44 protein-coding genes and 1 tRNA gene (1 of these 45 running past the window's edge) are annotated in these 48,934 nt (G+C 64.3%); 33 read left to right on the forward strand and 12 right to left on the reverse strand.

Translation table 11 applies throughout. The features are described 5' to 3' along the window. The 3 genes from A1351_RS12980 to A1351_RS12990 all read right to left on the reverse strand — a co-directional run. On the reverse strand, positions 1-259 hold the 5' portion of the coding sequence (locus tag A1351_RS12980; protein ID WP_064033170.1) for a hypothetical protein. It extends 44 nt beyond the left edge of the window; only the first 259 of its 303 coding nucleotides appear in the window; it begins with the start codon at positions 257-259; the stop codon falls past the left edge of the window. A gap of 78 nt (positions 260-337) precedes the next feature. Further along, positions 338-1,141, reverse strand: coding sequence for a 23S rRNA (guanosine(2251)-2'-O)-methyltransferase RlmB (gene rlmB / locus A1351_RS12985; protein WP_064033171.1), 804 nt, complete (start codon positions 1,139-1,141; stop codon positions 338-340). Further along, positions 1,138-2,004 carry a 4-(cytidine 5'-diphospho)-2-C-methyl-D-erythritol kinase gene (locus tag A1351_RS12990; RefSeq protein WP_064033172.1) on the reverse strand — a complete coding sequence of 289 codons (867 nt, stop codon included), beginning with the start codon at positions 2,002-2,004 and terminating at the stop codon, positions 1,138-1,140. Before A1351_RS12990 ends, rlmB begins: the two co-directional genes overlap by 4 nt. Positions 2,005-2,210: 206 nt before the next feature. Between A1351_RS12990 and A1351_RS12995 the strand changes: the two genes are divergently transcribed. The 11 genes from A1351_RS12995 to A1351_RS24775 all read left to right on the forward strand — a co-directional run bounded on the left by A1351_RS12995 (position 2,211) and on the right by A1351_RS24775 (position 14,865). Further along, entirely contained in the window at positions 2,211-2,624 is a 414-nt protein-coding gene (locus tag A1351_RS12995; RefSeq protein ID WP_157096298.1) for a hypothetical protein, read from the forward strand. Positions 2,625-2,697: 73 nt separating this feature from the next. Then, complete coding sequence (locus A1351_RS13000; protein WP_064033174.1) at positions 2,698-3,198, forward strand: RNA polymerase sigma factor; 501 nt, start codon at positions 2,698-2,700, stop codon at positions 3,196-3,198. A gap of 93 nt (positions 3,199-3,291) precedes the next feature. Further along, a complete protein-coding gene (locus A1351_RS13005) occupies positions 3,292-4,239 on the forward strand; it encodes a FecR domain-containing protein (RefSeq protein ID WP_064033175.1) in 948 nt (315 codons plus the stop codon). A gap of 169 nt (positions 4,240-4,408) precedes the next feature. Further along, positions 4,409-6,898: a TonB-dependent receptor gene (locus A1351_RS13010; protein WP_064033199.1), complete on the forward strand. Its 2,490-nt coding sequence runs from the start codon at positions 4,409-4,411 to the stop codon at positions 6,896-6,898. Between the two features lie 276 nt (positions 6,899-7,174). Further along, a complete protein-coding gene (locus tag A1351_RS13015) occupies positions 7,175-7,573 on the forward strand; it encodes a hypothetical protein (protein WP_064033176.1) in 399 nt (132 codons plus the stop codon). 122 nt (positions 7,574-7,695) lie between these two features. Then, positions 7,696-8,196 (forward strand): RNA polymerase sigma factor, encoded by a 501-nt coding sequence (locus A1351_RS13020; RefSeq protein ID WP_064033177.1) that lies wholly within the window; start codon positions 7,696-7,698, stop codon positions 8,194-8,196. A gap of 83 nt (positions 8,197-8,279) precedes the next feature. Next, positions 8,280-9,275, forward strand: a complete 996-nt coding sequence (locus A1351_RS13025; RefSeq protein WP_371441488.1) for a FecR domain-containing protein — start codon at positions 8,280-8,282, stop codon at positions 9,273-9,275. 112 nt (positions 9,276-9,387) lie between these two features. After that, positions 9,388-11,913 (forward strand): TonB-dependent receptor, encoded by a 2,526-nt coding sequence (locus tag A1351_RS13030; protein WP_245291651.1) that lies wholly within the window; start codon positions 9,388-9,390, stop codon positions 11,911-11,913. Between the two features lie 160 nt (positions 11,914-12,073). Next, on the forward strand, positions 12,074-13,054 hold the full coding sequence (locus A1351_RS13035; protein WP_064033178.1) for an MbnP family copper-binding protein: 981 nt from the start codon (positions 12,074-12,076) through the stop codon (positions 13,052-13,054). Then, entirely contained in the window at positions 13,051-14,199 is a 1,149-nt protein-coding gene (locus tag A1351_RS13040; RefSeq protein ID WP_064033179.1) for a methanobactin export MATE transporter MbnM, read from the forward strand. The genes A1351_RS13035 and A1351_RS13040 overlap by 4 nt, the downstream gene beginning before the upstream one ends. A 477-nt stretch (positions 14,200-14,676) precedes the next feature. After that, positions 14,677-14,865, forward strand: a complete 189-nt coding sequence (locus A1351_RS24775; protein WP_134188137.1) for a hypothetical protein — start codon at positions 14,677-14,679, stop codon at positions 14,863-14,865. Positions 14,866-14,920: 55 nt separating this feature from the next. Here the strand turns inward: A1351_RS24775 and A1351_RS13050 are convergent, their stop codons facing one another. Then, positions 14,921-16,285: a cell wall metabolism sensor histidine kinase WalK gene (locus A1351_RS13050; protein WP_064033180.1), complete on the reverse strand. Its 1,365-nt coding sequence runs from the start codon at positions 16,283-16,285 to the stop codon at positions 14,921-14,923. Next, positions 16,282-16,962, reverse strand: a complete 681-nt coding sequence (locus A1351_RS13055; RefSeq protein WP_024879483.1) for a response regulator transcription factor — start codon at positions 16,960-16,962, stop codon at positions 16,282-16,284. Before A1351_RS13055 ends, A1351_RS13050 begins: the two co-directional genes overlap by 4 nt. A gap of 257 nt (positions 16,963-17,219) precedes the next feature. Between A1351_RS13055 and A1351_RS13060 the strand changes: the two genes are divergently transcribed. The 8 genes from A1351_RS13060 to A1351_RS13100 all read left to right on the forward strand — a co-directional run bounded on the left by A1351_RS13060 (position 17,220) and on the right by A1351_RS13100 (position 28,442). Beyond that, positions 17,220-19,442 carry a TonB-dependent siderophore receptor gene (locus tag A1351_RS13060; RefSeq protein WP_064033181.1) on the forward strand — a complete coding sequence of 741 codons (2,223 nt, stop codon included), beginning with the start codon at positions 17,220-17,222 and terminating at the stop codon, positions 19,440-19,442. Positions 19,443-19,451: 9 nt separating this feature from the next. Continuing rightward, positions 19,452-20,285 (forward strand): DJ-1/PfpI family protein, encoded by an 834-nt coding sequence (locus tag A1351_RS13065; protein WP_026598199.1) that lies wholly within the window; start codon positions 19,452-19,454, stop codon positions 20,283-20,285. A 694-nt stretch (positions 20,286-20,979) separates the two neighbouring features. Beyond that, positions 20,980-21,456 (forward strand): RNA polymerase sigma factor, encoded by a 477-nt coding sequence (locus A1351_RS13075; protein ID WP_348625813.1) that lies wholly within the window; start codon positions 20,980-20,982, stop codon positions 21,454-21,456. Between the two features lie 151 nt (positions 21,457-21,607). Next, positions 21,608-22,537 (forward strand): FecR family protein, encoded by a 930-nt coding sequence (locus tag A1351_RS13080; RefSeq protein WP_064033182.1) that lies wholly within the window; start codon positions 21,608-21,610, stop codon positions 22,535-22,537. A gap of 174 nt (positions 22,538-22,711) precedes the next feature. Next, positions 22,712-25,156, forward strand: a complete 2,445-nt coding sequence (locus A1351_RS13085; protein ID WP_064033183.1) for a TonB-dependent receptor — start codon at positions 22,712-22,714, stop codon at positions 25,154-25,156. Between the two features lie 3 nt (positions 25,157-25,159). Further along, positions 25,160-26,380: a PepSY domain-containing protein gene (locus A1351_RS13090; RefSeq protein ID WP_024879490.1), complete on the forward strand. Its 1,221-nt coding sequence runs from the start codon at positions 25,160-25,162 to the stop codon at positions 26,378-26,380. Positions 26,381-26,960: 580 nt separating this feature from the next. Further along, the gene (locus A1351_RS13095; RefSeq protein ID WP_024879492.1) at positions 26,961-27,479 is read left to right on the forward strand and encodes an arsenate reductase ArsC; all 519 of its coding nucleotides are present in this window, start codon (positions 26,961-26,963) and stop codon (positions 27,477-27,479) included. Positions 27,480-27,560: 81 nt separating this feature from the next. Further along, positions 27,561-28,442 (forward strand): helix-turn-helix domain-containing protein, encoded by an 882-nt coding sequence (locus A1351_RS13100; protein WP_064033184.1) that lies wholly within the window; start codon positions 27,561-27,563, stop codon positions 28,440-28,442. A gap of 100 nt (positions 28,443-28,542) precedes the next feature. Here A1351_RS13100 and A1351_RS13105 read toward each other — a convergent pair whose 3' ends face one another. Further along, positions 28,543-28,818, reverse strand: coding sequence for a hypothetical protein (locus A1351_RS13105; protein ID WP_245267259.1), 276 nt, complete (start codon positions 28,816-28,818; stop codon positions 28,543-28,545). A 108-nt stretch (positions 28,819-28,926) separates the two neighbouring features. Beyond that, positions 28,927-29,475: a T4SS efffector SepA family protein gene (locus tag A1351_RS13110; RefSeq protein ID WP_024879495.1), complete on the reverse strand. Its 549-nt coding sequence runs from the start codon at positions 29,473-29,475 to the stop codon at positions 28,927-28,929. 299 nt (positions 29,476-29,774) lie between these two features. Here A1351_RS13110 and A1351_RS13115 point away from each other — a divergent pair, with 299 nt between their 5' ends. The 7 genes from A1351_RS13115 to A1351_RS13145 all read left to right on the forward strand — a co-directional run bounded on the left by A1351_RS13115 (position 29,775) and on the right by A1351_RS13145 (position 35,202). After that, complete coding sequence (locus tag A1351_RS13115) at positions 29,775-30,119, forward strand: helix-turn-helix transcriptional regulator (protein WP_024879496.1); 345 nt, start codon at positions 29,775-29,777, stop codon at positions 30,117-30,119. Further along, a complete protein-coding gene (locus A1351_RS13120; protein WP_024879497.1) occupies positions 30,116-30,628 on the forward strand; it encodes an ArsI/CadI family heavy metal resistance metalloenzyme in 513 nt (170 codons plus the stop codon). The genes A1351_RS13115 and A1351_RS13120 overlap by 4 nt, the downstream gene beginning before the upstream one ends. Continuing rightward, a complete protein-coding gene (gene arsC / locus A1351_RS13125) occupies positions 30,625-31,062 on the forward strand; it encodes an arsenate reductase (glutaredoxin) (RefSeq protein WP_024879498.1) in 438 nt (145 codons plus the stop codon). The genes A1351_RS13120 and arsC overlap by 4 nt, the downstream gene beginning before the upstream one ends. An 18-nt stretch (positions 31,063-31,080) precedes the next feature. Next, positions 31,081-31,437, forward strand: a complete 357-nt coding sequence (gene arsD, locus A1351_RS13130; protein ID WP_024879499.1) for an arsenite efflux transporter metallochaperone ArsD — start codon at positions 31,081-31,083, stop codon at positions 31,435-31,437. 9 nt (positions 31,438-31,446) lie between these two features. Then, the gene (gene arsA, locus A1351_RS13135; RefSeq protein WP_024879500.1) at positions 31,447-33,216 is read left to right on the forward strand and encodes an arsenical pump-driving ATPase; all 1,770 of its coding nucleotides are present in this window, start codon (positions 31,447-31,449) and stop codon (positions 33,214-33,216) included. An 85-nt stretch (positions 33,217-33,301) separates the two neighbouring features. Continuing rightward, entirely contained in the window at positions 33,302-34,342 is a 1,041-nt protein-coding gene (gene arsB, locus A1351_RS13140) for an ACR3 family arsenite efflux transporter (RefSeq protein ID WP_024879501.1), read from the forward strand. 29 nt (positions 34,343-34,371) lie between these two features. Next, positions 34,372-35,202 (forward strand): class I SAM-dependent methyltransferase, encoded by an 831-nt coding sequence (locus A1351_RS13145; protein ID WP_064033186.1) that lies wholly within the window; start codon positions 34,372-34,374, stop codon positions 35,200-35,202. Between the two features lie 246 nt (positions 35,203-35,448). Here A1351_RS13145 and A1351_RS13150 read toward each other — a convergent pair. Further along, positions 35,449-35,524: transfer RNA gene (locus tag A1351_RS13150), tRNA-Ile, on the reverse strand. A gap of 183 nt (positions 35,525-35,707) precedes the next feature. Between A1351_RS13150 and A1351_RS13155 the strand changes: the two genes are divergently transcribed. Beyond that, complete coding sequence (locus tag A1351_RS13155) at positions 35,708-36,454, forward strand: peptidase (protein WP_024879503.1); 747 nt, start codon at positions 35,708-35,710, stop codon at positions 36,452-36,454. Beyond that, a complete protein-coding gene (locus A1351_RS13160) occupies positions 36,451-37,431 on the forward strand; it encodes an L-threonylcarbamoyladenylate synthase (protein WP_064033187.1) in 981 nt (326 codons plus the stop codon). The genes A1351_RS13155 and A1351_RS13160 overlap by 4 nt, the downstream gene beginning before the upstream one ends. A gap of 17 nt (positions 37,432-37,448) precedes the next feature. Here A1351_RS13160 and A1351_RS13165 read toward each other — a convergent pair whose 3' ends face one another. Next, positions 37,449-38,486: a hypothetical protein gene (locus tag A1351_RS13165; RefSeq protein ID WP_198162414.1), complete on the reverse strand. Its 1,038-nt coding sequence runs from the start codon at positions 38,484-38,486 to the stop codon at positions 37,449-37,451. A gap of 333 nt (positions 38,487-38,819) precedes the next feature. On the opposite strand from A1351_RS13165, the gene pgi reads away from it, so the two are divergent. Together pgi and A1351_RS13175 are read left to right on the forward strand one after the other, a co-directional pair. Continuing rightward, positions 38,820-40,460 carry a glucose-6-phosphate isomerase gene (pgi, locus tag A1351_RS13170; RefSeq protein WP_064033189.1) on the forward strand — a complete coding sequence of 547 codons (1,641 nt, stop codon included), beginning with the start codon at positions 38,820-38,822 and terminating at the stop codon, positions 40,458-40,460. A 112-nt stretch (positions 40,461-40,572) separates the two neighbouring features. Continuing rightward, entirely contained in the window at positions 40,573-41,529 is a 957-nt protein-coding gene (locus A1351_RS13175) for a hypothetical protein (protein ID WP_064033190.1), read from the forward strand. Positions 41,530-41,537: 8 nt separating this feature from the next. Here the strand turns inward: A1351_RS13175 and A1351_RS13180 are convergent, their stop codons facing one another. The 3 genes from A1351_RS13180 to A1351_RS13190 all read right to left on the reverse strand — a co-directional run bounded on the left by A1351_RS13180 (position 41,538) and on the right by A1351_RS13190 (position 44,859). Next, on the reverse strand, positions 41,538-42,572 hold the full coding sequence (locus tag A1351_RS13180; RefSeq protein WP_064033191.1) for a Mu transposase C-terminal domain-containing protein: 1,035 nt from the start codon (positions 42,570-42,572) through the stop codon (positions 41,538-41,540). A gap of 22 nt (positions 42,573-42,594) precedes the next feature. Next, positions 42,595-43,113, reverse strand: a complete 519-nt coding sequence (locus tag A1351_RS13185) for a transposase (protein ID WP_083967314.1) — start codon at positions 43,111-43,113, stop codon at positions 42,595-42,597. Positions 43,114-43,536: 423 nt separating this feature from the next. Beyond that, a complete protein-coding gene (locus A1351_RS13190; protein WP_157096299.1) occupies positions 43,537-44,859 on the reverse strand; it encodes a hypothetical protein in 1,323 nt (440 codons plus the stop codon). Positions 44,860-45,667: 808 nt separating this feature from the next. Between A1351_RS13190 and amoC the strand changes: the two genes are divergently transcribed. The 3 genes from amoC (at position 45,668) to amoB (ending at position 48,771) form a co-directional block, all read left to right on the forward strand. Further along, positions 45,668-46,444, forward strand: a complete 777-nt coding sequence (gene amoC / locus A1351_RS13195; RefSeq protein WP_024879510.1) for a bacterial ammonia monooxygenase, subunit AmoC — start codon at positions 45,668-45,670, stop codon at positions 46,442-46,444. A 139-nt stretch (positions 46,445-46,583) separates the two neighbouring features. After that, positions 46,584-47,354, forward strand: a complete 771-nt coding sequence (amoA, locus tag A1351_RS13200; RefSeq protein WP_064033193.1) for a bacterial ammonia monooxygenase, subunit AmoA — start codon at positions 46,584-46,586, stop codon at positions 47,352-47,354. Positions 47,355-47,484: 130 nt separating this feature from the next. Further along, complete coding sequence (amoB, locus tag A1351_RS13205; protein ID WP_064033194.1) at positions 47,485-48,771, forward strand: bacterial ammonia monooxygenase, subunit AmoB; 1,287 nt, start codon at positions 47,485-47,487, stop codon at positions 48,769-48,771. The last annotated feature ends 163 nt before the right edge of the window (positions 48,772-48,934 follow it).

The raw sequence follows: 48,934 nt of genomic DNA on the forward strand, positions 1-48,934 counted from the left end.
GACCGCTCTGCGCGCCCGGCTTGCCTTCGACGCCCGGCGCGCCGGCGGCGAGGGCGCTCGCGTCGAGCGCGAAGCCCTCGTTCTCATCGATGAAGCTGGAGCGTCCTTCCACCGATTTCTGCGTCACCGTGCTCGGCGTCACATTCTGTCCGGTGGCGGGGCCGGAGGTGCGGCCGCGCTGCGTCATCTGCTGCTCGGCGAGGGCCGCGCCGCCGAGGATCAGAACGAGGCTCGTCGAAAAGAGCGCGAGCTTGCGCATGGTGTCTCCTCCTTCGCAAATTCGATCCGCCCCTTACATCGAACCGCCCCGCCGCGCGGCAAGCGGAGGCGGTTTCGATCAGCCGAGGCGAAGGCGCAGCGCCATTAGAGCGGCGGCGCAGGCGTTGGAGACATTGAGGCTCTTGATCGGCCCCGGCATGTCGAGCCGCGCGAGAATATCGCAGCGCTCGCGCGTCAGGCGGCGCAGGCCTTTGCCTTCGGCGCCCAGCACCAGCGCCAGCGGCTTGCGCAAAGGACTCGCCTCCAGCGGCTGCGGACCTTCCGAATCGAGGCCGACGATCAGAAAATCGCGCTCCGCCAATTGCTCGAGCGCGCGGGCGAGATTGACGACGGAGACGATCGTCACATGCTCGAGCGCGCCGGAGGCGGCCTTGGCGAGCACGCCGGTGAAATCCGGGCTGTGCCGCTCGGTCACGATCAGCGCATCGACGGCGAAGGCCGCCGCCGTGCGCAGAATTGCGCCGACATTATGCGGATCGGTCACTTGATCGAGGACCAGGACGAGTCCGCTCTTTGGCTCTATGTCGGCGATATCCGCCTCCGGCAGCGGGCGCGCCTCCAGCATCAGACCTTGATGCACGCTCTCCTCGCCGAGCCGCTGCGACAGCGCGCGCGGGTCCACGATCTTCGGCGTGAGGCCGGCGGCGGCGGCGAGCGGCGCGATGCGCTCGGCGGCGTTCTCCGTCGCATAGAGCGCCAGCAATTTGCGCCGGCCGGCGATGAGCGCCTCGCGCACCGCATGGGCGCCATAGAGCACGACGACATCCGCCGCGGGTCGGCGGAAGGGCGTCTCCTCCTTCGGCGGATGACGCGGCGGCGGCGGGCGGCGGCCGCGATCCTTGCCGGCGGGCGGGCGGCTCATCGCAGCACCGCGGTCTTCACCCACCAGTCCGCGTGCTGGCGGCGGATGACCGCCGCCGCGCGGGCGGCCGCCTGACGGGTCGAGAAGAGAGCGAAGCAGGTCGCACCGGAGCCGGACATTCGCGCGAGCCGGCAGCCTTTGGCGGCCGACAGCACGGCGAGCGCATCGACGATGACCGGCGCCTCGACGCAGGCGGCGTCCTCCATATCGTTGCGGCCGCGGCGCAGCGCCGCCGCTATCCCCTCCGCGCCGAGCGCTGGCGCGATTTCGGGATGCGCCGCCGCGCCGGTCTGCTCGCCCGCGGCGAGGCCGAGGCGGGCGAAGACGCCGCGCGTCTCGACCGGCGCACCGGGATTGAGCAGCACAGCGGGCAGCGGCGGCAGGCCGAGCGGCGCGCCGATCGTCTCGCCGCGGCCGAGCATGAAGCGCGCGTGCGGCGAGAGGCAGACGGGCACGTCGGAGCCGGTGGCGCGGGCGGCCTCGAGCAGGCGCGGATCGTCGGCGGAAAGGCCATTGGCGCGGGCGAGCAGGCGCAGCGCCGCCGCGGCGTCGGAGGAGCCGCCGCCTATGCCGGCCGCGACCGGCAGATATTTGGTGAGATGAAAGGCGCCGAGACGCAGGCCTGGGACGCGCTCGGCGAGACGCTGGGCGGCGCGCAGGACCAGATTATCGGCGTCCGAGCCGGCGGCGGCGGCGGTAGGCCCGTCCACGGTCAGCGACAGCGCCTCGCCCGGCTCGAGACGCAGGCTGTCTCCGGCGCCGGAGAAGGCCACGAGACTCTCCAGCTCGTGATATCCGTCGGCGCGGCGGCCGAGAATGTGAAGCGTCAGATTGATCTTGGCGGGGGCGCGCGTCGCGAGCATGAATTCCCGTGTCTTCGCCTGTGGAACGGTCCGGGCGCGCCGGAAGCGGGCGACAGATGCGCCGCCCGCGCCGGACCTGTCAAGAACGCGCCGACCTCCAGCTAGACCGCCGATGCGGCAGAAATTCGTCCGCGCCGTGGCCCGCGTCTCTCGCGGATGATGCGCGGCTCTTGACGGCCGTTCGCCGATCATGGGACCTTTTCGGCATGGCGAAGCTATGGGCCAATTCTGGGTGGATGGCGCGCGCGCTGGTGCTGAGCGGGATCGTCGCGCTGTTTCTCGCGCAGGCCCTCGCCATCGCGCGCCCCGGCTCGTCGAGCCTCGATGGCTCCTCGTTCGCTGCGGCAGATCGGCCCTGCCGTTCCGTCGGCCTCGATGCAAGCCATGGCCCCGCCGATTCGGACGGCGGTCCTGCGGGCGGACGCCATCATTGTGAGATGTGCCCCACCGCCTGCGGAGGAGCCGCGGCGGACGCCATTGTCGCGCCCATGCGGCTCGGCGCGGTTTTGCCTCATGCGCCGCCGGCCATTGCGGCGTCGCGGCCCCTCGAGGCTCCGGCTGTCTTCCGGTCTGGATGGCGCGGCTCCTGGTCGTCGCGCGCGCCGCCGCTCCTCGCCTGATCGCGCCGATCCACGCGACGGCGCCGCGACTCCTCCCGCCGCCATTCCTCCCGCATGCATCCGGACGCCGCGTATGTCGGACAGCAAATTCTTGTCGTTCCGCGAGCTTTTCCTCAGCAACAAGCGCGGCTTGCTCGCTTTTTTGACGCGCCGGGTCGGACGCGAGGAGGCCTCTGATCTGCTGCAGGAGACCTTCGTGCGCGCGCTCCGCCACGACCGTTTCGAGAGCGTCGCGGATTCGACGGCGTTCCTGAAGCAGATCGCCGTCAATCTCACCAGGGATTTCGCCCGTCGGCGCAAGACCGAGACGCGCTATCTCGATTTCGGCGATCCGCCCGTCGAGGCGCCCTCGGAAGCGGCGACGCCCGAAGAGTCGCTCGATCGCCGCCACAAGACGCGCATCGTGCTGGAGACGATCGAGGCGCTGCCGCCCCGCTGCCGGGAGGTCTGCCTGCTGGTGATGCACGAGGGCGTCTCCCTGAACGAGGCGGCGCGGCGGCTCGGCATTTCCGAGACGATGGCGCGCCGGCATTTGCGGCTCGCTCTGCTGCGATGCCGGGCGGCGCTCGATTGATTTTTTTTCCGCCCCCCGTTTCGTTTTCCGTTCCGGCGCGTCCTATGAGACAGCGGCCGGCGGAGGAGCCGCGCCGATCGATGGCCGTGACCAATGACCGACTATAGCGATGGTTTCGATCACGACAGCCCGCGCGTCGCCGCCGTCAATTGGTGGATACGGATGCGGGCCGGCGCGCTATCGGCCGCCGAGAAGGCCGAGTTCGACGCATGGCGGGCGGCCGATCCGGCCAATGCCGCGGCTTTCGACGATATGGCGGAAATGTGCGGCTTCGTGGAGAGCCTCGCGCCCAGCCGGCAGGCGGAGCCTCCTCGCGCAGCCACCCGCCGCCCTTCGCTGGCCGGCGTGGCGACGATTGCCGCCGCGCTCTGCCTCGCTATAGCGGTCGGCTTCGGCGATCTCGCGACCTGGCTTCGCTCCGACATTTACGCGGGCGTCGGCGACCGCAAGAGCGTGACATTGGAGGACGGGTCGCGCGTCGAGCTGAACGCAAGTTCGGCCATTGCGCTGCATTTCGAGCCCGGCCGCCGGCGGCTCACCCTCCTCGAGGGCGAGGCCTGGTTCCAGGTCGCGCCGGACACCGCGCGGCCCTTCGTCGTGGAGGCGGCCGGCGGGTCGGTGACGGCGCTCGGCACGGCTTTCGACATCGCCATCGACAAGGGCGAGGCGCGCGTCACTGTCACCGAGCACAGTGTCGCGGTCGCGAGCGGCGGCGCTTCCGTGGTGGTCGGGGAGGGCGCGCAGAGCGCCTTTTCCGCCGAGCGCGCTGCGCGCGCGCCCGAAGCGGTCGACGTCAAGCGGGCCACGGCCTGGCGTCGCGGCCGGCTGATCTTCGAGAACAAGCCGCTCGGCGAAGTGCTCGCGGCGCTCGGCAGACACCGGCGCGGCTATGTCTATTGCATCGGCGAAGCGAGCTGCGCCCGGCGCGTGACCGGCGTTTTCGACGCCGAGAATCCGGCCCAGGCGCTGCGCGAGATCGAGGCCTTTCTCGGCCTGCGCGCCATTCAGGTCACCGACTATCTGATCCTGCTCCACGGCTGAGGCGTTTCGCCTCGCGCGAAAAAAATTTTCTCCGCGACGTTTCGTTTTCCGCATCGACCGCGTCCAGCAAGACAGGGGCCTTTCAGCGCCCCGAGGCGGACGATCGTTACGGAGATGCGGAGACATGGCGAGGAAGTCGGCGCGCGGCGAGCGGCGAGGAAAAGCGAATATGGGTTCGGCGGTCGCGGCGGCGGCGTTCGGCGCCTTGATGACGGGAGCGGGAGTCTCGGATTCTCCTGCGCAGGCCGCTATTGCGCCGCAGGAGCGTTCGGGAGCGATTTTGGCCTACCGCATTCCCGCGGGCTCGGTGGCTTCGGCGCTGAATGTCATCGCCGATGAGAACGATCTCCATGTGCTCTATGACGCGCGCCTCACCCATGGGCGCGTGACGCCGGGGCTCTCCGGCAAATATTCCGTGCGCGAGGCGCTCGGCGCGCTGCTGGCGGGCACCGGCCTCACTTATGAATTCTCGCGCGACGGGCAGGCGGTGTCGATCGTGCTGGCGCAGAATGACGCCGCGACGCAGAACGACGCGAGCGGCGCGACGCCGCTGCCGACGATCGACATTGGCGCGCAGCCTGGGCGCAAAGACGCCGCGCCGACTGGCGGCCGCGCGGCGCCGGGGCCGGGCGATCGCTATACCGGCTATAACGCCGCGAGCGCGCCGACGACGTTGAAGGTCGACACGCCGCTGTTGAAGACGCCCGTCGCCGTCGAGGTGGTGACGCGCCAGACGATGGACGATCAGCAGGCGATTTCGGTCGGCGACGCCGTGCTGACCAATGTTTCTGGCGTGACGCCGCTTCCCAATCTTCTCGACGTCTACAAGGTCCGCGGCTTCTCCGTCTCGCAGAGCACCTATAAGAACGGCCTGATCGAGCTGCGGTCGCGATATCTCGACACGGCCAATCTGCAATCCATCGACGTTCTGAAAGGTCCGGCCGCCATGCTGTTCGGCCGCAGCGAGCCGGGCGGCCTCATCAATCTCGTCGTGAAGCGGCCTCTGGAGACGCCCTATTACTCGATACAGCAACAGGCGCAATCCTATGGCGGCGCGCGCACGACGATCGATGCGACCGGCCCGTTGACGGCGGACAAATCTCTACTCTATCGCGTCAACGCCGAATATTACCGCACCGATTCCTATCGCGACTTTGTCACCGACCGCAATTTTTTCGTCGCGCCGACGATCTCCTATCGGCCGATCGAGCAGTTCCGCATCAATGTCGACTTCGAATATCAGAACAAGACCTGGGTCGATGATTACGAGCTGCTGCCGGCGGTCTACGACCATCCCGCGAATATTCCGATCAGCCGCTATCTGTCGGCCCCCTATCTCACCACCAATCTGAAAAATCACTTCGACAAGAAGCGCATCGCGTATGATTGGACCTATGACATATCGAAGGATTGGAGCCTCACCAATCGGCTGAGCTATACGAGTGTGGGCACGAGGAACGGCAATGTGGCCGGCGCCGCCTTCAATCAGAACACCGGCGTGCTGAACCGCACTTACGTCTATTTCCCTGGCAATACGGATAACACATTCGCCACCAATCTCGATCTCAAAGGCAAGTTCGAGACGGGGCCGCTCTCGCATTCGATTCTCGTCGGCTTCGACTATTTCAGCAATTATTGGGGCATGAAGAGCCAGATCATCACGCCGATCAGCGCCATCAACATCTACGCCCCCAACTATTACACGCTCGACGTTCCGCGCGGCGGCGGCTATGCGCATTCCGGCGAGCAATGGACCGGCGTCTATGGGCAGGACATGATCTCCTTCCTCGACGACAGCGTCCATGTGCTGCTCGGCGGACGCTATGATTGGAACGCCGTGGGTTCGTCTGGCGGCTATAATTCCAATTGGTGGACGGCCTATGGCAATTACAAGACCGCCTATTCCTCCGCCTTCAGCCCGCGCGTCGGCGTCGTCTATCAGCCGCTGTCCTGGATGTCGGTCTACGGCAATTTCGCGCAATCCTTCGGCTCCAACAACACGACCAATTACAGCCAGCCGCAGCCGCCGCAACGCGGCGAGATATGGGAGGCGGGCGCCAAGGCGGAGCTCCTGGACAAGCGCCTGACGCTGACCATGGCGTATTTCGACATCACCAAGACCAATATTCCGACCGCCGATCCGCTCAATACGACCATCACCTATCTGATCGGCAAAGCGCGCAGCCAGGGCTTCGAATTCGATCTCACCGGCCGCATCGACGACAATTGGAGCGTCATCGCCAACTATACACATGACGATGTGCGCACGGTCGAGGGCTCCTCGGCCAATGCGCTCGCCGTCTACAACAGCAACCTCGCCGTGGCCGGCAAGGTGCTGGCCTCGAGCCCACGCAACTATGGCAATCTCTGGGTGAAATACGACGCCGACGACGCTTTCAAAGGACTGAGCCTCGGCGCCGGCCTCACGGTGACGGGGAGCGCGCTCGGCGACAACGCCAATTCCTATGTGCTGCCGGGCTATGCGCTGCTCAATGGCATGATCGCCTATACGACGAAGATCGAGGGCTACAATGTCACTGCGCAGCTCAATGTTAAGAACATCACCGACACGGTCTATTACCCTGCGTCTCAGGACCGCACCTATATCATGACCGGCGCTCCGCGCACCTTCCTCGGCTCGCTGCGGTTGGAGTTCTGAGTCTCACTCCAATGTCGCGCCGAGCCCGTGACGTTGGAGCGATCCCTTTATCGCCGCACGGCTCTCTGCGCTCCGGGCGGCCCGCGCCGTTGACTTGCCGCGAAGGCGTGTTCTAGAGTCACTCCGGTTCAATCTGAACCGGAGTGACTCTAGATCTCCTTGTTCGGGCGTGCTTTCTTCACACGAGCCGGTTCCCGCTTCGCTCGAAGGCACTCTTAAGCGACAGATCGCGGTCGTCCCTTCGCGGATCGCTCGCTCGTCGCCGGATCATTCGATATGGCCAGGTCGCGCGGCAAAAGAACTCTCTGGGAGCGTGCGACGATCGCGCGGCTCGCTGTTCTCGCGTCGATCCTGCAAGCCGTTCTGCTGCTGGCCGCCGTTGCCGGGAACGGCGCTTGCCGCTCTCATGACGCGCCGGCGAGCTTCGAAATCGCGAGCGCCGATTGCGGCGCGTCGGCGGCGGGCCAGCAGAGCCCGACGTCGCCGACCATGCCGCATGATCGGCAATGTTGCATCATCGGCTCCGCGGTCTCGCTTTCTGACGCCGTCGAAGCGTTCGTTTCGCTTTCGGCCGGGGCCGGCGAAACGGCCGTGATCGGCTTTTCCTGCGACCCCGGAACTCTCGGTCCCGAGCCGGCGCGGCCCTGGTCGTCGCGCGCGCCTCCATCTCTTTGACCGATCGCTGATTTTCACTCTATTCGTCCAGGCGGGCGCATTGCGTCGATGACCTGTTCCTCGCCAATTCCTCGCCGGCCTCGGGCGCGCCCGGGCGCTTCGGCAATCGTCGGCCATCGTCCATGTCAGATGAGAAATCGAACCTCGTCGCTCGATTATTCGCGCGCAGCCAGCGCCAGCTCCTCGCCTATCTGTCGCGAAAAGTGGGACGCGATGACGCCTCCGACCTGCTTCAGGAGACCTTCGTGCGCGTGCTGCGGCACGGCCGCATCGACGCGCTGGCCGATCCGCCCTCGCTCCTGCAACGTATCGCGACCAATCTTGCCCGCGACCATGCCCGCCGACGGCGGACGGAGGCGAAATATCTGGCGGTCGGCGTCGACGGAGGAGAGGCCGTCGCGGCGGGCGAAAGGCCCGACTCCCGCCTCGAGGCCGAGGAGAGGTGGCGTCTGCTGCAAGAGGCGGTCGAAGGTCTGCCGCCACGCTGCCGCGACGTTTTTCTCCTTTATGTGCAGGAGGGGCTCGATCTCGGCGAGATCGCCGCTCGGCTCGGAATATCGCGCAATATGGCGCAAAAGCACATGCGCCTCGCCATGGCGCGCTGCTGGGCGGCGCTGGATTAGAGTGTTTTCGAGCGAAGCCGGAACCGGAACGGCTCTCGATTTTGCGCGGAGGGCGCCTCCCGTTTCGCGTTCTCGCGCGTGGTATGAAGCGCAGGCTCCCGCTCATCGGCGTCGGCCGCGCGCACAGCTCTGTGACGGATGACGCAATGTCCGAGAAGAAGCCCGCCGCCGCTCCACCCGACGTCCGCGACGCTGCGATAGGCTGGTGGCTGCGGCGGAACGAAGCGACATTCTCCAAGCGAGACGGGGCCGCTTTCGAGGCCTGGCTGGCCGAGGACGCCGCTCATCGCGCCGCTTTCGACAAGCTCGCAGCGCTCGGCGACTTCATGGCGCCGCGCTGGCCGGGCGTCGGACCTCTGCGCAAAGCGCGCCGCCGGCGGCGAAGAGCAGGGGCCGCGGCCACAGCGACGCTGCTTGCGCTCTTCGCCTATGACGAGATCGCGTTGCGCCTTCGGGCGGACTACGCGACCGGCCCCGGCGAGACGCGCCAGGCGACGCTGGAGGATGGTTCGCGCGTCGAGCTCGACGCCCGCAGCGCGCTGGCCGTGCGGTACAGCGCCGGACAAAGGCGCGTCGTCCTTCTCGACGGCGAGGCTTGGTTCGACGTCGCGCCCGATCCGGCGCGGCCTTTCGTCGTCGAGGCGGCCGGCGGAACGACGACCGCGCTCGGCACGGCCTTCGATGTGGCGCTCGAAGGCGGAAAGGCGCGCGTGACGGTGACGAGCCATCGGGTTCGCGTTTCGACCGGCCGGGGCGAGGTCGTCGTCGAGGAGGGGCAGCAGAGCGCCTATGACGAAGGCGGGGCGGCCGCGGCGCCGGAACCGGCCGATATCGCTCGCGCCACCGCCTGGCGGCGCGGCAAGCTGATGTTCGAGAACCGTCCTATCGGCGAGGTCGTGCGCGCGCTCGGCCGCTATCATCGCGGCTTGGTCTATTTCGTCGACCCGGCGTTGAAGGCGCGGCGCGTGACCGGCGTGTTCAACGCCGATGATCCGATCGCCGCGCTGGACGAGATCGAGACGTCGCTCGGCCTCCATGCCGTGCATGTCACGCGATATCTGACGATCGTCTACGAATGAGCGCCGCGGCGCGCGAGTTTTTTTGCGCGCCGACCTCCTCTTTGGCCTCTTACCGCGTGGAGCGCTGACGGAGGGGGCGAAACACGACCCCTCATGACAAAGAGGCGGCGCAATGGCGGGGCAGAATTTTCGTAAAAAGTTCGGAGCAGGCGAGGCCGATATGAGCTCGACGCTGGCGATCGCGGCAATGGGCGCTCTGGCGCTGGGCTCGAGCGTCTCCGACTCGCCGGCGCAGGCCGCCATTTCTCCGCAGGAGCGCGCTGGCCTGGCGCAGAGCTATCGGATCGCGTCGGGTCCGCTGCCGGGCGCCTTGAACGCTTTCGCCGATCTCAATGGATTGCAGATTCTTTATGATTCCGAAGTCACCAGCCGGTTGAGGACGGTGGGGCTCGACGGCGATTTCGCGGTGGACGAAGGGCTCGATCGGCTGCTGTCGGGAACGGGATTGTCGTGGCGCTTCGCGGCCAAGGGCAAGACGGTGTCGATCATTCTGGCGCAGAACGATCGCGGAACGGCGACCGACGCCTCCAGCGCGGCGGCTTTGCCGCCGATCGATGTGGGGGCTGAGGCCAAGGAGCGGACGCGCGGGGCGCCGCAGGGGCCGGGCGACCGCTTCACCGGATATCGGCCGAGTCCGACTGCGGCGACGACGCTGAAGACCGATACGCCGATCATGCAGACGCCGATCTCCGTCCAGGTGGTGACGCGCCAGACGATGGACGATCAGCAGGCGATCAGCATGAGGGACGCCATCGTCTCGAATGTCAGCGGCGTGACGCTCTCACCGAATTTCTTCGACATTCTCAAGATTCGCGGCTTCTCCTCCTTCGGGAGCACATTCAAGAACGGCTTGCAGGACTATCGCGCCCGCAATTACGACACGACGAATCTGCAATCGATCGATGTGCTGAAAGGGCCGGCCGCTATGCTCTTCGGCCGCATGGAGCCCGGCGGAGTCATCGACATGGTCCTCAAGCGGCCGCTGGAGACGCCCTATTATTCGGTGGAGGAGCAGCTCGGCTCCTATGGGCTGACGCGAACCACGATCGACGCCACCGGCCCCATAACGAGCGACAAATCCATTCTCTATCGCGTCAACGGCGAATATTACCGCACAGATTCCTATCGCGATTACGTCACCGATAGAGCCGTTTTCATCGCGCCGACGGTCTCCTTTCATCCGATCGAGCAATTCCGGATGAATGTCGATTTCGAATATCAGAACAAGACCTGGGTGGATGATTATCCGATCTACCCCGCCGTGGCGGGCGGCCCGGCCAATCTTCCGCGCAGCCGCTACCTCTCGCCGGCCTTCCTCACGGTGAACATGCCGAACAATATCAGCAAGAGGCGCATCGCCTATGATTGGACCTATGATCTCTCGCCCGACTGGAGCGTGACCAATCGTCTGAGCTATGCGCTGACGAACAATCGGACCGACAATGGCTTTCCGCTCGGATTCAATCAGGCGACCGGCGTTCTCACGCGGTCTATGACGCTCAATCTCGGCTATGTGGACAAGGTCTTCTCGACCAATCTCGACGTGAAGGGAAAATTCGCCACCGGCCCGCTCCAGCATTCAATTCTGGTCGGCTTCGATCATTTCGACTTTTTCTCGCCGATGAGCGTCGGAGCGTCGTTGAGCGCCAGCGCGATCAATGTGTATGCTCCGAATTCTTGGCAGTTCGAGAATATTCTGGGCGCGTCGCAGTATACGATACAGGGCCAGAAATGGACCGGCGTCTATGCTCAGGACATGATCTCCTTCCTCGGCGACTCCGTGCATGTTCTGCTCGGCGGCCGTTACGATTGGGCGGAGACGGCGATCAGCCGATACCGGACTTCCCCCTATCTTGCCGCGTCTACCTATTGGGCGAGCTACGACAAGGGATTCAGCCCGCGCCTCGGCGTCGTCTATCAGCCGTTTTCATGGTTGTCGCTCTACGGCAATTTCACTCAGGCGCTGGGCGCAAATCAGGTCACCACGCAAGGCGTGACGCTGTCGCCGCAGAGAGGCGAGCAATATGAGGGCGGCCTCAAGGCCGAATTCTTCGACAAGGGTCTTTTGTTGACGATGGCCTATTTCGACATCACTAAGACCAATGTGCCGGTGACCGATCCGAGCAATGCGAACAACACGCTGCTGATCGGCAAGGCGCGCAGCCAGGGTTTCGAGATCGATCTGACCGGCCGCATCGACGACAATTGGAGCGTCATCGCCAATTATACGCATGACGATGTGCGGACGCTCGTCGGCACGGCCACCGATCCCGTCAGCGCCTATACGCGGCAGGTCGCGGTCAGCGGCGGCATTCTGCCGGGCAGCCCGCGCAACTACGGCAATCTGTGGGTCAAATACGACGCGGATGGCGATCTGCGCGGGCTGAGCGTCGCCGGCGGCGTCTCCGCGAGCTCGGATCAGCTGGGCGACACGGCGAACTCCTTCGTTCTGCCGAGCTATTCCATCTTCAACGGCATGATCGCCTATCGGACGAAGATCGAAGGTTTTAACGTCACCGCGCAGCTCAATGTGAAGAATATCGGCGATAGAACCTATTACCCTTCGGCGGCCAGCCGATACCTCATCCAAACCGGGACGCCCCGCACTTTTATGGGGTCGCTGCGGGTGGAATTCTGATCGGCGTGCGTCGCGGGACGGGAGATCTTGCGCTTGCCGCAAAAAATCTTTCGTCCCGACGTTCCTTTTTCGCCTCCTCGCGCGTCCTATAAGACAGGCGAGGCCCTCGGGAATTTTTGCGGCGGGCGGAACGCCCGGCCGAAAAGCGGAGGAAGTCGAGATGCGGATTTTACGAAACCTCGGATTTGCGGCAATGGCGGCCGGCTATTTTTGCGGCGTTTCCGGGCCTGTTCTCGCCGCCTCCAGCGAGACGAAGCCGGTGTCCATTTCCTTCGTGCTGATGGACGACGGCAAGGAGGTCGGCTGCGGCGCGCCGCTCGCCAATCTGGGGACGGGCCATCTGTCCGCCAAGCTCCATGAAGCGCGTCTCTACGTGTATGGCTTCAAGCTGGTCGACGCCAAGGGCAAGCGCACGCCGGTGGCGCTGGAGCAGAGCGAATGGCAATATGGCGATGTCGCTCTGCTCGATTTCAAAGATGCGCGCGGCGGCAATAGTCCATGCACGCCGGGCAATCCGGCCAAGAACACGACAATCGTCGGCAAAGCGCCGGCGGGCGCCTATGTGGGCCTCGAATTCTCGGTCGGCGCCCCGGTGGAGACGATCGTCGACGGCAAGCCCGTTTCGATCAATCATTCCAATGTCGAGACCGCGCCGGCGCCGCTCGATGTGGTCGGCATGGCGTGGAACTGGCAGGCCGGCCGCCGCTTCGTGACTTTCGAGTTCGATCCGGAGACGCCGGTCGTCAAGGCCGACGGCTCCAAGACGCGGACGTGGATGGTGCATATCGGCTCCACCGCCTGCAAGGGCAATCCGGCGACCGGCGAGATCGTCGCTTGCGCGCATGAGAACCGCTTCTCTGTGGCGCTCGACCGCTTCGATCCCAAGACGCAGCGCGTCGAGTTCGATTTGACCCGTCTGCTCGCAAATTCCGATATCGCCGCCGACAAGGGCGGGGCGATCGGCTGCATGAGCGCGCTCGACGACCCCGAATGTATTGCCGTTTTCGCCGCGCTCGGCCTCAATCTCGGCGACAGCGCCGCGGGCGCCGGCGACGCCGGCAAGCAGACCAGGCCCGGCCTCTCGCCGATTTTCAAGGTCGGCGCGACGACGCCGGCGAAAGTCGTGGGCGCAAAGCAATGAGCCGGGCCGCGCTCTTCGGATTGACGCTCACCGTCGCGGCGACTTGCGTCGCGACGGCAGAGCCGACGGAATGGAAATGGGAGCTTCCCAAATATGTTCCGCCGCCGCGCGTGCCTGCCGACAATCCCATGTCGGAGGAGAAGTTTCAGCTCGGACGGCGCTTGTTCTTCGACAAGCGCGTCTCCGGCAATGCGACCGTCTCCTGCTCCTCCTGTCATTTGCAGGAGCGCGCCTTCACCGACGGGCGCGTCGTCAGCGTCGGCTCCACGGGCGAGAAGACGCCGCGCAATGCGCCGTCGATCGTCAATTCCGGCTGGCATGCGACGCTCACCTGGGCCAATCCGGCGCTGGTGACGCTCGAGCGGCAGATGGAAAATCCGCTCTATGGCGAGCGGCCGATAGAGATGGGCGTCAATGACGCCAATAAGGCGGAGATCGTCGCGCGCTTCCGCAATGACGCGGATTATAAGAAATGGTTCGCCGCCGCTTTTCCGGAGAAAAAGCCGGCCGAGCAGATCTCCTTCGAGACGATCATTAAGGCGATCTCGGCTTTCCAGCGCGGCGTTGTTTCCTTCGACAGCCGTTACGATCAATATCTGCAAGGCAAGATCAAGCTGACCGAGGCGGAGCAGCGCGGGCACGATCTCTATTTCGGCGAGAAGGCGGAATGTCATCACTGCCATGGCAGCGTCAATCTCGACGATCAATTCGTGCACGCCAAGACGCGCGAGGCGGAGACGCCGTTCCACAATACGGGGCTCTACGACATCGACGGAAAGGGCGCCTATCCAGAGCCCAATCACGGCCTCTACGACATCACGCAAGACCCGGACGATATGGGCAAGTTCCGCGCGCCGGGACTGCGCAACATAGCGGTGACAGGGCCTTATATGCATGACGGAACGGTCGCGACGCTCGAGGAGGTCATCGATATCTATGCGCGCAGCGGGCGGAAGATCGCGAGCGGCCCCAACGCCGGCGACGGCGCGGCCAATCCGTTGAAGAGCCCGCTGATCGTGAAGGTCGATCTGACGCCGCAGGAGAAGGCCGATCTGCTCGCTTTTCTGAAGGCGTTGACCGACGAGACTCTGCTCACCTCGCCGCGCTTCGCCGATCCCTGGAAGACGCAGGCCGCGGGGAAATAGCTGCGCAGAGGGGCAATATTACGTATCCGGCTGTATGTATTGTGAGCGTATTGCTTCTATACGGATAGAAATTACATGTATCTACGTTATGTATTTTGTTTGCCTGAAGTTATTTCTATTATATATTCCTCGTTCATTGGCGTGTAAGGCGGTAGAGCAGGGCGCAATCTCCGACGACGAGGAGGCTCGTCTCGGAGAACGATGAGGGATTGCTCGTCGAGCGCTGCGTCCGACTGCCGGAAGCGCGTCGCATTCACCGAAACGTCCATAGCGACATTCACGCAAGCAGATTTCGACATGACAAATATTGCTCGAGATATGGATTCTAACGACGTCGACCCGGCGCGCGCCGCCGACGCTCGCGGGCTGATCGATGCGCTTCGACCCTGCTTGCCTCTTATGGCGCATCCGAGGGGACGGTCGCTGGCTCTGTCGATCGCGGCCGCGCGGCGTCGCGGCTCGGACCGGCGATGCACTGTGACCAATGTTTTCGACGCCGGCGACGCCTTCGGCCTCATGTGCCAAGTCGAGGTCGGCGGCGGCGCAGCTCCCGCGATCTTCGTGGCGCCCATCGCCGAGCTCGCATTCGGTCGGCATCCGATCGCGCGCGCGGTCGCCGATTATCGACGCCGCCGCGCGCGAGCGCATGTCGCCGCATCCTCGTGAGCGTCGTCCGCGGACGTCGCAACGGCGCATTTCGCGTCCTGCAGCTCGCTGCGCGTCATGACGCTCCCCGATCCGGCAGCGCGAGGCCGAATGTCGCGCCGCCGCCCGGGGTCTCGACGACGAAGACTCTGCCGCCTTGCTTTTCCGAAAGTTCCTTGACGATGGAGAGGCCGAGGCCGGCTCCGCGCGTCGTCTCGGTCCGGCGCCAGAAGGGCTCGAAGACCAGTTCCCGCTCGCTCGCCGCGACCCCTTCGCCATGGTCGGCGACCTCCAGGCTGGCGCCGGCGCGCACGCGAAGCTCGATCGTCCCGCCGACGGGTTCGGCGCGCAGGGCGTTATTGATGAGATTGGACAGCATGCATTCGAGCGCTTGCCGATTGGCGCGGACGACGACCGGCGTCGCCGGGGGATCGAAGGCGATCGCCCGGCCATTGTCGACGATCAATGGCAGATAGTCGGCGATCATATGGCGGGCGAGCGCGCCGAGATCTATGTCCTCGGCGACGAGGCTTCCACGCTCCGCTCCGCGGGCGAGAACCAGCAATTGCTCGACGATGGACTGCATGCGCCGAATGTCGCGGGCGAGATCGCCGAGAAAGCCCGGCTCGTTGGGCGCGTCGAGACGCGCGCGCAGAATCGCGATCGGCGTGAGCAGCTCATGCGCGGCATTGGCCGTGAAGCGCCGCTGCTGCTTGGCGCCGTCCTCGAGCCGCGCCAGGGCGGCGTTGAGCGCGCCGAGAAACGGCGCGATCTCCTTGGGCGCCTTGGAGCCGTCTATGCGCTGGTCGACCGTTTTGAAATCGATGCTCGCGAGCTGCTCCTTCGCTTTGTAGAGCGGCGTCAGCCCGAAGCGCGTCACCAGCCAGGAGATGAGAATAGCCGACACGACGAAGGGCAGGAAAGGAATGATCTGCGTGCGATCCGCCAGCATGCGCATCACGGCGCCGAGATCGTCCCAATGCAGCGTGTAGCCATAGATCGCCACCCGATAGGGCGGCTTGGCCTCCCGCAAGACGCCGCGCGCGTCGGGATCGGGATCATTCGGAAGTCGGAAATAATTTCGGATGGCGATGATCCCGCCGCCGCTCGGCAAAACGCGCGCGAGCGCCTCCGATGAGCCGGCGAGCGCGGCGCCGTTGCGGCTGTCGATGATCGCGAAACGGAAATTGGGATTGCGGGCCTGATAGGCGCGCAGCGCCGGCGTCTCCTCTATATGGGCGGAGCCGTCGGCGTCTTTCACCAGCGCGGCGTCGACCACCTCGATGGCCCGAAACTCCGCCCAATAATTGACGGAGTCGGTCACTGCGAGCCCCATGTAAGTGGCGAGGATCGCCGTGACCGGCCAAATGAGAAAATAGGTGAGCAGCTCGATCGCAGTGATGCCGAGCACGAAGCGCGTGAGCAGGGATGGGCTTCTCATTTCTCCTTGCGCTCCGTCAGCAGATAACCGACGTCGCGCGCCGTGTGAATCTCGACGCCGGCGTCGAGATCGAGCAGCCGGCGTCGCAGGCGCGAAACCAGCATGCTGAGCGCAGTGGCTTGCACATCGTCCGCGAAACCGTAGATTTCCGCGAGCAGCCGGTCGCGCAGCACGGCGCGTCCGGCGTTGAGCAGCAGAATGTCCAGCAGAGCGCGCTCACGCTTGTGAAACAGAACCAGCGCGCCATCGACGCTGACGTCGCGCGTATCTGGATGAAAGACGATTCTGCCGACCGCGATCGGCGTCGCCGCCTCGCCGCCCGGCCGCCGCAGGCAGGCGCGCACGCGCGCGATCAGCTCATTGGCGTCGAAGGGCTTGGTCACATAATCATCGGCGCCGGCGTCGAGCCCTTCGATCCGATCCTCGACAGCGTTGCGCGCGGTCAGCATCACGATGCGGATCGAGGGCTGCGCGCGACGAATCTCGGGCAATATCGAGATCGCGTCGCCGTCCGGAAGACGACGGTCGAGCAGCACCAGCGAATATTTGTGCTGCCGCAGCGCCTCCATCGTCTCGTCGAGCGAGCCGACGCGATCGGCGACGAAGCCCGAACGCGCGAGCTTCCCCGCGACGAGCTTCGCCATCTCCGGCTCGTCCTCCACCATCAGAACCCGCATCTTTCGGCGCCGCCTCGCGTCTATCGGGAGCGCGGATTATCGTGGCCAATTGTGGCGGTGGCAAGCGGACGCGAGCGTGACTGTTGCGCCGGCGCCACAGTCCACGAAAAGCCATGGAGCCGGCGCTCACGTTACATTCGGGTTAAGTGGGGTCCTTAGAGCGCTGCTCAGAGGGTTGGAGGCTGGCGGGCCTCGCTCCCCTGTCGGACGTTACGACATCCACGCCGTCGAGAGAGCGGCGATCAAGGAGGCCACACATGAATCGTCGTTTTTCCCTGCGATCGGTAAGCGCGCTCGCCCTCGTCGTGGCCGGCCTGCCCGGCGCCGCCGCGCAAGAGGCGCTGCCGCCCATCTCCATCGCTGCGGATGAGCGCCGCGCGGCCGCCGCAAAGACCGCCACGGATGTCGAGCAGACCACCGCCGGGCCAGTGCGCGGCTATCAGGCGCTGACCGCGCGCATCGCGCGCATGGCCACGCCGCTGAAGGAGCTGCCGCTTTCCGTCGTCGTCGTCCCGCGCAAGCTGATCGACGATCAAAACGCCATCTCGCAGTCCGAACTCTTCCAAAACATCTCCGGCCTCACGCCGCTCGATCCGCGCTTTCCCGGCGGGCTCGGCGTCAAGCTGCGCGGAATGGACGCGGAGCGCTATATCGACGGATTGCCGAATTACGGCTCGCTCGGCGAGCGCGATCTGCTCGTCAATGTCGAGCGGGTCGAGGTTTTGAAGGGTCCCGCCAATATATTGTTCCAAGGTGGGTCGAGCCCGATCGGAGGCGTCGTCAACATTGTGTCGAAGCTCCCCACGCCGGATCGGTTCGCGGAAGTGGGCGTGCGCGCCGGCGGCTATCGCTTCGGCAGTCCTTATCTCGACATCAATCAGCCGCTCAATGAATCGAAAACGCTGCTGTTCCGCTTCGCCGGCCAGTTCGAGACATCGCAGTCGATTGTCGACAGGATCCGCCGCCAGAGCTACACGCTCGATCCGACGCTGACCATTACCAATAACGCGGGAACCTCGCTCACGCTGCAAGGCCATATCGCGCGGCGCGAGCAGCAGGATTATCCCGGCCTGCCGGCGGTCGGGTCTGTCGATCGCTCATTCTATTCCATTCGCCGCACGGCCTTCCTCGCCAATGCCGGTCTTCCCGTTACCTCCACGGAATCGCAGTCGGTGACGGCGCGCTTCGATCACGCCTTCGACGACACATTTTCCACTTTCACCACGGCGCGCTACTCGGTCACGAAAATTCACGAGCCGTCGCAACTCCTCTTCGGCAATGAGCCGACCACGTACGACTTCGGTCCCTACGGCGTCTATGGCGGGCCGTCGCAATTCTATGTCGCGAACGACATTCTCGATCAGAAGCTGACCGAATTCTCGATCAGCTCCAATTTCGTCGCGAAATTCGACTATGGCCCGACGCGCAATCGTCTGCTCGTCGGCGGCGATTTCAATCGCGTCGTCGATCACGGAGTCATGGCGGGCAATAATGCGACAGACGCCGATCCCTTCTTCGGCTTCCCGCAGCTGATCGACTTTCGCGCGCCATATTTCCCGGCCTTTCGGTTGCCGGTCGAAGGGGCGGCGGACACGGTGGTGTTCACGAAGATCGCCAATAGCTATCAGAACGCCGGAGCGAGCGTCCAATTGCAGTCGACGATCTTCGATCGCTTGCATTTCCTCGGCGCTCTGCGCGTCGCCACGGTCGATATCCACTTCACCGAAAATGCGGTCACGCCGCCGACTCATTATGACGCGAGCGCGACGCGCGTGCTGCCGCGCGTCGGCGCGACCTATGATGTGACCGACTGGCTCTCCGTCTATGGGAGCTATTCTGAAGGCTTGCGCGGGGTCAGCTATTTCTCGGGCGCCAATAATGCGCCGCCCAAGCCCGAAGGGTCGCGACAGCTCGAAGGCGGCGTGAAGCTCGACGGTCCGTTCGGCCTTTCGGGCACGCTCGCTTATTTCGATCTCACGCGCACCAATGTGCCGACCGCCGTGTCCGGCTCCCTCACTCAGAGGCAGACCGGCGAGCAGAACTCGCATGGATTCGAGGCCGACCTCGTCTGGCAGCCGACGCCAAATCTCTCTTTCCTCGGCAGCTACGCCCATATCGACGCCAAGGTCACGAGCGATGAGAACACGCAATATATGAACGCGCGCCTCGTCGGGACGCCCAGCGACTCCGGCCGTTTCTGGGGCCATTACGCCTTCGACGGCGCGCTGCAGGGCTGGTCCTTCGGCGCCGGCTTCTACGCCGCCTCATCCTCGCGCGTCGAACTCGGCCGCACCTGGACGACGCCGGGCTACATCACATTCGACGCCGATGTCGCCTACAAGCACGAGAATTTCACCTTCTCGATCGCCGCCAAAAATCTCGGCGATCGACGCTATTACGTCCAATATCCCTATCTCTCCGGGCGCGTCGCGCCGGGGGAGGGGCGCACATTCTTCGCCACCGTTTCCGTGAAAATGTAGGAGGGGCCATTGGACACGCTCGATCGCCGCCGCTTCGGCGAAGCCTTGGCCGCATTCGCCGCGCTCGTCGCCGGCGGCGCGCTCGATGCGCGCGCCGATCAGAAGGTCACGGCCGATCATGATATGTCGAACATGCCGGCCTCGTGGTCCGGCAATGAGAAGATCGGCTTTCTGATCTATCCGGAGTTCACCGCGCTCGACATGATCGGCCCGCATTACATGCTCACCGGGCTGATGGGCGCGACGGCTTTCGTGATCGCAAAGAGCAAGACACCGGTGGTCAGCGATACGGGATTGACGATCACGCCGGACGCGAGCTTCGACGATGCGCCGGTCGATCTCGATATTCTCTGCGTGCCCGGCGGCGCCTCCGGCACGCTCGCCGCCATGCAGGACGAGCCGACGTTGCGCTTCATCAAAAGCCGCGGCGCGCGCGCGAAATATGTCACCTCGGTCTGCACGGGCTCGCTTCTGCTCGGCGCGGCGGGCCTGCTCGACGGCTATCGTGCGACGTCGCACTGGTCGGCGAAGCCGCTGCTGCCGATCTTCGGCGCGACGCCGACGCCCGGCCGTTTCGTGCGCGATCGCAATCGCATCACCGCGGAGGGCGTGACGGCGGGCCTCGATTTCGCCCTGGCTCTGGTCGGCGAATTGCGCGACCGCACTTACGCCGAGGGCGTGCAGCTCATCGCGCAATATGCGCCCGAGCCGCCATTCGACGCCGGCCAGCCGGAGCGGGCTCCGGCGGCGGTCAAAGCGATGATGGAGCAAATGTTCGCCGGTTTCCGGCTGTCCGCCGACAAGGTCGGCCGAGACGCTTTCGCGAAATCGAAGCGGCTCTGAGGTCTCGAAAAATCACGGCGCCTTCGGTTCGCGCGGCGAAGGACCGGGGTGGGTTCCGGCTTCGTCGGCGCCGCGGCGGTCTCTGTTGCGCTTCTGCAACAGGGAAAGGGTTTCGCTGGCTCGCCGTCCCCCGCGCTTGACACTCGCCAGCATCCGGGGGTTCCGTATGGAGAATGGATAAGTTCGCGCTCTGGCCGAAGGGAATAGCCCGCCTATTGATCGTGGGCCTCTTGGCTTGGGCTCTCGTCTTGCCCGGCATGGCGGTCGCGGCTTTGTCCGCTGTCGAACCGGGGGTCGTCGCCGCAGAGGCCGGCCATTGCGCCACGTCCGGCGGCGCCGATGGCCATCGCCATTCCCCTGGACCGCATTTTTCTTGCTCCTGCTGCATTCCGTGCCGGGCCGGCCAGATCGATGGTCCGACGGGTTTTCTCTCGGTCCTCCCAGCCGGCGCCGTTCTCTCATTCCGGGCCGCCGAGATCGTTCTGGGCGACGAGTCTCGGATGGTGGAGCCATCATCGCCGGCCGGCTGGATCAGCTCGTGGTCGCAGCGCGCCCCGCCGCGCTTTTTCTCGATCCCATTGCCGCCAGCCCTAGAGGCGTAGCGATCTCCCTGCCGGGACCGCCGCTCGGGCTTTTTGCGATCTCGATCAGCCCTCGCCGGTGCAAAATGCTCGATTCTGCATTGCGGCGCTCCGTGGGCGAGCTTTTCAAGCGCCACGGTCGTCAGCTTCTCGTCTACCTGCGCGGCAAAGCGGGCGCGAACGACGCGCCGGACCTGCTGCAGGAGACCTTCATCCGCGCTCTGCGCCGTGGCGGGCTCGAGGCCATGCCCGATCCAGAGGCGTTTCTCCATACGATCGCGACAAACCTCGCGCGGGATCTCGCGCGGCGGCGCAATACCGAGGCGAAATATCTCGAATTCAAGGAAGAGCTGCCGGAGGCGCCCTCGGCCGAAGCCTTGCCCGGAGCGTCGAGCGAGGAGAGCGACAGATCGCGGCTTTTGATCGCGACGATCGAAACGCTTCCGCCCCGATGCCGCGAGGTCTTTGTCCTCGTCATGCAGGAAAACCTGCCGGTGAAGGAGGCCGCTGCGCGGCTCGGCATTTCCGACAGCATGGCGCGGCGGCATATCCGCCTCGCCTTTCGGCGCTGCCGCGAGGCGGCGCGCTGATCATGCTGTTACATCGCGAGGTTCCGTTTTTTCCATCCAGCGCGTTGTACTCTATAGAGGGCGCGGGCAAAGCGATCAGGAGCGGGGCCAGGCGGCGCGCTGCGGCGTCATTCCCGAAATCAATGTCCATGCCGATCAGGCGGCGACGCGCATGAGCTTCGACAGCGATACGCCGGAAGACCCGCACGACATTGCGGTGGACTGGGTCCTTCGAAAGAAGGAAGGACCGTTGACGCGCAAGGAGCAGGCGGCGCTCGACGCTTGGCTCGCGGCCGATACCGCGCATGCGGCGGCGTTCCGCGAGGCCGAGGGATTATCCGCCGAGTTCGCCGCGCTGAGCGTGCGCCGCCCTGCGAAGCAAGCTCTGGTGAGGCGCAGGGGCCGCCCGGTCATGGCCGGCGCCGCCGCCGCTATGGCTCTCGCCTTGTTGCTCGGCGATCTCTCCATTCCGTTTGTCGCCGACTATTCCACCGGCGCCGGCGAAACGCGTCGCGTGACGCTCGCGGACGGATCGCATGTCGAGCTCGGCGCGCGCTCGGCGATCACGCTCCACTTCACGCCGGCGCGCCGTCGCCTCACGCTGCTGCGCGGGGAGGCATGGTTCGATGTGGCGCCGGATGCGTCGAGACCCTTCGTCGTGGAGGCCGCCGGTGGCTCGGCGACAGCGCTCGGCACGTCTTTCGACGTCGCCCTCGACGAGAATGGCGCGCGCGTGACGGTCACGGAGCACAGCGTTTCCGTGGCCAGCGGCGGCGCGGAGGTCGTCGCTCGGGAAGGGCAGGAGACGAGCTTCCTACGCGGCTCTTCCGCGAGCGCGCCGGCCGGCGCGAATGTGGCGAAGCTCACCGCTTGGCGGCGCGGCAGGCTGATCGTCGAGGACGAGGCGCTCGGCGATGTGCTCGCCATGCTCGGCCGCTATCGTCATGGCGTCGTCTATTGTCTGCGCCGCGAGATTTGCGCGCGCCGCGTGACCGGCGTCTATCGCACGGATGATCCGACGCAGGCCCTCGCCGATATCGAAACCGCGCTCGGCCTCTCGGCCTATCGCTTGTCGAATTATCTGATCCTGCTCCACGAGTGACGTCCTTCGCCGAAATTCCACCTGCCCGGAAAAAAGTTCGAGGCTTTTTTTTCGGCATGGTTCCGAGGCGCAGATCGACCGCGTTGAATCCAATGAGGGGGCATTTTCGCGCCCTCGATGAATTCAAAAGGCGGCGCAATGGCGAGGACGAAGGCCCCGAAGGGGAAGAGCGACATGGGTTCGGCAATCGCGGCGGCGACAGTCGGCTTTTTGATGGCGGGCTCAGGATCGACCTCCCGTCCGGCCGAGGCCGCCATCGCTCCGCAGGAGCGGACCGGCGCCGTCAAATTCTACCGCATCGACCAAATCCCGCTCACGGAAGCGCTCACCGCCTTCGCGGATCAGAACGATCTTCGGCTCTCCTATGACGCGCGGCTGACGCGCGGCGTGCGAACGCGCGGATTGTCCGGCCAATTCACCACGCAGGACGCCTTGCGCGCTCTGCTGGAGGGAACCACGCTCACTTACAGATTCGCCGATAACGGCCGCTCGGTGCTGATCACTCTGGCGCAGGCGGACAATGGCGTGCGCAATGACGCCGGGGCCGAGTCGCTGCCGCCGATCGATGTGGGGGCGGAGACGCGCGGCGTCGTGGGTGGCGCGGGAGGCGCTGCTGGCCAGAATGCCTATCGGCTCCCCAACGCCAGCTCCGCCACCAAGACCGACACGCCGATCATGGAGACGCCCGCCAGCGTTCATGTGGTTCCGCAGGCGGTGCTGCAGGACCAGCAGGTCGTGAGGATCGAGAAGGCGCTGCAGAACGTTTCAGGCGTCATTCAGATTCCGTGGAATCAGGGCCAATCGGACGCCTTTCTCATTCGCGGCTTCTCGAACGGCACGATCTATCGCGATGGTTTCCTGATTCCGGACGTGCTCGGCGGCGGCTCCAGCAAGCGCGACACGGCGAATCTGGAGCGCGTCGAAGTGCTGAAGGGGCCCGGCTCCATCCTCTACGGACGTTCGGAGCCCGGCGGCATCGTCAATGTCGTCACCAAGCAGCCGTTGGAAGAGCGCCGCTATGCGATCCAGCAGCAGATCGGCTCGTTCGACTTCTATCGCACGACTCTCGACGCCACCGGGCCGATCAGCTCGGACAAATCTGTGCTCTACCGAATCAACGTCGCCTATGAGAACGCCGGCTCGTTCCGAGATTTTCTGCACAACGACCGCATTTTCATCGCGCCTGTGGTGCGATGGAACATCGACAACCACACACAGCTGACGGCCGAGTTCGAATATTCCCACTTCAACGACACCGCCGACCCCGGCATTCCGCCTATCGGCAATCGCACGGCTCCTGTTCCGCGCACGCGTTATGTGGCGGAGCCCAATTCGAACCGATCGACGGGCGATCGCTATCTCTTCGGCTTCAATTGGTCTCGTGATCTCGACGAGAATTGGACATTTCGTCATCGGTTCATTGGCGAGCTCTGGCGGTTCGGAGAAAACAACAGCCTCTTCTTCGATAAAGCAAACGCCACCGGAACGCTCGATCGCTTCTTCAACGTCTCCTTGCCGGGCGGTCGTTCCGATCGTTACTACACGACGGCCAATCTCGCCGGAAAGTTCGAGACATTCGGCGTCAAGCACAATGTCTTGTTCGGATACGACTACTTCCATATCGACGATAGTCTGAGAACGATCTGTTGCCAGGCGGCTCCCGCCTTCAACATTTTCTCGCCTAGCTATCTGCCGAACAGGTTTCCGCTCGATCCAGCGCTCCTGTCGAGGATCAGCTTCACGCAGTCCTGGCAAGGGTATTATTTTCAGGATCAGATGCAGCTGCCTTACGACATCTTCCTGCTCGGCGGGTTTCGCTACGACGACGCGACCGGCATGAACAATGTCTCGCAGCTCGTTTCGACGCGGGACAATCGCATCAGCCCCCGAGCGGGGGTCTTGTGGCGTCCCATGCAATGGCTTTCGATCTATGGAAGCTACACCGAGAATTTCGGCGTTTCCAACAGCCTCTACAGGGGCGCGACCGGCAACATGATTCCCGCGCAGACCGCGCGGCAATGGGAGGGCGGCGTCAAGACAGAGCTCTTCGACGGACGGCTGTCCGCGACGGCCTCCTATTTTGATTTGACGAAGAATAATATCGGCGTTCCCGACCCCACAAATCCGACGCTCTCGCGCACGATCGGCGAGGCGGAGAGCCGTGGTTTGGAATTCGACCTCTCTGGCGAAGTGCTGCCCGGCTGGCGCATCATCGCCACCTACGCTTATCTCGGCTATGCGAAGATCAACAAAGACGTCGGCTGGGACGGCGGCGCCGGCAACACGGGCAAGCGTCTGTTCCTCGCCCCGCGTAATTCTGGGAGCCTATGGAGCACCTATGAGTTCCAGGGCGATCTCGCGGGATTGAAGCTCGGCGGCGGAGTAGTGGCGCTGGACGATCGTTACGGCGACACGATCAACAGCTATGTTCTGCCGAGCTATGCGATCTTCAATTTGATGGGGAGCTACAGCTTCGAGGTCGCGGGTCGGAAGCTCACCGCGCAGCTCAATATCGACAATCTGTTCGATCGGACCTATTGGGCCGGCTCCAACAGTTGGACTTTCGCCATGCCCGGCGCGCCGCGCACCTTCCTCGGGTCGCTCAAAGTCGAGTTCTAAAAGATGCGGCGTTCCTTCTGGGTTATCGTACATCGCTGGGTCGGCTTGACGATGGCCGGGTTTCTGATCCTGGTCGGCCTCACCGGCGCGCTGCTCGCCTTTCTGCCGGAGCTGAACCAATGGCTATCGCCGCGGCTCTTCCCCGGCGCGCGAGCGGGCGTCGCGCGCGACGCCGGCGCGCTGGCGCTGCGGGCCGAGGCGCTGGTCCCGGAGGCGCAAGTCCAATCCGTCTTCTTCAACGGAATGGGCTCGGCGACCATTCGCATGGAGGCGCGCCCTGGCGCGTCTCCGCTCGACTTCAATCAGCTCTTCCTCGACGAAGGCTCCGGCGAGGAGCTGGGCCGCCGCTCGACTAAGGGGCTGCCCGACGGAACGAGCACGATCCTGCCCTTCGTCTATCGTCTGCATTATGCGCTGGCGCTCGGCGAATTCGGCGGCTGGATTCTCGGCCTCGTCGCGCTCGCCTGGACGATCGATTGCTTCGTCGGCTTCTACCTGACTTTGCCGCCGCAGGGCGGGGCGCACAAGCGCGGCTTTCTCCAGCGCTGGAGACCGTCCTGGCTCGTGAAATCCGGCGCGTCCTTCTATCGCGTCAATTTCGATCTGCATCGCGCCGGCGGCCTGTGGCTGTGGGCGGCGCTGCTCGTCTTCGCCTGGTCCAGCGTGTTCATGAATTTGAACGGCCTTTATATGAGCGTGACGGAGCTGCTGCTCGATTTCGAGCGGCCGATCTGGGCGCAGCCCGCGCCGCCATCCGCTTCCGATGGTCGCGAACCGCTGGGGTGGCGGGAGGCGCAGGCGATCGGCGCGCGGCTGATGGACGAGCAGGCGAAAGCGAAAGGCTTCACGGTCGACAGGCAGGTTGCGCTCGCTCTGGAGCGTGAGGAGGGACGCTATCGCTACAGCGCGCACAGCAGCCTCGACATCGGCGAGAAATATGGGAGCACTTCGGTCTATTTCGACGCTCATGGCGGCGAGCTATCGAGCTTTGCTCCGCCCTCGGGCGCGCGCACGGGCAATACGCTGACCGCATGGCTGATGGAGCTGCACATGGCGAATGTGTTCGGCCTTCCATATCGCATCTTCGTCTGCGCGCTCGGCCTCGCTATCGCCATGCTTTCGGTCACAGGCGTCTATATCTGGTGGAAGAAAAGGAAAGCGCGCGGATTCCGCAAGCACGGCGCTGCGACCAGCGCGTCGCCGGAGCCGACGACCGCCGAGTAGGCGCGGCGTTCGAAGCCATCTGCTCGAGGCCATGCCGGCGCCGGCTTCGAATGGTCTGCGTCCGAACGAGCGCGAGCCGCGAGCGTCCGCGATATGACGAGCGCGAGAGGCGCCCATGTCCCGCCCGGTGAGCGCCGTCGCCATGAGGTCGGGAAATTGCGTCTACGACCGTGTCGAGCTCGGGGGTCGGCGGCGTCTTTTCCGACAGCACGGCGATGAGCGGGTCCTGCTGCTCCTCGAGGCGAAGGATGCTTCCGTCCTCCATGGCGCGGGTCAGCGTAGCGGATGCGATTCTCATACGTGCGGGCGGCGCATTGGATGAGCCGCTTCGGCGCGCGATCCGTCGCCAGCGTCGCGGATGGGGTGAGCGACAGCGCGGAGCTGGCCGTCTTCTTCAGCTTGTCGAAAAGCTGCAGGTTGTCGCGACGCTCGCACTTCTTCCGGGATGCGGCGAAGAGCAGGGGCGCGGCGTCAAAATCGGGATCGAGGGTCCATCTCCCGCTTTGCAGAAAAGGCGAGGAGCGGTATATGAATATGTCGATAGGTCCAGACATAACGGCAATAGCCGGGAGGGAGCCCAATGACGGAAGACAAAGTCTACAATGTTCTTTTTCTCTGCACCGGCAATTCCGCGCGCTCCATCATCGCCGAGGCGATCCTCAATCGCGTGGGCGCTGGTCGATTCAAAGCCTATAGCGCGGGCTCCCGCCCAAAAGGCGAGGTCAATCCGTATACGGTGGCCGTATTGGAGAAGTCCGGGTTCAAGGCGGACGGCTATCGCTCGAAGAGCTGGAGCGAATTCGCCGAGCCCGGCGCTCCGCCGCTCGATTTCGTCTTCACCGTCTGCGACGACGCTGCGAAAGAAGAGTGTCCCTATTGGCCAGGCCAGCCGATGACGGCGCATTGGGGCTTGCCCGACCCCGCCGCTGTCGAAGGGACCGAGGTCGAAAAGCATCTGGCCTTCGCCGACGCATTCCGCATGCTCAATAACCGTATCTCGATCTTCGCTTCCTTGCCGATGAAGGGTCTGGACAAGCTCTCCTTGCAGAGGCGGCTCGAGGAGATCGGCAAGGCGAAGCCCGTCGACGGCGCCGCCTGAGCGCCGCCATTGGCGCATTTCGTCGAGACATAGTGAAATATCGACGAATGGGCTATCTTCCGCGAAGGGCGGAGGAAGAAAATGGCGGAAGATCGGCTCACCGCGGAGGAGATCGTCGGCATTTTCGAGGCCTTGGCGCAGACGACTCGGCTCGAGGCCTATCGTCTGCTGCTGCGCTATCTTCCCTATGGGCTGCCGGCGGGCGACATCGCCCGCCTGCTGGCCGTGCCGCACAATACGCTCTCGACCCATATCGCCCATCTCGAACGCGCGGGCCTCGTCCTTGGACGACGCGAGGGGCGCTCGGTGATCTACGCCGCCAATTCCGGCAAATTGGGCCATGTGCTCACGACGATGCTGGCCGATCTCGGCGCGTCGCTGGATGATCTCACGCTCTCCGCGCCCGCCTTTCCGCAGAAGCGTCCGAAATCGGCGAGCAGGCGGGCGCGCAATGTTTTGTTTCTCTGCTCCGGCAACGCCGCGCGCTCAATTCTGGCGGAGGCGATCCTGAACCGTGAGGGCGGCGACCGCTTCCGCGGCTTTTCCGCGGGTAGTCGGCCCGCCGAGCGGCCCGATCCGATCGGCGTCGAATTGCTGTCGTCGCTCGGCTATGACACACGGGCGTTTCGTTCCAAGAGCTGGAAGGAATTCACGAGGCCCGACGCGCCTCGCATGGATTTCGTCATCACCCTCTGCGACGACATATGCGAGCAGCCCTGCGGCCCCTGGCCGCGCAACGCGCTGCTGGCGCATTGGGGCGTCGCCGACCCGGCGATAGTGAAGGGCGATGACGCGCAGAAGCGCGCCGCCTTCATGGAAGCCTATCGCCGCCTCGGCGCGCGGCTGACCGCCTTCGTTAATCTGCCGTTCGAAACGCTGGACCGGGCGGCGCTGAAGAGCCGTCTCGCCGATATTGCGACGATGGAGGGGGCGACGGAGCTGGCGGTGACGAGCGCGGCGTGACCGGAGGGAGGTTGCCTCGGTAATGGGCGAGTTCGAGATTCCGCATCCGACCCAGCGGAGACCTTCGTGCACCGTTCGATATTGGCGGCTTGTGGGAATTCTAGCGCGCTGGTTTGATCGTTTTTGGCTTTTCAAATCGAGCTTTGAAATTGTCAATGGCCTCTTCGAAACGTTCGAACCCCTCTCGGCGCATTTGCGCGGCAAAGCTGTTGGCTCGCTCGGTCCCGACAATCGCGGACCAAAAATAATGGATCATTCCAGCAGAATCGCGCTGGCTCATGCGGGTGATTGTTAGCCGCACCCCCTGCTTAAGCCGTTCTGATGCAGCGGGAGATGACAGTATTGGTTGAAAGACGCGCTCTTGCAGGAAATCCATAATTTCTGCCTCTTTCGAACCACGATTCATAGTAACCTCACATGATTGCTTTGATTTTAAGGGATGAAGCGGGCGCGCCCATCTATTTATAACGTCGCAGTTTAATATTCACTTCCAATTCAGAACGAACTTCCCGGATTTGCCAGGCATCGCCGCCTTCGGGTTGTCCTGCCAGCTAAACTCGACCTCAATAGACGCCTTGATCGCCTCAGCGACAAGGTAAGTAGCTTTCCAAGCCTTATTTGCCTCGGTTGCCTGCACGGATATTCCAACTTGGGGAAGATAGTTATATCCATCCTCTTCTTTCTTACCGAGAACTGTGTTGCAGATCACCAACTCCTTCACTTCGTCCCCCGACAGCGTCTTTTTGGCTTCATTTATCACAGCACGTAGCAGGTTATTCCAGTATGTATCCGCAGGGGGAAGGCGCTTCCCATTCAAAATGACTGAATGCACCGTAGTGAAAGAAAGATTGGGCGCAGATGCTGGGTTCAATGGGCGTTTTGCCAATGGCATATCGCCGTCCCCACCGCTGGTTTGGGCCTGCAGGGCATCCAGCGCCTTGGTCAAGACCGTTTCGAAGGTGTCCACTAACGGTGTCGCAAAGCTCTGCACACGAGCGAAGAGGTCTTCGGAGATATCGATTTTTGGCATCATCAACTCCCGCGGCGCTATACGTCGTGTACGGCGCAAATCGCTATGACGTGACGTAAACCATATACCGCATATAACGTTATAGCAATCACCTAAGCGACGGTGGCTCACAATTTTATCCGTGCCCAGACGCCTGCGCGAAAAATCCGCAGTAGCTACACGAACGCCCGCGAAAGTTGCCAAAGCGGAGCGTCAACTGATCCAGACGGTGTACCCGCCAAAGATCGCTCGGGCTCGCCGCTGAAAAGTGAAACCCTCCCTCTACGCCTTGACTACCAAAACAGTTCAAATATATTGGAACTATGGAAAAGACATCCGCCATCGCGGCCCTCGTCGCGCTCGCTCACGAGTCCCGCCTCGATATTTTCCGGCTGCTGATGCAAGCGGGGCCCAAGGGGCTTCCCGCTGGAAAAATCAGCGAGCGGCTGGGGCTTCCTTCGACCACTCTGTCTTTCCACCTCAATCAGCTCAAGCACGCCGATCTCGTGACCTTCCGTCGGGACGGCCGCTCCTTGATCTATTCGGCCGCCTATCCCGTCATGAATGCGCTGCTCGCCTATCTGACGGAGAATTGCTGCAAGGGCGACGCCGCCGCTTGCTGCGTCACGGAAGCCGATACGACCTGCCAGACCGAGAGGGTTCCATGAAGCGCCTGCATCTGCATGTGTCCGTCGAAGACCTGCCGCGATCCATCCACTTCTACAGCGCGCTGTTCGGCGCTGCGCCGACGGTCGCAAAGCCCGATTACGCCAAATGGATGCTGGACGATCCGCGCGTGAATTTCGCCATTTCCGCGCGAGGCGGGTCGAGCCTCGGATTGGAGCATCTCGGCATTCAGGTCGAAACCACGGATGAGCTGCAAGACGTCTATGGACGCCTGAAGCAGGCCGGCGGGCGCATCTATGAAGAGGGCGCGACCACCTGCTGCTATGCGCAGTCGGAAAAATCCTGGATCGCCGATCCGCAAGGGCTGATGTGGGAGACCTTTCTCACGACGGGCGAGAGCGCGGTCTATGGCGGCGAGCCGGCGTTGGATGCGCTGAAGGGCGAGGCGAACGCCTGCTGCGCGCCGACGACGCCGCAGGGCGAATGCTGTCCGCCGAAGCCGGAGCTTCCCGCAAAGGCGCCGTGCTGCGGCGCGAAGGAGCCCGCATGAGCGCGTCCGACGTGATTATCTATCACAACCCCGATTGCGGAACCTCGCGCAACACGCTCGGCCTCATCCGCAACGCCGGCATAGAGCCGCATGTGATCGAATATTTGAAGTCGCCGCCGACGCGCGCGCTGCTCGAGCAGCTCATCGCGCGAATGGAGATATCGACGCGGGCGCTGCTGCGGGAAAAGGGCACGCCCTATCACGAGCTCGGCCTCGGCGATCCGACGCTGAACGACGAGGCGCTGCTCGATGCGATGATGGCGCATCCGATCCTCATCAATCGGCCGATCGTCGTCACCTCCATGGGCGTGAAGCTGTGCCGTCCGTCGGAGGCGGTGCTGGACATTCTGCCGCTGCCGCAGCGCGGCGCGTTTTACAAGGAGGACGGCGAACTCATCGTCGATTCCGCCGGCCGGCGCGTGGCGACGGCATAGCAATCGAGGGAGACGGATATGACGGCAATCGAAATCTATGACCCGGCGCTCTGCTGCAGCACGGGCGTCTGCGGAACCGAGGTCGATCAGGCGCTGGTGAGCTTTGCCGCCGATGTCGATTGGGCGAAGCAGAACGGCGCCCGCATCGAGCGATTTAATCTGGCGCAGCAGCCGCTCGCCTTCGCCGAGAATGCGATCGTCAAAGCCTTTCTGGAGCGTTCTGGGCAGGAGGCGCTGCCTCTGGTGCTCGTTGCGGGCGAGGTCGCTCTCGCCGGGCGCTATCCGAGCCGCAGCGAGCTGGCCCGCTGGGCCGGGCTCGTCGAGACCGCGACGGAGGCGAAGCCGAGCGGATGCTGCGGCGGCGGCAGTTGCTGAAGGCCCGTGATGAAATTCCTAGAGCAGCCGCCGCGCTTCCTGTTCTTCACCGGCAAAGGCGGCGTCGGCAAAACGTCGATCGCCTGCGCGACGGCGATCGCGCTCGCCGAGGCCGGGCGCCGCGTGCTGCTGGTCAGCACCGATCCGGCGTCCAATGTGGCGCAAGTATTCGGCACGATCATCGGCAATCGGATGACCGACATTCCCGGCGCGCCGGGCCTGTCGGCGCTGGAGATCGACCCGCAGGCCGCCGCGCAGGCCTATCGCGATCGTATCGTCGGCCCGGTGCGCGGCCTGCTTCCGGACGCGGTGGTGAAAGGGATAGAGGAGCAACTGTCGGGCGCCTGCACGACGGAGATCGCCGCCTTCGATGAGTTCACCGCGCTGCTGGTCGATTCCGCGCTCACCGCGAATTACGATCACATCGTTTTCGACACGGCGCCGACGGGGCATACGATCCGTTTGCTGCAATTGCCCGGCGCTTGGAGCGGCTTCCTCGAATCCGGCAAGGGCGACGCCTCTTGCCTCGGGCCGTTGGCGGGGTTGGACAAGCAACGCGCGCAATATGGCCGCGCCGTCGAGGCCTTGGCCGACGCCGCGCGCACGCGCCTCATGCTCGTCGCTCGCGCGCAGCGCTCCGCGCTGACCGAAGTCGCCCGCACGCATAAAGAGCTGGCGGCGATCGGCATCGCTCAGCAATATCTCGTCATCAACGGCTTGCTGCCGGAAGAGGAGGCGAAGCAGGATGCGCTCGCCGCCGCCATCTATGAGCGCGAGCAGGCGGCGTTGCGCGCGCTGCCCGCCGAGCTCGCCTCTTTGCCCTGTGATCGCGTCGCGCTCAGGCCGTTCAATCTCGTCGGCTTGGACGCCTTGCGGCAATTGCTCGTCGCAGCGCCGTCGCCGGCGAACGCGAGCGATGACGAGCCGATCGCGCTCGACGCGCCCAGCCTGTCGGAGCTGGTCGACGCAATAGCGGCGGACGGTCACGGCCTCGTGATGCTGATGGGCAAGGGCGGCGTCGGCAAGACGACTCTGGCGGCCGCCGTCGCCGTGGAGCTCGCGCGCCGCGGCCTGCGCGTGCATCTCACCACCTCCGATCCGGCTGCGCATCTTGCGGAAACGCTCCATGGATCATTGGAGCATTTGAAAGTGAGCCGTATCGATCCGCATGCGGAAACGGAGCGCTATCGTCGCGAGATCCTCGCCGCCAAGGGCGCCAAGCTGGACGCCGCGGGCCGCGCGATGCTGGAAGAAGATTTGCGCTCGCCCTGCACCGAGGAAATCGCCGTGTTTCAGGCCTTCTCGCGCATCATCCGCGAGGCGGGCGAGAGTTTCGTGGTGATGGACACGGCGCCGACCGGCCATACACTGCTGCTGCTCGACGCGACCGGCGCCTATCATCGCGAGGTCGCGCGCCAATTGGACGCCAAAGGCGCGCATTACACGACGCCGATGATGCAATTGCAGGATCCGAAACAGACCAAGGTTCTGCTGGCGACGCTCGCCGAGACGACTCCCGTTCTGGAGGCGGCCGGCCTTCAGGCCGATCTGCGGCGCGCCGGAATCGAGCCTTGGGCGTGGATCATCAACAATAGCGTGGCCGCCGCGCGCCCGCATTCGCCGCTGCTCCGTCAGCGCGCGCGCAATGAGATACGCGAGATCGACGCCGTCGCCGCCACGCATGCGCGACGCTATGCGATCGTCCCGCTGCTGAAGGAAGAGCCGGTCGGCGTTTCTCGTCTTCAGGAGCTGGCGGGCCACGCTGTCGAAGCCGACTGATATTCTACCGAAAGGAAGTCCGATGGAACTGCGCGCAACTCCGGCCGCCACGGAGCCGAATCGAAGCACCGCCGCAGCGCCCGCCATGGGCGTTTTCGAGCGATATCTGACTCTATGGGTCGGGCTCTGCATCATCGTCGGCATCGCGCTCGGCCAGGCGGCGCCCGTCGTTTTCCACGCCATTGGTGAAGCGACAATCGCGCAAGTTAATCTCCCGGTCGCGGCGCTGGTGTGGCTGATGATCATCCCCATGCTGCTGAAGATCGACCCCGCCGCGCTCGGCCGAGTGCGCGAGCATTGGCGCGGCATCGCCGTCACCGTCGGCATCAATTGGCTGGTGAAACCCTTCTCCATGGCGCTGCTCGGCTGGCTGTTCATCGCGCATCTGTTCCGGCCCTTTCTGCCGGCCGATCAGATCGACGCCTATATCGCCGGCCTCATTCTGCTGGCGGCGGCGCCTTGCACGGCGATGGTGTTCGTGTGGTCCAACCTCGTCGAGGGCGAGCCGCATTTCACTTTGTCGCAAGTCGCGCTCAACGACACGATCATGATTGTCGCCTTTGCGCCGCTCGTCGCTCTGCTGCTCGGCCTGTCGTCCATCACCGTGCCTTGGGGCACGCTGCTGCTGTCGGTCGCGCTCTATATCGTCGCGCCGGTCATCGCATCGCAGCTCTGGCGGCGCGCGCTGTTGGCGAAGGGCGGCGCGGCGGTGTTGGCAGCGACGCTGCGCGTGCTCGGCCCGCTCTCGCTCGTCGCGCTGCTGCTGACGCTCGTCATTCTGTTCGGCCTGCAGGGCGAGGAGATCATGCGTCAGCCATTGGTCATCGCGCTCTTGGCGACGCCGATCTTGATCCAGGTCTATTTCAACGCCGGCCTCGCCTATTTGCTCAATCGCCGCCTCGGCGTCGAATGGTGTGTCGCCGGCCCTTCGGCGCTGATCGGAGCCAGCAATTTCTTCGAGCTGGCAGTCGCGACGGCGATCGCTTTGTTCGGTTTCCAATCGGGCGCGGCGCTCGCGACCGTCGTCGGCGTGCTGGTGGAAGTGCCGGTCATGCTCTCCGTCGTCCATATCGTCCGCCGCTCGCGGACATGGTACGAGAACGCCGGCGTGTCCTCGCGCGCGTGAGCGACGCATAGCGAGATCAGGGAAATCGGATGAACGAATTAGAAGCAGCAAAGGCGAAAGCCGCCGCCGCCTACAATGCCGCCGCCGACTATTTCGACCACCCCGTGAGCTCGTTTTGGCATCGCTTCGGACGAGAGACCGTCGCTCGTCTCGATCTTCGGCCCGGCGCATGTGTGCTCGACGTCTGCTCGGGCAGCGGCGGATCGGCCTTACCGGCCGCCGAGCGCGTCGGACCGAAGGGCAGAGTGATCGCCGTCGATCTCGCCGAACGCTTGATCGCATTGGCCGCGTCGAAAGCGCAAAGCAAGGGCCTCGAGACTATCGAGTTCCGCGTCGCCGACATGCTCGCCCTCGGCTATCCGGACGACGCATTCGATGCGGTAATTTGCGTGTTCGGCGTCTTTTTCGTGCCCGACATGACCGGGGCGGTCCGGGAACTGTGGCGCATGGTGCGTCCGGGCGGTCGGCTCGCCATCACGACTTGGGGACCCGATCTGTTCGAACCCGCGAACAGCGCCTTCTGGAACGCGATACGGCAGGAGCGCCCCGATCTCTTTCAGGGCTTCAATCCCTGGGACCGTATTTCCCAACCGGCGGGTCTGCAAGAAATGCTGGCCGCCGCAGGCGTGAGCGACGCCGACATAGCGGCTGAAGCAGGCCGTCACCCCTTACAGTCGCCGGATGATTGGTGGGTGATCGCGATGGGCAGCGGCTATCGCGGGACACTCGCGCAACTCGATCCCGAGACCTTTTCGCGTGTCAGAGAGACAAATTTGTCTCTCCTGCGCGCGAGCGGTGCGACTTCGATCGAGACGAATGTCCTTTACGCCGTCGCCACCAAGAAATTGTCTCCCGAGTGAAGCTCGCGTCCTAGGAGTGCGGTCCGTCGACTGTTTTGGGCGACGGCTGCATTAGGTTATGCAGTTCTTGCGGGCACAAGAGCCCGGCCGGAGAGACAGGTCGTGCCCGCTGCGGCGCCTTTGCCGGTTCCTCATCCTCGGGCGTTACTCGGGTTCACGTCCTGGAGCGATTCTGACCGCCGCATGGGATCGGTGGACCATCAAGGCCACCGAATTCAATTTCGAATCTTATCCATTTGATTTCATTGGTGGGCCGGGTAGGACTCGAACCTACAACCAGACCGTTATGAGCGGCCGGCTCTAACCATTGAGCTACCGGCCCAGCCGCCGTTTCGGCCGGGAATAGTGTTCCTATAGCGGATTCGCGCCGCGCCGCAACGCCCGATCGAAAATTGGGCGCCGGCTGATTTTCGCGCGACCAAATCCCTTGCGATGCGCTAAGTTGCGCCGCCCGCCCTCCGGACGCGCCAGGCGTCGGAGCCGGGCCAGAGCTATCGGAGCGGCGATGACCTATTGTTGTGGCATTCTCGTGCGCGGCGGTCTCGTCATGATCGCCGACACCCGCACCAATGCGGGGCTCGACAATATCTCCACATTTCGCAAGCTCCATGTCTTCGAGCAGCCGGGCGAGCGCGTCATGATGCTCGCAACTGCCGGAAATCTCTCCGTCACTCAGGGCGCGGTCACTCTGCTCGCGGAAGGGCTCGAAAATCCCGAGACGCATGAGATCGAGCGCCTCGTCGACGCGCGCGGGATGCTGCAGGCGGCGCAGCTCGTCGGCCGCGCCGTTCGGCGCTCGCACGCGATCGCGGGGGAGGGCGCGGAGGATTCGGGGGTCAGCTTCGATGTCTCGCTGCTGTTCGGCGGGCAGATCGGCAACGGCCAGCTGCGGCTGTTCATGGTCTATACGGCCGGCAATTTCATCGAATGCACGCAGGACACGCCCTATCTGCAGATCGGCGAGCACAAATATGGCAAGCCCATCCTCGACCGCGCGGTCTCCTTCGACACCGATGTGCTCGATGCGCTCAAGATCGGGCTCATCTCCATGGATTCGACCATTCGCTCCAATCTCTCCGTCGGCCTGCCGGTCGATATCGCTCTGCTGCGCCGTGACGCGCTGCGCACCGACGTCTCGACGCGCATAGACGGTTCCGATCCCTATTTCCGGGATTTGCGGGAGAGCTGGTCGCGGGCGCTGCGGGCCGCGCATATCGCCATTCCGGCGCCGCCCTATGGCGGGGCGCGATGACGCGGAGCGAGGACGGCGCGGCGCGGCGCGCGCCGGCCGGGGAGGAGGCGATCGAACGAGGCGCGCGCATTTTGCGCGAGGGCGGGCTCGTCGCCTTCCCCACTGAGACGGTCTATGGGCTCGGGGCGGATGCGACCTCGCCCGCGGCGGTGGCGAAAATCTACGCCGCCAAGGGACGGCCGAGCTTCAATCCGCTCATCGCCCATGTCGCCGATATCGATTCGGCGCTGCGGGAGGCGGAGCTGCCGCCGGCGGCGCTGCGGCTCGCCGAGGCTTTTTGGCCCGGGCCGCTGACTTTGGTGGCGCCGCGGGCGGCGGGCGGCTCAGTCTGCGAGCTCGCGCGCGCCGGCCTCGAGAGCGTGGCGCTGCGCGCGCCGTCGGCGCCGGTCGCGCGGGCGCTGATTCTGGCTGCGGGGCGGCCGATCGCTGCGCCTTCGGCCAATCGCTCCGGCCATGTCAGCCCGGTGACGGCGGAGCATGTGCTGGAGGATCTCGGCGCGAGGGTCGATCTCGTCATCGATGGCGGACGGGCGGACAAAGGCGTCGAATCGACGATCGTCGCCTTTCTCGGCGCGCGGCCGCGGCTGCTGCGGCCGGGCGCCTTGGCGCGAGAGGCGCTGGAGGAGCTTTTGGGCGCGCCGCTGGAGCGCGAGGGCGGAGGGGCGGCGATCGTCGCGCCGGGGATGACCGCCTCCCATTATGCGCCATCGGCGCGGCTGCGGCTCGAGGCCGAAGAGCTGCGCGAGGGCGAGGCCGGGCTCGATTTCGGCGGCCGTCTCGCCGAGCGTGGAGGGGTGGGACTCCTGCTGGATTTATCGCCCTCCGCCAATCTCGAGGAGGCGGCGGCCAATCTCTTCCTCTATTTGCGCGAGCTGGACGCCCGCGGCGCAACGGCCGTAGCCGTGGCGCCGATTCCGGCGCATGGGCTCGGCGAGGCGATCAATGATCGGCTGCGCCGGGCCGCCGCGCCGAAGTAATCAGACGGCCCCAATAATCATGCCGCAAGGGCGGCTGCGCCGTCGCCGAGTCGGAAATCCATCGTCGCCGGCTCCGGCAGGCTGCGCCATGGCGCGCATTCATAGCCGCGTGCGGCGAGACCATCCGCGTGGGTGGAGCTCATCTCGACCACGAGGCGCGTCGTGTGATTGAGGACCGGTGGAATGGCCCAGGCGAAGGGCGCGGCGTTGGCGTATGTCTCGCGCATCAGCGCGCGGCGGGCCTCATTGTTCTCCGGCCCCATGCGGCCGCGCCAGCCGGCGCGCGGCTGCTGCCAATCATTGGCGACGATGACCGGGCCGCGCAGCACATGGGCCTCGCGCTCCGTCCGCTCGATCAGCGCGATCTCATGCGGCGCTGTTCCCGTCAGCGTGAACAGCACGGGCCGCGCCAGCGGCTCGCGCGCGAGCAGAGCGACCGCCTCTTCGAATGTCGCGCAAGTCTCGAAAGCGTAGCGCAGCAGATGATCCGGCGGCCAGCCGGTCTCATATTTCAGCGCATTGGCGAGATTGAGCGCGAAATCATAAGGGAAGGCGGCGCCGCCATCGATGCGGCGGCGCATCGGCGCCTGATTGATGACCGCCGAGAAGCGTCCGGGCGCCATGGCCGTCAGCACGCCGATCGCCCCCGGCCAGGTCACATTGTAGAAGCCGCCCGCCGGACCGGCGGCCCAGGCGATCTCGACGCCGCGGCCGAGGCCACGAAACGGCCAGTCGAGCGAGCGCCGAATCGTCGGCGCGCCGTCGGGCGCGACGAAGGCCTGGGTGGTGCAGGCGAAGAGATAGGACATGTTGAGCGTCGCCGCGCCGTGAAATCCCAATATTTCCGCGATGCGCTCCAAATCGTCGAAATAGCGGGAGGCGGATTTCTGCAGCCAGGATCGCGCCAGCCGATCGAGCGGCGCGAGGCAGACGTGGCCCCAGCGCGGCATGGGCGCGAGACAGGCGTCGCGCAGCGCCTCGGCTGCCGCGACACGCGCCGCGGCATGGGCGATCGGACCGCCATCTCTCACATCCAGAAAAGGAATTTGCCGCACCAAGGCCCCTCCGACATGTCATCCTAACGATATAAATCACACATGTAACTGTCATAATACAGTCAGAAAGCAACCAGACCTATATGTCTGCCGAGACAAGGCTGGGTGATTCGCACGAGAGCCTCCGATCCAACCGGATCGGAGAAAGCTCTAGAGTCTCACCTTTGGAGCGAAGTCTGATCGATCGAACGATATCGTTCGGTCGGAAAGCGCTCTAATCTCGCGCCGGCGAAAATCGTTGCGCTGCAGAGCGCGCGCATTCGCTGCGGATCGGCTAAAGAAAACAGCGAGGCGGAGACCGCGAGCGTCGCCGTCGTCCCGGGAGGAGATCGAATGTCCCGTCCGCGCGTTCTCGAAGCGATGGCGGCGCTGCAGGATCACGCGCGGGCGTTGCGCGCGTCGCGCACGCTGGATCTATTCGCCGCCGAAGCCGATCGTTTCGCGAAATTCTCGGTGGCGCTGGATGATTTCCTGCTGGATTTCTCCAAGCATCGGATCGACGGCGAGACCATGCGCCTGCTCGTCGATCTCGCCCGCGCCGCAGATCTCGAGGGCGCGCGCGCGGCGCTGTTCGCCGGCGAGCCCGTCAATCTCACCGAGGGCCGCGCGGCCGCGCATTGGGCGCTGCGCGATCTCTCGGATCGCCCTCTCATCGTCGGCGGCGAGAATGTGCGCGGCGTGGTCGAGGCGGAGCGCGAGAAGGTCTACGCCTTTGCGCGCGCGCTGCGGTCGGGCGAATTGCGCGGCGCCGGCGGCGCGCCTTTCACCGATATCGTCAATATCGGCATCGGCGGCTCCGATCTCGGCCCGGCCATGGCCGCGCGCGCGCTCGCGCCTTTCGGCAAAGGCGGCCCGCGCGCGCATTTCGTCTCCAATGTCGACGGCGCCGATATGGCGGACACGCTCGCCGGCCTCGATGCGGCGCGCACCTTGTTCATTGTCTCCTCCAAGACATTCACGACACAAGAGACCATGGCCAATGCCGCGCTGGCGCGCGCTTTCATCGTGGAGCGCCTCGGCGAGGCGGCGGTGGCCGCGCATTTCGCCGCCGTGTCGACGCGGCTCGACAAGGTCGCGGAGTTCGGCGTCGATCCTTCGCGCGTCTTCGGCTTTTGGGATTGGGTCGGCGGCCGCTATTCCATCTGGTCGGCCATCGGCCTCTCGCTCGTCATCGCCATAGGCCCGGAGAATTTCACGGAATTTCTGCGCGGCGGCTTCGACATGGACGAGCATTTTCGCAGCGCGCCGCTCGAGCGCAATATTCCGGCGCTGATGGGGCTGATCGGCGTGTTTCATCGCGACGTCGAGGGCAGGGCGGCGCAGGCGATCATTCCCTATGACCAGCGCCTCGCGCGTTTTCCCGCCTATCTGCAGCAGCTCGACATGGAGTCGAACGGCAAATCGGTGGCGCGCGACGGCGGCGTCGTGGAATTCGCGACCGGGCCGATCGTGTTCGGCGAGCCGGGGACCAATGGCCAGCACGCTTTTTTCCAGCTGCTGCATCAGGGAACCGACGTCACGCCGATCGATTTCCTCATCGCCGCCGAGCCGATCGACGCCGATGCGCATCATCACGCGCTGCTCTTTTCCAATTGCCTCGCGCAGAGCGAGGCATTCATGCGCGGGCGCACGCTCGCCGAGGCGAAAGCGCAGCTCGCCGCCGCGGGGCTAGACGCCGCGCGCGTCGAAGCGCTGGCGCCGCACAAGGTCTTCACCGGCGATCGGCCGAGCAGCGTGCTGCTCTATCGCCGGCTCGATCCGCGCACGCTGGGGCGCCTCGTTGCGCTCTATGAGCACAAGGTCTTCGTGCAATCGGTGATCTGGGACATCAACCCTTTCGATCAATGGGGCGTCGAGCTCGGCAAGGAGCTCGCCAATCGTTTGGCGCCGATCGTGGAGAGCGAGACCGCGCCGCTCGCGGGGCTCGACGGCTCGACGGCGGGGCTCATCCGCTGGCGGCGAAGAGAAGCCTGACTGTCGGTCGCTGGCGGGAAGGAAGACGCCGTGCGTCGCGCGGCGCGCGCGATTGACGCGCGGCCCCGTGCGAAGATAGAATTTACCCAATATTTCAAAGCTGGGCCGCTGCATGTCGATCCTTTCCGAAGATCAGATCGCAGAATATAGCGCCAAGGGATTTGTCGCCGTCACCGGCTTTCTCTCCCGAGAAGAGATCGGGCGGCTGCGTCGCGATTTCGATGATGCCTCGCGCGTCAGCTTCCGCTTCTATGGCGTGAAGGACGTCACGCCCGATTGCGCGAAAGCGATGAAGCCGCGTCTGCTGGAAGTCTGCCGCGCCTTGGCGGCGGGCAGCGAGACGCGAGCGGATATGCTGAGCGGCGCGGTCTATTGGTCGTCGTGCAAGGCCAAGGCGGGCGTGACCGACGCATGGCATCAGGACCATGACAGCTGGTGGTTGTGGGGCGAGAACCATGTGGACTATCTTCACATGTTCATTCCCATCGCCAAGCCCGATCCAAACAAGACAGGGCTGACCTTGGCGGCGCTCGACCGTCTCGCGGCGGCGGCGCCCGAGGCGCATCGGCTGACGGTCGGAAAAGGCGCCATGTCGCTGAAGCGCGAAGTGGGCGCCACGACGGTTCTCGTTCGCGACACGGGGAAAAAGCACGCTTTCGATTTCGACGTCGAAGCGATCGCCGAAACGCCACGACTCGCCGAGGGCGATCTGCTGCTGTTTCGCGGCGATGTCTTTCATCGCACGCAGGATCGCGAATGCGATCGTCTGGCCGTGTCCTTCCGCATGGCGCGCGGCGGAACGCCGGTTCGGCGCGAGCATCTGCTGAGCTGGGGCAGTCTCGAGAAATTCGTGCTGTCCATGACCAATCACGAAAAATACCGCTATGTGCTCGAGGCGCTGGATCGTCACGGCGACGGCTGTCCGCTTGGCGAGGTGGCGTCGCATCTCGAGGCCGCCTATGACCGGCCGCCGCGCGTGAGCTTCGCCGCGCTCCTCGGCCAAAAGCTGCGCGCCGTAGCGTCGGGGCGGCTCGGCGCTCGCGGAACAGGCCTGGCGCGCGAGAGCTAGTCCAGTCTCTACGCTCGGCGCTCTGCGGGCAGGAAAGGGCAGGCGATCGCGCATTTGCGCGCGCAGGGGATAGCGGTTGTGCTCGTCACGACGGATGCGCTGATCGCATCTTCTTCGACGTCGAACGGCGGCGGCGCCTCCATCGCCGTCGTGATCGTCAGCGCGCATGTGTCCATTGCGCGCGCCTTTACGAATCGGCCAGAGGGGCGACGGACGAAAATGCGCGAGGGATCATTCGGATCATAGCGCGCCTCGAGCCGCTTGCGCCCGGCGGCGAAATCATCGGCGATGGCGCGCGACCAATAGAGGCGGCCGTGCAGGCGCAGTCCGTCCTCGTCCAGCACGCCTTCGTCGTCCGGCAGCAGCGATAGGCGGAAAGTCACGCAATCGAGCGGCAGTCGCACCAGATCGTCGCGCATATGCTTGCGCCACAGCGTCAGCGGCGCGCGGCCGAGATCGCGATGCTTGCGGCAATGATAGACGCCGGCGATCTCCGCGCCGATCCAGCTGTCGAGCTCGCGCAGCGTGAGACGTTGCGCATGCGGCCCGACATAGAGATCGCGCTCGCCGCGCTCCATGGGGCCGACATCGGTGATGAGCGGAACGCAGCCCAATCGGCTGCCGATCAGCTCCTGTATGTGCGCGCCATAGCGCGCGCTCGCCGGCTCGCTCCAGACCGTCTCTATGCCGATCTCGCGACAGGCGCGCACGAAGGCGCGGCGACCGAAGAAGCTGTTGGCGTCGACATGGATCGCCTCCGGCAATCCGGCGACCGGCCAATCGAAATCGACGCCGCGCTCCTTCAGCCAGCGCGTCTTGTCGCAGACGGAGTGGAGAATGGCGAGGCTCGCCGACAGTCGCGTCGGCGGCGTGAGCGCGAGGTGAAAGCCCGTCGCCATTCGTGTGAGCGCGTCGACGCCGAGCGTGATCCACGGCCGGCCGAGCTCGCGGCCGGAGTCTTCGTCGACGATCATCACGTCGACTTTCGCGTGATCGATCTGCACGGCCTCGAGCGGCCGTGTGGCCTCTGATCTCTTCCGCACCTTGCTCGCCGCCGCTTTTGTTCTACTCGGTCTCGCTACGCCGCCGCGCCCGCGTCTGAATGTCGATGTCGTGCACGCGCGCCTTGATCGTGCGCCAATTGGGCGCCGGCAGCCGCTCCTTCAAGCAGCGCTTGGCGATCTCGCGCACCAGCTGGCTGAACTTGGGCCGCGATGGCTGCAGATAGAAGGTCTCGATCGTGTCGCGAATGAGCGTCTCGCGCGCCGAATCGAGCACGCGCGCGCCCTTGGGGCGGCCGACCGGACGCGTCATCGGCGCGGTGACGGCGCCGCAGCTGCGGAAGGTCTTGATCATGCGATAGGCGGTGGCGCGGCTGACGCCGAGATCGCTGGTCAGCTTGCGAATGACCTCCTGCGACAGGCGCTCGCCCTCACGCGTGAGAACCTCGCGAATGACCTCCTCGCGATGACGATTCTCATCCGGGCGCCGGCTGCGTCTCTCGCGTCCAATCGACGTCTCGAGCTTGCGTTCGGGCGCCGGGGCCAGGCGGGGATGGTCAGGATCGAGAACATTTCCGCTCATTTCCAGGCGTTCCTCGTGCAGACTGAACCTCCGCGTCGCACGCTCGTCGATCGTATCGCCGCGCGGCTCCGCGAGGTGGCATTTTTCTCATGATTTCAAAACCGAAGACAATGTTCGATTTTGCACAGTCCACGCGCGCCTGTGGAGCCGAACTGCGGCTCTCGCGCGAGCGCGCCCGCGTCCGCGCCGGGGCGCAGGCGCGAAAACCCTAGTAAACCATGTGTTTCGATGATGTTTCACGGAATTGGAATAGTTCAAAATAGCAAGAATGACGGCCGAGAATCGAATAGAGCCAGTCTTGCTACATAATGTCGCAGCGTAGACTCTCGCCAATTCAGTGGAGTGCGTATCCGTACGTAGTCGATTTCACGAGGAGCGCCGAGAGGGCCGCCGCACGCCGCGCTTCGATCGCGCGAATCGGCTCTACCGAGCGCTCGGCCCGCCGAACGGCCGGAAGCGAAACATCTCCCATTTGTAAGGACCGTCGCGATCGCAGGCGACCGAGCTCGCCGGATTGGCGGAGAGATATTTGGCGTTGTGGCGAATGGCGAATTCGTCGTCCTCATTGTGAAGGAACTCGAAGGTCATGCCCTCCCGCCGCCCTTTGCTCGCGAAGGCGAGCGATCCATCCTCCGCCACGGACAGTGGAAACCTCGTTCCGCCGATGGTCGCGAGCAGCGTGACCTCGGCGCCGTGGAATTCGGCCTCGACCAGAAATTCCCACGGCGCGAGCGGCCCGGCCTTGTGAATCGCTCTGTTCTCGGAGACGTCATAGACCAACGACGAGTCATGAGTCGTCGCAATGGCGATGCGCGCACCGGTCACGCCGGTGAGAAAAGCGCCGATCAGCAGACGTTCCGCGGGGCTGGGGATCAGCGACGCATGTTCCTCATAGAAGGCGACCGCGCGCGGCGCGCCGGCCGTCTCCGCGATATGGCTGATGAGCTGCGGGAAATAGCGCCAATTCTCGCGCAGCAGCTCGCGATTGTCGGAGCCGGCGAGATAGGAGGCGGCGAGGCGCGGGAAGCGGCGCATCGCATATTGCAGAATGCGGGTCTGCCAGCGCCAATGGCTCTTGCGAATCTGACGCGCGATTCTGCGCAGCTCCGCCATGTCGCGCGTCAGCGCGCCGTCGATGAGCGCGCGCAGATTGGCGGCGCCGGCGAAAACAGTGGTCACATGGTGATCCACTCTCGGCACCTTGATGAAATGCGCGTCGGGGTAGTTCTCCACGATCTTTCGGCAGTGAAAATCGTCGATCGCATTATAGGAGTCGGCGAATATGAACACATCGCCGGCGACGTCCGCGGCGCGGATCGCCATGCCGCGCATGAAGGGGATGAAGTCCTGCTGCCAGCCGGGGTCTCTGCCGTCGCATTCCTCGCGATCGATCGACCATTGCGGACACATTGCGATGACATGTGTGGCGGCGAGAAGACGGGAGAATTTCACCGCGCCATAGCCGCCCATGGAGCCGCCATAGGCGACACGCGTCTCATAGTCCGCGATCGTCTCCAAAATGATCTGCGACGCTCTGCGGAGATTTTCGGACGGATACCAATTGGCGCGCTTGGCCATCACGCCGATCGCCGAAGTTCCCGATTTTCGCAAAGGCGTATCGGCGAAAAAACGATGATCCTTGGCCGGCGTGATCGCATCGCCGAAAGTGATCAAGACGATTTTCGAATCGGCGGGAGCCCAGATGACCCGTATCTCGTCGTCGTCATAGAGAATCGTCGTCGTCAAAGTATGATCCATCCCGCCGCCCACGGTTTCGAGCCGCGGCGGATATAGACCAATTCGCTCCACGCGCAAACCTCCCGCCGTTTCGGCGCAGGCGGATTTTCCCTGCCTGCGCCGACCTTTGCGTGCGGCGAGCGCGCAGCGCGCAGGATCAGAGATTGAGCGCTCTGTTCACCGTCGGAATGAAGATCGCGAATACGAAGACCGTGACGAGGATCCACAGCACGACCCATTTGAGTTCTTCGACCTTGTGCAGCATTCGAGCTTTCTCCTCCCGTTTTTTAAAATTGGTCCACGCCGCGTCTCGAAGGCGGCGCACGCTCTGTTTTTGAGCCAAGACGCCACGAGTCACAACAAGCATATGTGGGCGGCACAATGTCGCACTACTTAATAATACGGGATAATCTCATATTTTGTAATTCGTATCATTCAAAAGTGCAGCGTAAAAAGTGACATTATCCGCGAGTGTCTCATTTTTTATAATATGCAAATATCATATTATCGCACTATATAAGTATTAACTGCAGTATATGCAGCATAATGTCGCATATGTATTCTTTATGATCAATTGACAGGCGCCGAGCGCGGCATGATAGGCTCCGACATGCAAAGAGCTTTCGGGCTCTACTGCAAAGAGGCGCGGCGCCGAAATAGTTCCGGCGTCCGCCGCATGCGCCGAACGTCGCGCGCGGCGTCGCGAGGCTGCTGGGATGGCCTTCGCGGCGACCGCGGCACGGGGAGACGAAACGTCATTCGGAACGGCGGGAGACCGTTTTCGAACCGATGACTTCTAAAGAGGAGGAACCCGACAATGAGTCTGACAACGGAGAAAGCGGCCGGATCCGTCCGAGCCGCGGAGAGCGACACCATCGTCAATTACTGGCCTGCATATTGGACGATGATCTGTCTCTTCGTGTTCTATGTGACGATCCGCATCTATGAGCAGTATTTCGGCTGGAAAGCGGGTCTCGATTCTTTCGCGCCCGAGTTTCAGACCTATTGGCTGAATCTCATGTGGACGGAGCTGCCGCTCGAATTCATCGCCTTCTGCGGCATCGGCGGCTATCTCTGGAAAACGCGCGACCGCAACATCGACGCTGTCACGCCGCGCGAGGAGATGCGCCGTCTGCTGACGCTGATCGGCTGGCTCGCGATCTACGCTTTCACCGTCTATTGGGGCGCTTCCTACTTCACCGAGCAGGACGGCACCTGGCATCAGACGGTCATTCGCGACACCGACTTCACGCCGAGCCATATTTTGGAGTTCTACCTCAGCTATCCGATATACATCATCGCCGGCTGGGGCGCCTTCATGTATGCGCGCACGCGCATTCCGCAATTCGCGAACAAGATATCGCTGCCCTTCCTGCTGTTCTTCGCAGGTCCGTTCATGATCTTCCCGAACATCGGCCTGAACGAGTGGGGTCACACCTTCTGGTTCATGGAAGAGCTGTTCACGGCGCCGCTGCATTGGGGCTTCGTGTTCTTCGGCTGGTTCGCGCTCGCCGTCTTCGGCACCGCCTGCCAAGTGCTCGATCGCGTGATCGAGCTCTCCAAGGAATATGAGAAGGACGCGCTCTCTCTCTGATCCTTCGCGCTCTCGCGCATTCTCCTCCTCGGCAAAGCGACCGCGTTTCGCGCGCGGTCGCGGCGGAGGCGGAGCAAGCAAAAGAAATATCCGGCGCAGATGCGCCGGGGAGGCGACAATCTCAAGGAGCAAGAACGAAATGTCCATTTCCACAGAGGCCGGCGCTCCAGCCGGCAAGGCATGGAAATCGAAGGAGGAGTTTCTCGGCTGCGTGATGCTGACCGATTGGATTCTCCTCGTCGTGCTATTCGCCGTGGTGCTCGGATCCTTCCACATCCACTATATGCTGCTCGCCGGCGACTGGGACTTCTGGATCGACTTCAAGGACCGCCGCATGTGGCCGACGGTGGCGCCCATCGTCGCAATGTGCTTCGCCGCCGCGGTGCAATCCTTCCTGTGGCAGAAGTTCCGTCTGCCGATCGGCGCCACGGTCGCGTGCCTCGCGCTGCTCACCGGCGAATGGATCAATCGCTACGACAACTTCTGGGGCTGGACCTTCTTCCCGATCAATCTGGTCTTCCCGTCGGCGCTGATCCCCATGGGCTTCTGGCTCGATGTGGTGCTGATGATGTCGGGCAGCTGGCTGGTGACGGCGCTGGTCGGCTCCATGGGCTGGGGCCTCTTGTTCTATCCGATCAACTGGCCGGTGCTGGCGCAATATCACCAGTCCGCCGAGATCGACGGCGTGCTGCTGACGCTCGCCGATCTCATCGGCTTCAACTATGTCCGCACGGGCACGCCGGAATATATCCGCATGGTCGAGCGCGGCACGCTGCGCACCTTCGGCAAGGACGTCGTTCCGGTCGCGGCCTTCTTCTCCTCCTTCATTTCCATGCTGATCTACTTCCTGTGGTGGAAGATCGGCGCCTGGTTCACGAACACCAAATACATCGAGGTCGACGACATCTGATCCGCAAACATTCGCGAGCGCGAGGCGGACCTGCGGCCCGCTTCGCCGAGACATCGCAAGAAATCCAAGAGGCCCGTCGCGAATGACGGCGCGGCCGAGAAAACAAGGATAAGGGAGACCGATCGAAATGATGAACAAGCTCCTCGCGACACTGGCGGGATGCGTGAGGCCGGGGGCGCTGCGCGCCTTGGCCTTCGGCCTCGCCGCGGCGATCGCCGCCACCACTCTGCCGGCGGCGACGCCCGCATCGGCGCATGGCGAACGCTCGCAGCAGGCCTTTCTGCGCATGCGCACGCTCAACTGGTACGATGTGAAATGGTCGAAGACCGAGGTCAACGTCAACGAAGAGATGGTGCTCTCGGGCAAGGTGCATGTGTTCTCCGGTTGGCCGCAGGCCGTCGCCAAGCCGGATGTCGCCTTTCTGAACGTCGGCGAGCCCGGCCCGGTGCTCATTCGCAAGGGCGCTTATGTCGGCGACGTGCCGGCGCCGCGCTCCTTCTCTCTGCAGGTCGGCAAGGACTATGAGTATAAGCTCGTGCTCAAAGCCCGTCGGCAGGGGCGTTTCCACGTCCATGTGCAGATGAACGTCGAAGGCGGCGGACCCATCGTCGGCCCCGGCGAGTGGATCACCATCAAGGGCGACATGGCGAATTTCACCAATCCGGTGACTTTGCTCGACGGCTCGACCATCGATCTCGAGACCTATGGCATCACCTGGACCTACATCTATCATTTCGCCTGGATGGCGGCCGCGGCGGTCTGGATCCTCTACTGGTTCATGACCAAGGGCCTCATCGTGCGCTATTGGTGGGTGAAGGCCGGCAAGGCCAATGAGCTCATCACCGTGCGCGAGAAGCGCATCGGCGGCCTGTGGCTGGCGGCCACCTTGCTGGCGGTTCTGTTCGGCTACTCCTGGGCCAATAGCGCCTTCCCGCGCACTCTGCCGATGCAGGCGGGCCTGCTCAAGGGCATCGATCCGATCGCTCTGCCGGCGGCCACTGTGACCGCGCAATTCAAGGGCGGCTCCTACACAGTGCCGGGCCGCGAGCTGTCGGTGAAGCTGCGCATCACCAATAGCGGAACCGAGCCGGTGAAGGTCGGCGAGTTCACCACTGCGGGCCTGCGCTTCCTCAACCCCGCGGTGTTCACGGTGAAGCCGCAGTTCCCCGAATATCTGCTCGCCGATCGCGGCCTCGCCGTCAGCGACGAGACGCCGATCGCCCCCGGCGAGACGCGCGATGTGACGGTCGTCGTTCAGGACGCCCGCTTCGACATAGAGCGCCTGTCGGACCTCGCCTATGACACCGACAGCCAGTTCGGCGGCCTGCTGTTCTTCTTCAGCCCGTCGGGCAATCGCGTCGGCGTCGAGATCGGCGGCCCGGTGATCCCGCGCTTCGCTGTCGGAGCTACGCTCTGACCGCCATAGAGCTTCACGCGGTTCTCTTCACTCTTCTCCGCGTGTTGGTGTGAAACTTCCTCCCCCGCCCGGTTCGTCCGGGCGGGCTTTTTTTGCCGGGGCTGGGCGATGGGGTGAAGGTTTCCTCATCCTGAGGAGCCGCGAAGCGGCGTCTCGAAGGACG

Origin of the sequence: Methylosinus sp. R-45379, from assembly GCF_001644125.1 — a bacterium.
Classification (GTDB): domain Bacteria; phylum Pseudomonadota; class Alphaproteobacteria; order Rhizobiales; family Beijerinckiaceae; genus Methylosinus.

Coding starts and splice junctions, on each gene's coding strand:
- rlmB (WP_064033171.1), bottom strand. CDS start 1,141: ATGAGCCGCCCGCCCGCCGGCAAGGATCGCGGCCGCCGCCCGCCGCCG.
- A1351_RS12990 (WP_064033172.1), bottom strand. CDS start 2,004: ATGCTCGCGACGCGCGCCCCCGCCAAGATCAATCTGACGCTTCACATT.
- A1351_RS12995 (WP_157096298.1), top strand. CDS start 2,211: ATGGCGAAGCTATGGGCCAATTCTGGGTGGATGGCGCGCGCGCTGGTG.
- A1351_RS13000 (WP_064033174.1), top strand. CDS start 2,698: ATGTCGGACAGCAAATTCTTGTCGTTCCGCGAGCTTTTCCTCAGCAAC.
- A1351_RS13005 (WP_064033175.1), top strand. CDS start 3,292: ATGACCGACTATAGCGATGGTTTCGATCACGACAGCCCGCGCGTCGCC.
- A1351_RS13010 (WP_064033199.1), top strand. CDS start 4,409: ATGGGTTCGGCGGTCGCGGCGGCGGCGTTCGGCGCCTTGATGACGGGA.
- A1351_RS13015 (WP_064033176.1), top strand. CDS start 7,175: ATGGCCAGGTCGCGCGGCAAAAGAACTCTCTGGGAGCGTGCGACGATC.
- A1351_RS13020 (WP_064033177.1), top strand. CDS start 7,696: ATGTCAGATGAGAAATCGAACCTCGTCGCTCGATTATTCGCGCGCAGC.
- A1351_RS13025 (WP_371441488.1), top strand. CDS start 8,280: ATGAAGCGCAGGCTCCCGCTCATCGGCGTCGGCCGCGCGCACAGCTCT.
- A1351_RS13030 (WP_245291651.1), top strand. CDS start 9,388: ATGGCGGGGCAGAATTTTCGTAAAAAGTTCGGAGCAGGCGAGGCCGAT.
- A1351_RS13035 (WP_064033178.1), top strand. CDS start 12,074: ATGCGGATTTTACGAAACCTCGGATTTGCGGCAATGGCGGCCGGCTAT.
- A1351_RS13040 (WP_064033179.1), top strand. CDS start 13,051: ATGAGCCGGGCCGCGCTCTTCGGATTGACGCTCACCGTCGCGGCGACT.
- A1351_RS13050 (WP_064033180.1), bottom strand. CDS start 16,285: ATGAGAAGCCCATCCCTGCTCACGCGCTTCGTGCTCGGCATCACTGCG.
- A1351_RS13055 (WP_024879483.1), bottom strand. CDS start 16,962: ATGCGGGTTCTGATGGTGGAGGACGAGCCGGAGATGGCGAAGCTCGTC.
- A1351_RS13060 (WP_064033181.1), top strand. CDS start 17,220: ATGAATCGTCGTTTTTCCCTGCGATCGGTAAGCGCGCTCGCCCTCGTC.
- A1351_RS13080 (WP_064033182.1), top strand. CDS start 21,608: ATGAGCTTCGACAGCGATACGCCGGAAGACCCGCACGACATTGCGGTG.
- A1351_RS13085 (WP_064033183.1), top strand. CDS start 22,712: ATGGGTTCGGCAATCGCGGCGGCGACAGTCGGCTTTTTGATGGCGGGC.
- A1351_RS13090 (WP_024879490.1), top strand. CDS start 25,160: ATGCGGCGTTCCTTCTGGGTTATCGTACATCGCTGGGTCGGCTTGACG.
- A1351_RS13095 (WP_024879492.1), top strand. CDS start 26,961: ATGACGGAAGACAAAGTCTACAATGTTCTTTTTCTCTGCACCGGCAAT.
- A1351_RS13100 (WP_064033184.1), top strand. CDS start 27,561: ATGGCGGAAGATCGGCTCACCGCGGAGGAGATCGTCGGCATTTTCGAG.
- A1351_RS13105 (WP_245267259.1), bottom strand. CDS start 28,818: ATGGATTTCCTGCAAGAGCGCGTCTTTCAACCAATACTGTCATCTCCC.
- A1351_RS13110 (WP_024879495.1), bottom strand. CDS start 29,475: ATGATGCCAAAAATCGATATCTCCGAAGACCTCTTCGCTCGTGTGCAG.
- A1351_RS13115 (WP_024879496.1), top strand. CDS start 29,775: ATGGAAAAGACATCCGCCATCGCGGCCCTCGTCGCGCTCGCTCACGAG.
- A1351_RS13120 (WP_024879497.1), top strand. CDS start 30,116: ATGAAGCGCCTGCATCTGCATGTGTCCGTCGAAGACCTGCCGCGATCC.
- arsC (WP_024879498.1), top strand. CDS start 30,625: ATGAGCGCGTCCGACGTGATTATCTATCACAACCCCGATTGCGGAACC.
- arsD (WP_024879499.1), top strand. CDS start 31,081: ATGACGGCAATCGAAATCTATGACCCGGCGCTCTGCTGCAGCACGGGC.
- arsA (WP_024879500.1), top strand. CDS start 31,447: ATGAAATTCCTAGAGCAGCCGCCGCGCTTCCTGTTCTTCACCGGCAAA.
- arsB (WP_024879501.1), top strand. CDS start 33,302: ATGGGCGTTTTCGAGCGATATCTGACTCTATGGGTCGGGCTCTGCATC.
- A1351_RS13145 (WP_064033186.1), top strand. CDS start 34,372: ATGAACGAATTAGAAGCAGCAAAGGCGAAAGCCGCCGCCGCCTACAAT.
- A1351_RS13155 (WP_024879503.1), top strand. CDS start 35,708: ATGACCTATTGTTGTGGCATTCTCGTGCGCGGCGGTCTCGTCATGATC.
- A1351_RS13160 (WP_064033187.1), top strand. CDS start 36,451: ATGACGCGGAGCGAGGACGGCGCGGCGCGGCGCGCGCCGGCCGGGGAG.
- pgi (WP_064033189.1), top strand. CDS start 38,820: ATGTCCCGTCCGCGCGTTCTCGAAGCGATGGCGGCGCTGCAGGATCAC.
- A1351_RS13175 (WP_064033190.1), top strand. CDS start 40,573: ATGTCGATCCTTTCCGAAGATCAGATCGCAGAATATAGCGCCAAGGGA.
- A1351_RS13185 (WP_083967314.1), bottom strand. CDS start 43,113: ATGAGCGGAAATGTTCTCGATCCTGACCATCCCCGCCTGGCCCCGGCG.
- amoC (WP_024879510.1), top strand. CDS start 45,668: ATGAGTCTGACAACGGAGAAAGCGGCCGGATCCGTCCGAGCCGCGGAG.
- amoA (WP_064033193.1), top strand. CDS start 46,584: ATGTCCATTTCCACAGAGGCCGGCGCTCCAGCCGGCAAGGCATGGAAA.
- amoB (WP_064033194.1), top strand. CDS start 47,485: ATGAACAAGCTCCTCGCGACACTGGCGGGATGCGTGAGGCCGGGGGCG.